Raw genomic sequence first — 55,588 nt, forward strand, 5'->3', positions numbered from 1 at the left:
ACTCCGGCAGGCGGCCAAGTCGCTCGTTTCGGCGATGGCGTCTCACGCGCCTTGCCATGCGACCTTGTCACGACTGAACGCGGCAGCGGCGCCGGATATTCCCCCGTGAGCGATTGAGACGCCTCCGTAAAGACTACCGAGAACCGCTCCGCTTCGGACACGTTTCGCAAACGCGTCTCATCCATACCGGGACGTTGGGCCGCGCCTGGATTTGCTGTCGCCCCCGCGTTGACGGTCTGGAGCATCGGCCCGAAAGGTGGGAACCGGCTTTCGGAAAAAGCCGATGCGGCACAAGAACCTAGAGCATCGGCCCGAAAGGTGGGAACCGGCTTCCGGAAAAAGCCGATGCGGCACAAGAACCTAGAGCACCGGGCTGGATACGACATCCAGCCCGATGGTCTAGGGGGCAGCGGCGCCCGCGGCGGGCGCGATGGGGATCGGATGACGCGGCATCGAGCGGTGGAGCGGGCGGATCGCGAGGCCGTTCTGGAGCGCCAGCGGGCGCTCAAGATGGCGAAGTCGGCCCACGCCTATGTCCGTGGCAACACCCTGAAGTTCTACGAATGGCTCGACGGGCTGCCCCGCGGCACCCTGCCCGAGGGGCCGCCGATCTGGATCTGCGGCGATTGCCACCTGGGCAATCTCGGGCCGCTCGCCGACGCCGACGGTGAGGTCGCGATCCAGATCCGCGACCTCGACCAGACCGTGATCGGCAACCCCTCCCACGATCTCGTGCGGCTCGGCCTGTCGCTGGCGAGCGCCGCGCGCGGCTCCAACCTGCCCGGCGTCGTCACCGCGCGGATGCTGGAGGAGATGGTGCGCGGCTACGGCGACGGGCTCAAGTCACGGGATGGCGCGAGGGACGGTGACGGCGAGCCGCCGGAGCCCGACGCGGTGCGCACCATCCGGCACCGGGCGCTGGGGCGGCGCTGGAAGCACCTCGCCCGCGAGCGCCTGGAGGACGAGGACCTGAAGATTCCCCGCGGGCGCCGCTTCTGGGCGCTCGACGACGACGAGCATGAGGCCCTCGACGCGCTGTTCCACGAGGACGCGGTGCGCGAACTCGTGCTGGCCATCGACGGCCGGCACGCCGGCGAGGCGCGGGTGCGCCTGTTGGATGCCGCCTACTGGATGAAGGGCTGCTCGTCGCTGGGCTTCCTGCGCTACGCCGCCCTGCTGCGCATCGACGAGCGCGGCGAGAAGCCGAGGTTGGCGCTGGTCGATCTCAAGGAGGCGGTCGCCGCCGCCGCGCCGCAGGCACCGAAGGCGAAGATGCCCAAGGACCCGGCCGAGCGGGTGGTGGCCGGCGCCCGCGCCCTCTCGCCCCATCTCGGCGAGCGCATGCTGCCCGCCCGCATCCTCGGCAAGCCGGTGGTGGTGCGCGAGCTGCTGCCGCAGGACCTGAAGCTCGACGTCGATCAGTTCAGCCGCGGCGAGGCGGTGCGGGCGGCCCGCTACCTCGCCCACGTGGTCGGCGCGGCCCATGGCCGGCAGATGAAGCGCAGCGCCCGCGCCGCGTGGCGCCGCGCCGTCACCCGCGGCGCCTCGGCGGACGGCGCCCCGTCCTGGCTGTGGTCGAGCGTGGTCGAACTCGCCGGCCGCCACGAGGTCGGCTACCTCGAGCATTGCCGCTCCTACGCCGACGCGGAAGCCGCTTGAGCCACGCCCCATGCCGGGGCCGCCATGTGGATCCACCGCGTGCGGGCTTGAACCGGGCGCGGCCTTGACGATATCGCCAGTTCTCCGGCGCCATTTGCTCGCGTCGTGGTCAGACCGTGCACAATATTAGGCCATCGTGACGAAATCAGTCGCGATGTTGCGGTGCAGCGTCGGAATCTGACGGTAAACTTCCGACCATGTCGGCTCTGCGGCAAAAAGCGTCGCCGCAGGACAAGCCGCAGGGGCTGTCGGGTTTAGCTTTTGATCAGCTCAAAACAAGTCAAGCAGTACTGCGGGCGCCGGGAGGCGAATGCCGTAATGCGCTGATCCGAAGAGGTTGCCAGCACATGGGCCGCATCACTCTCGAGAACGTCAGCAAAGTCTTCGGCGCCAACCCCGCCCAAGCGATCGAATTGATCTCTCAAGGCAAGCGCAAGGCCGAGGTGGCCCAGGCCTGCGGCGCGGTCGTCGGCTTACGCGACATCTCCTTCGACGTGCACGAGGGCGAGATCCTGATCCTGATGGGACTGTCGGGCTCGGGCAAGTCCACCCTGCTGCGGTGCATGAACCGCCTCGTCGAGCCCACCGTCGGGCGCATCCTCGTCGACGACGTCGACGTGACGAAGTTGGGCCGCAAGGAACTCCTGGCCTTCCGCCAGAAGGCCTTCGGCATGGTGTTTCAGCACTTCGCCCTGCTGCCGAACCGCACCATCCTCTCGAATGTCGGCTTCGGCCTGGAGATCAAGAACGTCCCGGCCAAGCAGCGCATCGACGCGGCGATGCGGGCGATCGAACTCGTCGGCCTGAAAGGCTGGGAGAGCAAGTATCCGAGCGAATTGTCCGGCGGCATGCAGCAGCGCGCCGGCCTCGCCCGCGCTCTGGCGGCGGATGCCGACATCCTGCTGATGGACGAGGCGTTCAGCGCGCTCGACCCGCTGATCCGCCGCGACATGCAGGCCGAACTGCGCGAATTGCAGCGCTCCCTCAAGAAGACCATCGTCTTCGTCTCGCACGACCTCGACGAGGCCGTGGCGCTCGGCGGCCGCATCGTCCTGATGAAGGACGGCGAGGTGGTCCAGATCGGCCAGCCCGAGGATGTCGTGGCGCGGCCCGCCACCGAATACGTCCGCCGCTTCGTCGAGCATATCGATCTGGCCGCCGTCATGCGCGCGGCCCAAGTCGCAGACCGCGACGCGATCGTGCTCGCCCCCACCGACACCGTGGCCGAGGCGCGGCTGCGGACCGTTGCCGGCGGCAGCGACGGCTGGCTCGTCGCCGACGGCGCGGGCCGCTTCGTCGGCCGGGTGCGGGCCGAGCGTCTCGCCGCCGCCCGCGTCGGCGAGACCGTCGCGAGCCTGCTCGATCTCGATCCCGGTGTGGTCGCGGCGGAAGCCCGCCTCGACGCGGTGCTGCCGCAGGTCGCGACGAGCGGCGCGGTGGCGGTCGTGGCCGAGGACGGGCGCCTGATCGGCCCGATCACCAGCCGCGACGTGGTGCGCGCGCTCGCCGCGCGGCCCGGCAATCCTTCACAGACCCAACCGACAGGAGCGGAGCGATGGACTGGAACGTCCCCAAATTCCCCCTCGACACGCTCAGCGACGACGCCCTCGACTGGCTCACCGAGCATGGCAGCTGGCTGACCCGCGCCGTCAGCCGCACGGTCTCCGATTGGATCGAGGCGCTGACGACCGCCCTCATCGCGGTGCCGCCGTGGCTCGCGATCCTCGCGGCCTCGGCTCTCACCTGGAAGATCGGCGGCCGCAAGGTCGGGCTCCTGACGCTCGGCGGGCTCCTGTTCCTGTGGAACCTGCGGCTGTGGCAGGCCACCGTGGAGACGCTGGTGCTCGTCGTCCTGGCGACGCTGGCGGCGCTGGTGATCGGCATCCCCGTCGGCATCTGGTTCGCGCTCAGCCGGCGGGCGTGGCGGACGTTCTCGCCCGTCCTCGACATGATGCAGACGCTGCCGAGCTTCGTCTACCTGATCCCGGCGCTGCCGTTCTTCGGGCTCGGGGCGGTCTCGGCGTGCTTTGCAACAATCGTGTTCTCGGTGCCGCCGGTGATCCGGCTCACCGCGCTCGGCATCCGCAACGTGCCCTCCGAACTGGTCGAGGCCTCCGACGCCTTCGGCGGCTCGGCGCGCCAGAAGCTGTTCAAGGTGCAACTGCCGCTGGCGCTGCCGACCATCATGGCCGGCGTCAACCAGACCATGATGCTGGCCCTCTCGATGGTGGTCATCGCCGCGATGATCGGCGCCGGCGGCCTCGGCCGCGCGGTGTGGCAGTCGATCCAGCGCCTTGAGGCGGGCGCCGGGTTCGAGGCCGGCATCGGCATCGTCATCGTGGCGGTCATCCTCGACCGGGCGACCCAGGCGCTGGCCGCCAAGGCCCGCCCCCACGGCTCGGCCTGAGCCCCCATCGCGACCGGTCCGGCGGCCCCCGCCGGACGGGTCCCTCTCACCTCGTCCTCTCTTCTCCGAAACGAGCCGATCATGCGCGCCGGAACGCTCAGTGCCCTTCTCTGCCTCGCCTTGACCCAGACGCCGGCCGAGGCCGCGGGCAAGCAGGTGCGCATCGCCTACGTGGAGTGGGCCGACGCGGTGGTCGCCACCAACATCCTCAAGCTCGTGCTGGAGGAGAAGGGTTATCAGGTGAAGACCATCCCGCTCGCCGCGGCGGCCATGTGGCAGGCCGTGGCGACGGGCGACGCCGATGCCAGCGTCGCGGCGTGGCTCCCGGTCACTCAGGGCGCGTATTACGAGAAGCTGAAGAACCGCCTCGAACTGATCGGCCCCAACGTCACCGGCGCCAGGATCGGCTGGGCGGTGCCGGCCTCCTCCCCGCTCGACTCGATCGAGGATCTGAAGACCAAGTCCTCGGATGTCGGCGGGCAGGTGATCGGCATCGATCCGGGTGCGGGAATCATGAAGAGCTCGGAGGCGGCGATCAAGGCCTACGGTCTGCCGGTCAAGCTCGTGGACGGCAGCGACGCGACGATGACCAGCGCCCTCAAGGATGCGGTGCGCCAGAAGAAGGACATCGTCGTCACCGCCTGGACGCCGCACTGGATGTTCGCCCGCTACGAGCTGAAATACCTCGCCGACCCGAAGAAGGCTTTCGGAGACGACGAGAGCGTCAACACGCTCGCCCGCAAGGGACTGAAGGACGACCTGCCCGAGGTCTACGCGATCCTCAAGAAGTTCAAGCTCTCGGTGAAAGAAGAAGAGGCCGTGATGGCCGAGAACGAGGAGAAGGGCGCCAAGCCGGCCGAGACCGCCGCCAAGTGGATCGCCGGCAACCGCGCCACGGTGGACGGCTGGCTGAAATAGAACTGGGCCAATCCCGTCCATCGATCGGATTCATGGGCTGAATCGCACAACGGTGAAGTAGAGGCTTGGGGGCGACATGACGATGAAAAGCTTGGCGATCGCCTTCCTGGGGTGCGCCGCGGGGACGGTGTTGTGCGCGTCGACAGTATGGGCACAGGGCACGGTCGAGCTCGACGCCGAGCCGAGCCGGGTGAACCGGGTCCAGCCGGTCGCGGTCCCCGACCCGACCTACGCCCCCGAGGCCGCCAAGCCCGCCGGCAACTTCGACATCGCGCCGCCGAAGGGCAAGACCGAGTTCGGCACCTTCACCTTCGGCGGCGCCATCCGCGCCCGCTACGACTGGCGCTTCAACGACGTCGGCTTGGGCGGGCAGCCCAAGGCGTCCGAGCATTTCGACTTCGACATGCTTTCGCTCAAGGCGGCCTACGATTCCGACACGATCTTCGGTGCCGCCCAGTACCGCTTCTACGGCGGCAGCTCGATCTACGGTCCCCGCAACGGCTACCGGGGGTATCCGGGCGAGGTCAGCTTCCCGATGTGGGCCTATGTCGGCTACAAGCTGACGAGGGAAGACAGCATCACATTCGGCCTCAATCAGGCGCCGTTCGGCCTGACGCCGTATTTCGGCACGAGCTTCATCGAGACGCTCGGCTTCACGATGGGCCTGGAAGAGGTCTATAACTTCGGCGTCAAGTACTCCCACGTCGAATCGGACCTGAACTATCAGGTCGGCTATTATCCCGGCGCCAACCCCAACGCGATCGGGCTGAGCCTCGACAGCGCCCGCTACTCGACCAACATCGTCCGGGGCGACAGCTACCTCCCGTTCGCCTCGCGCAACGCCGAGCAGAACATGTTCATCGGCCGGGCCGAGTACTTCCTCTACAAGAACGATCTCGCCTCGCTCGCCTTCGGCGCCTCGATCTGGCACTCGGACCTGTACAACTTCGACACCCGCCAGACCGGCACCAAGCAGCTCGAAGGCGTGCACGTGCTCGGCACTTACGGCGCCTGGGGCTTCAAGGGCATCTTCATCCGCCAGGACATCGACCCGAAGAACCCGATCCGCAACGACTTCGTCTCGGTCGGCGGCTTCGACTTCTCCTACAACATGGCCTCGCGCGGCAACTTCGTCTCGGCCGAGGTGACCTACAAGGTCGCCGATCCGATCGGGCCGTTCACGGTCGTGCCCTATGCCGGCTACAGCGCCTACTTCAAGGACAAGGCCAGCTTCCAGAACAGCGAGCGCTTCATCCTCGGCGGCGCCTGGACGCTCACCGCCGACCCGAACCTCGTGATCTACACCGAGGGCGTGTTCGGCCGGAACGATCCCTATGTCGGCGCCGGTCAGTTCTCCAGCGGCCTCGCGCAGGGCGGCGACAACAAGTGGAAGACCCGCTTCATCATGAACATCGGGTATTATTTCTGATCGGCCTTTACTTCGCGGATCCCAAAATCACCTCATCCTGAGGTGCGAAGCGTAGCGCAGCCTCGAAGGAGGGCTTCAGGGATCGCAAGATCCGCTGGAGCCCTCCTTCGAGGCTGCTTCGCAGCATCTCAGGATGAGGTATTCGGGTGGAACAAAAAGGGGTCTGCCTCAACCCCGTCCGCCGGCTTGCACCACCTTGCGCTCCGCGCTCGGCGGCTGGCCGAAGCAGTCGAGATAGGCCTTCGAGAAGTGCGAGGCCGAGGTGAAGCCGCATTCCATCGCCACCGAGAGCAGCGGCATCGCCGTCTGGCGGATCAGGTCGCGGGCGTGCTCCAGGCGGATGCGCAGGTAGTGCTTGGCCGGAGAGCGGCCGAGATATTTCAGGAACAGCCGCTCCAGTTGCCGGGTCGAGAGATGGACCGCCTCGGCCAGTTCCTGGCTGCCGAGCGGCTCGGTGAGCGAAGCCTCCATCAGCCCGACCACCTTGAGGAGCTTCGGATGCGCCACGCCGAGGCGCATGCGCAGGTCCATCCGCTGGCGCTCGCCCGATTCGCGGATGCGGTGGTGGATGAGCTGGTCGGCGACGTAGGACGCCACGCTCGGCCCGTGCTCGCGCATGATCAGCGACAGCATCATGTCGGCGGCTGCCGTGCCGCCCGCGCAGGTGAAGCGGTTGCGGTCGATCTCGAACAGGTCCGAGCCGATCTCCAGCCCCTCGTGCTCCGAGACGAGGCCCGGCAGGTTCTCCCAATGGATCGTCGCCCGATAGCCGTCGAGCAGGCCCGCCTTGGCCAGCACGTAGGTGCCGGTGCAGACCGCGCCGAGCGCGGTGCCGCGGGCGCAGGCCCGGCGGAGCGCCGCGTGCAGGGAGCGGTGGTCCGGCTTCTGGATGTCGATGCCGCCGCAGACGACGAGGATGTCGAAATCCTGCACCTCGCCGAACCGGCCCGAGACCCGGACCTCGACCCCGTTCGAGGCGGTGCACTTGGTGCCCTCCTCGGACCACAGCGAGAAGCGGTAGAGGTCGCGGCCCGCCGCGCGGTTGGCGAGCCGCAGCGGCTCGATCGCCGAGGAAAAGGCGATCATCGAGAAGCACTCGACCAGCATGAAGCCGACGGTGATCGCCTTGGTCGTGGTCGACTCGCTGGCCGCCGCCGGGCTGACCGGGCAGGCCTCCGTGACCATCGCTGTCGTTTCCATCCTGACCACCATCTGCCGGCCTTCGCCGTGACGTGATGGGCAAGTCACGGGCCGTCCCGTCCTGCCTCGCACCGGAATCGTTCCGGTCGGGCGACGGTCGGCGGCGCGTCCGCCGGAGCGGCGCCCACATCGAAAGTAAATCTCCCATCCCCCGCCCGGCGCAATAGAATAATTCTTGTCTGAGGCGCCGAGCCAGGCCGCGCCGCGCTGTGCGGATTGTCGATCGGGTCGCCGACTCGGTCGCATTCCCCCTGCGATACCGTGCCGGACGGGACGTCTCTCCCTCCGCTCGGTGCGCCCGGCCCCTGCGTAAAGTCGTAAAATCCAAACTCGCGGTCGCCGTCGATCAAGCCCCCCCGCGGGGGCCGGACCATGATCCGTCACCACCCGCGAGGTCGACCGATGCGCCGCTTCTCCCTCACGTCGCTGCTCTCCGAATCCCTGCGGGGCCATACCGGCTGGGGGCGCCAGTGGCGCGCGCCCGAGCCGAAGCCGGCTTACGACGTCGTCATCGTCGGCGGCGGCGGCCATGGGCTGGCCACGGCCTACTACCTTGCCACCGTCCACGGCATCACCAACGTGGCGGTGCTGGAGAAGGGCTGGATCGGCGGCGGCAACACCGGCCGCAACACCACGATCATCCGCTCCAACTACCTCTACGACGAGAGCGCGGGCCTCTACGAGCACGCCCTCAAGCTGTGGGAGGGCCTCTCCCAGGAGCTGAACTACAACGTGATGTTCTCGCAGCGCGGCGTGTTGATGCTCGCGCACAACATCCACGACGTTCAGAGCTTCAAGCGCCACGTCTACGCCAACCGCCTCAACGGCATCGACAACGAGTGGCTGTCGAAGGAAGAGTGCAAGGAATTCTGCCCGCCGATCGAGATCGGCGGCCACCTGCGCTATCCCGTCCTCGGCGGCGCGCTTCAGCGCCGGGCCGGCACCGCCCGCCACGACGCGGTGGCCTGGGGCTACGCCCGCGGTGCCGACGCGCGGGGCGTCGACATCATCCAGAACTGCGAGGTCACCGGCATCCGCCGCGACGCCGCGGGCACCGCCATCGGCGTCGAGACCAGCTGCGGCTATATCGGCGCGGGCCGGATCGGCGTGGTCGCCGCCGGCCACACCTCGACCGTGATGAACATGTCCGGCGTGTCGATGCCGCTGGAGAGCTATCCGCTCCAGGCGCTCGTCTCCGAGCCGGTCAAGCCGGTGTTCCCCTGCGTGGTGATGTCGAACGCGGTCCACGCCTACATCTCGCAGTCCGACAAGGGCGAGCTGGTGATCGGCGCGGGCACCGACCAGTACACCTCCTACAGCCAGCAGGGCGGCCTCCACATCACCACCCACACCCTCGACGCCATCTGCGAGCTGTTTCCGCAATTCACCCGCATGCGGATGCTGCGCTCCTGGGGCGGCATCGTCGACGTGACGCCGGACCGCTCGCCGATCATCGGCAAGACCCCGGTCCGGAACCTGTTCGTCAATTGCGGCTGGGGCACCGGCGGCTTCAAGGCGACGCCGGGCTCCGGCCACGTCTTCGCCCACACGCTGGCGACGGGCGAGCCGCACGCGATCAACGCACCCTTCACTCTCGACCGCTTCCGCACCGGCCGCCTCATCGACGAGGCGGCGGCAGCCGCCGTCGCACACTGATCCGCACATTTGCTGGAGATCGATCCGATGCTGCTGATCGCCTGTCCCAACTGCGGCAACCGCCCCGAGACCGAGTTCCGCTGCGGCGGCCAAGCCCACATCGCCCGGCCGGAGCAGCCGGGCGCCATCGATGACCAGAACTGGTCCGAGTACCTGTTCGTCCGAAAGAACCCGCGCGGGGTCCACGCCGAGCGCTGGAACCACGCCCACGGCTGCGGGCGCTGGTTCAACGCGCTGCGCGACACGGTCAGCGACCGCTTCATCGAGACCTATCCGATGGGCGCAAAAGCGCGATCCGCCGAAGTGGAAGCCGGTTCGGCGCAAGAGCGCGCGATAGAAGAACTTCCGAAATCCGACATCCAGAGCGAGGCGAGGGCGTGAGATGGCACAGCCGTTCAGATTGTCCCGCGGCGGACGCATCGACCGTTCCCGCCCCATCGTCTTCGAGTTCAACGGCCGGCCGATCCACGGCTACCAGGGCGACACCGTCGCCTCGGCGCTGATCGCCAACGGCATCCACCTCGTCGGGCGCTCGTTCAAGTATCACCGCCCCCGCGGCATCCTCAGCCACGGCCCGGACGAGCCGAGCGCCCTGCTCTCGGTCGATCGCGGCCCCGGCCGGGTCGATCCGAACAACCGCGCCTCCGTGGTCGAGGCCCGCTCAGGGCTCCGCACCACGTCGCAGAACCACTGGCCGTCGCTCGAATACGATATCGGCGCTGTCAACGACCTGCTGTCGCCGGTCTTCGTCGCGGGGTTCTACTACAAGACCTTCATGTGGCCGCGGAAGTTCTGGGACCGGGTCTACGAGCCGTTCATCCGCGCCGCCGCCGGCCTCGGCAAGGCCCCGGTGGAAGCCGATCCCGACCGCTACGCCAACCGCCACGCCCATTGCGACGTGTTGATCGTCGGCGCCGGCCCCGCCGGCCTCGCCGCCGCGCTCGCCGCCGCGAAGACCGGCAAGCGCGTCATCCTCGCCGACGAGGGCCCGGAGCCGGGCGGTTCGCTGCTGCACGATCCGCGGGCCGAGATCGACGGGCGGCTCGCCTCCGACTGGCTCGCCGAGACGCTGGCGGATCTCGATGCCCGCGAGAACGTCATCCTGCTGCCGCGCACCACCGTGTTCGGCTACTACAACCACAACCACGTGGCGATGACCGAGCGCGTCACCGACCACCTGCCCACGGCCGGTCAGGCGCCGCGCGAGCGCCTGTGGCAGGTGCGGGCCGGCGAGGTGGTGCTGGCCGGCGGCGCCCACGAGCGTCCGCTGGTCTTCGCTGACAACGACCGTCCGGGCATCCTGCTCGCCGAGAGCGTGCGGGTGTTCCTCAACCGCTACGGCGTCGCTCCGGGCCACCGGCTCGTCGTCGCCACCAGCGGCGCCTCCGCCTATCAGGTCGCCCTCGACGCCCGGTCTGCGGGCCTCGACGTGACCCTGGTCGATCTGCGGCTTGAGGCCGATTGCGGGCCGGAAGTGACCCGCCTGCGCGGCGCCGGCGTGGAGGTGCTGACCGGCCACACCGTGATCGGCTCCAAGGGCCGCAAGCGCGTTTCCGGCCTCATCGTGGCGCCGGTCGAGGGTAACGGCCGCTGCGGCGCGCGCCGGGTCATCCCCTGCGACTGCGTCGGCATGTCCGGCGGCTGGACGCCCGCCGTCCACCTGTTCTCGCAGTCCCGCGGCAAGCTCCGCTACGACGATGCGCTCGACGCCTTCGTGCCCAACATCTCGGCGCAGGCCGAGCGCTCGGCTGGTGCGGCACGCGGCACCTACGATCTGGCCGGCTGCCTCACCGAGGGTTTTGCGGCGGGCGCCGCCGCTTCGGGCTCGTCCGAGACCCGCACCTTCGGGGCGAGCGCCACGCTCACCGGCTTCCAGCCGGTGCGGGTTATGCCGACCGACGCCGACCCGAGGAAGGTCCGCGCCTTCGTCGATTTCCAGAACGACGTCACGGCCAAGGACATCAAGCTCGCGGTGCGCGAGGGCTTCCAGTCGATCGAGCACGTCAAGCGCTACACCACCACCGGTATGGCGACCGACCAGGGCAAGACCTCGAACATGAACGCCCTCGGCATCGTCGCCGGGCAGCTCGACAAGGCGCTCCCGGCGGTGGGCACCACGACGTTCCGCCCGCCCTACACCCCCGTCACCTTCGGCGCGCTGGTGGGTCCCGCGCGGCACGCCCTGTTCGATCCGATCCGCACCACTCCGATCCACGGCTGGGCCGAGGCGCAGGGCGCCACCTTCGAGAACGTCGCCCTGTGGCGCCGCGCCTGGTACTTTCCGAAAGCCGGCGAGGATCTGCACGCGGCGGTTGCCCGCGAGTGCAAGGCGGTGCGCGAGGGGGTCGGCATTTTTGATGCCTCGACGCTCGGCAAGATCGAGGTGGTCGGGCCGGATGCGGCCGAGTTCATGAACCGGATGTACGTCAACCCCTGGGCCAAGCTCGCCAACGGCCGCTGCCGCTACGGGCTGATGCTCAAGGAAGACGGCTACATCCTCGACGACGGCGTCGTCGCCCGCGTCTCCGACGAGTGCTTCCACGTAACCACGACGACCGGCGGGGCCGCCCGCGTGCTCGGCCACATGGAGGACTACCTCCAGACCGAGTGGCCGGACCTGCAGGTGTTCCTGACCTCGACCACCGAGCAATGGGCGGTGATCGCGCTGCAGGGCCCGAAGGCCCGCCACGTCATCGAGCCGCTGGTGGAAGGCATCGACCTCTCGCCCGAGGCCTTTCCGCACATGGCGATGCGGACGGGGACGATCTGCGGCGTGCCGACCCGGCTGTTCCGCGTCTCGTTCACCGGCGAACTCGGCTTCGAGATCAACGTGCCGAGCGACCACGCGCTCGCCGTGTGGGAGGCGATTTTTTCCGCGGGCCAGCCGCATGGGATCACCCCCTACGGCACCGAGACGATGCACGTGCTGCGCGCCGAGAAGGGCTACATCATCGTCGGCCAGGAGACCGACGGCACGGTGACCCCGGACGACGTCGGCATGGCCGGCATGATCGCCAAGACGAAGGTCGACTTCGTCGGCAAGCGTTCGCTCGCCCGCCCCGATGTGGTCGCCACCACCGGCCGCAAGCAGCTCGTCGGCCTCGTCACCGAGGACCCGAAGCTGGTCCTCGACGAGGGCGCGCAGATCGTGGCCGACCCGAACCAGCCGATCCCGATGCGGATGCTCGGCCACGTCACGTCGAGCTACTGGAGCCCGAATTGCGACCGCTCCATCGCCCTGGCGCTGGTGGCGGACGGGCGCTCGCTGATGGGCCGGACGCTCCACATCACCACGCCCGACGGCTTCACCCGCGCGACCGTGAGCGAGCCGGTCTTCTTCGACACCAAGGGAGAGCGCGTCCATGCTTGAGGTTCGCTACCGCACCGCCCGCACCCTCCCGCTCGGCCGGGTCGAGACCCGCCCCTCGGGCGTCTCGATCCGCCCGTCCGAGGCGGAAGCCCGCTTCGTCCTGCGCATCCGCGCGACGGAGGGCGAGATCGCCGGCCTGCCGCTGAACCGGCCGATCAACACCGTGTCGGGCGACGACCGCCGCTGGATCGCCCGGCTCGGGCCGGACGAGTGGCTGATCGGCGTCCCCGAGGGCGAGGCCGATCTGTTGCAGACCTCGGCCGCGAGTGACCTCGCCGGCCGGGCCCATTCCGTGGTCGATGTCTCGAACCGCAACGTCGGCATCGACGTCGAGGGTTTTCGCGCCGCGGAACTCCTCAACGCCGGCTGCCCGCTCGATCTGGGCGAGGCCGCCTTCCCGGCCGGCAAAGCCACCCGCACGCTGCTGGGGAAGGCCGAGATCGTCCTGATCCGCCGCGCCGGCGCCCCGGCCCGCTACCGGGTGGAATGCTGGCGCTCCTTGGCCACATACGTGCATGGCTTCCTGCAAGAGGCGGGCATGGGGATCGGCGAGGGATGATCAGCGTCTTCGACCTGTTCAAGATCGGCATCGGCCCGTCGAGCTCGCACACCGTCGGCCCGATGATCGCCGCTCGCCGGTTCCGCGAGCGGGTCGCAGGACAGGCCGAGACCACCCGGATCGGCGCCGAGATCTTCGGATCGCTCGCCTGGACCGGGCGCGGCCACGGCACCGACACGGCGATTTTTTTGGGACTGCTCGGCCACGATCCGGCGACCGTCGATCCGGATCGGGTCGGTGAGTATACGCAGGCTCTGACCGAGCGCGGTGCCCTCGACCTGCCGGGCGGGGGCGCCGCAATAGCGTTCGACCCCGCCCGCGACCTCGTCTTCAACTTCACCGAAATCCTGCCGCGCCACACCAACGGCATGCGCTTCCGCGCGTTCGACGGCGCGGGCGACGTGCGCGCCGAGACGACCTGCTACTCCATCGGCGGCGGCTTCGTCGTCGACGAGGGCGAGGCCGAGGGCGCCGGGCTGGAGGCGAAGCCCGTGCCCCATCCCTTCACCAGCGCCGCCGAGCTGCTGGCCGTCTGCGCCGAAACGGGCCTGAGCATCGCCCAGGTGCAGATGCAGAACGAGCGGGCTTTGCGCTCCGAATCCGACGTCGATGCCGGCCTCGACGCGATCCGCGACGCCATGCTCGCCTGCATCGACCGCGGCCTGCGCATGGACGGCGAGTTGCCCGGCGGCCTCAAGGTGCGCCGCCGCGCCAAGCGCCTGCACGCGCAGTTGCAAGAGGGCCGGCTCTCCAACAGCCGCCCGGCCCACGAGGTGATGGACTGGATCAGCCTGTTCGCGCTCGCCGTCAACGAGGAGAACGCCGCGGGCGGGCGCGTCGTCACCGCGCCGACCAACGGTGCGGCCGGCATCGTGCCCGCAGTGCTGCGCTACGTCGTCGAGTTCTGCCCGGGCTGGTGCGACGCCCACGGCCGCGACTTCCTGCTCACGGCGGCGGCCGTCGGCGGCCTGATCAAGAGCCGCGCCTCGATCTCGGGCGCCGAGGTCGGCTGCCAGGGCGAGGTCGGCTCCGCCGCCGCCATGGCCGCGGCCGGCCTCGCCGCGGTGCTCGGCGGCAACGCGCTCCAGGTCGAGAACGCCGCCGAGATCGCCATGGAGCACCATCTCGGCATGACCTGCGACCCGATCGGCGGCCTCGTGCAGATCCCCTGCATCGAACGCAACGCCTTCGGGGCCAACAAGGCGGTGGCGGCCGCCTCGCTGGCTCTGCGCGGCGACGGCATCCACTACGTGACGCTCGACGAGGTCATCGAGACCATGCGCCAGACCGGTCTCGACATGCAGGACAAGTACAAGGAGACCTCGCTCGGCGGTCTCGCGGTCAACGTCGCGGCCTGTTGAGGCGGGACTTCGAACGCTCACCCACCGTCATTCCGGGGCGCTGATAAGCGAACCCGGAATCAACCCGTGATGCGCCGCTCAGGCATGAAGCATCGGCCCGAAAGGTGGATGCCGGCTTTCGGGAAAAGCCGATGCTGAACAAAAACTTAGAGAAGCGTCCGGGCCAGTCGTGGATTCCGGGTTCGCTTCGCGCCCCGGAATGACGGTGTGATACCGATCGGCGATGATCATGGCTCATCGCCGATTTTCCGCGCGACTGCGCGGCGGCGGCCGTCCGCCGGACGCACGGAACAGGACCATCGGTCATGGTCCGTGCAACTTGGTATGAGTTGGGACGTGTCGTGACAGGCCGTCTGCCGGTCGGCGAGCCCTATCCCGCCATCGTCGTCTTCACCGTCTCCACCAGCTGCTTCAGGCTGAAGGGCTTCGGCAGGAAGTTGAAGGCCTCGCCCTCGGGCAGGTTCTTGCGGAAGGCGTCCTCGGCGTAGCCGGAGACGAAGATCACCTTCAGGTCGGGCCGGTGCTTGCGCAATTCGCGCAGCAGGGTCGGGCCGTCCATCTCGGGCATGACCACGTCGGAGACGACGACGTCGATGCCGTCGGCATGCTCCTCGATCAGGCGCAGGGCCTCGACGCCGGAGGCGGCCTCCAGCACCGTGTAGCCGCGGGCCGAGAGGGCGCGGGAATTGACCGCGCGCACCGGATCCTCGTCCTCGACCAGCAGCACCGTGCCCTGGCCGGTATGGTCGGCGGCGGGTCTTTGGGGTTCCGGCGCGGGCTTCGGGGCCGGCTTGGGCTCCGGCGCCGCGGCGTCGCCCACCGTCGGCGTCGCCGCGGCGGCCGTCCGCTCGGGTTTGGGCAGCGCCCCGCCTGGCTCGGGCTCCGGCAGGGCCTCGGTGCCGGGCTCGTGGCGCGGGAGATAGATGCGGAAGGTCGTGCCCTCGCCCACCGTCGACTGCACGTCGATGGCCCCGCCCGACTGGTTGACGATGCCGAACACCGTCGAGAGCCCAAGGCCGGTGCCCTTGCCGATCTCCTTGGTGGTGAAGAACGGCTCGAAGATCTTCTGGAGCACCGCCGGGGGAATGCCCTCGCCGGTGTCGGTCACCTCGATCATCACGTGATCGCCCGGCGGGATGCCGACCGGGCGCTCGACCTCCGCCGTGCAGTTGGTGGTGCGGATCGAGAGGCGCCCGCCGCCGGGCATCGCGTCGCGGGCGTTGACCGCGAGGTTCACGATCACCTGCTCGAACTGGTTCACGTCGGCCTTGATCGGCCAGATCTCGCGGCCGTGGCGGAAATCGAGCTGCACCCGCTCGCCGAGAAGCCGCTTCAGCAGCAGCGTCAGGTCGGACAGGGCCTCGCCGACATCCATCACCTCCGGCCGCAGCGTCTGGCGGCGGGAGAAGGCCAGCAGCTGGCGAACGAGCGAGGCGGCCCGGTTCGCGTTCTGCTTGATCTGCATGATGTCCTGGAAGGCGTGGTCGGTCGGCCGGTGGCTCGCGAGCAGGAGGTCCGAGTAGCCGATGATCGCCTGCAGCACGTTGTTGAAGTCGTGGGCGATGCCGCCCGCGAGCTGGCCGACCGTGTCCATCTTCTGGGTCTGGGCGATCTGCTGCTCCAGCTGGCGCTGGGCCGTGGTGTCGAGCGCGTAGAGGATGACCCGCTCGCGGTCGGCATCCGACTCGACGCGCTGCGTGCCGTCGGCATCGGCCGGGCTCATCCAGACGCGGGCCGAGCGCTCGCCCTCGCCCGACAGGCCGATCTCGATCGGGTCGAGCCCGCCGAAGCCGTTGGCGGCCCGCGCGAGCGCCGCCTCGATCGCATGACGGTCGCGCTCCAGCACGGCGTCGCGCATCAGCGGCTCGGAAGCCTCGCGGCCGGACTCGGCGGCCGGCTGGCGCGGCATGCCGGAGAACAGGCGCACGAACGAGGCGTTGGCGCGGATGACGCGGCCGTCGCCGTCGAGCGTCGCGATGGCGATCGGGCTGGTGTTGAGGAAGCGGGCGAGCCGCACCTCGGCGGCGCGCTGCGGCTCGTCGGAATCCGAGCCCGCCGAGCGGTTGAGCACGAAGGTGCGCGACGGGCCCGGCGCCCCGTCCTGGCCGTAGGCGACGCGGTGGTAGAGGCGGGTCGGCAGCGGCTGGCCGTTGCGGCGGCGCAGGTCGATGTCGAAGCGGTCGGTGCGGACCTCGCCGGGCAGGCCGGGGGCGGCCGACAGCATGTCGGCGCCCGGCGCGATCTCGAGGAGCTTGAGCCCGCCCGAGCCGACGGTGGCGAGGTCGTAGCCGAGCCAGGAGGCGAGCGTCGCGTTCATGTAGACGATCGCGCCCGCGGCATCGATCGACAGGAAGCCCGCGGGCGCATGGTCGAGATAGTCGATCGCGTGCTGGAGTTCCTGGAAGACGTTCTCCTGGCGCTCGCGCTCGTGGGTGATGTCGCTCACCGTCCAGAGCGCCGCCGCGCCGCGCGGGCGCGGGATCGGCCGCACGGCGATGCGGTACCACGCGAAGTCGCGCTCGGCCGCCCCGCCGGGCGGCGGCGACATGCGGATTTCCTCCGTGTAGGCGCGCTCGTCCCGGGCGGCCTGCGCCAGCCGATACACCGCCTCGGACACCTCGGGCGCGCCGACGAAGATGCGCTCGATCGGGCGCAGGTTCGAAAAACTGTCGCCGCCGGCCAGCCGCATATAGGCCTCGTTGGCGTAGATCATCCGCCCGCCATCCTCGACGACGAGCTTGCCGTCCGGCGCCGCGTCGGTGATCGCGCGGGTGATGTCGTCGCGCGAGGCCGGTCCCGCGAGCTGGATCGCCCCGATGGCGAGCGCGAACAGGAAGAACACGCCGGCCATGGCGAGCAGCGCCAGGAGGCCGAGGATGAGCGGCTGGGCCTGCTCGTTGGCCACGAACGACAGGCCGACGGCGGCCCCCACGAGGAGGCCCGCCAGCATCAGCAGCAGCCCGACCCGGCCGGGGCGCTCCGAGCGGTCGATCGAGCCCGACGCCGGCACCGCTGGTCCGCTGACCTCAGCCATCAGGCCCTACCCATCCCCTCGCACCCGCCTCCGGCGCGCCGTCTGGCCAGATTTGCCGGACAATGGTGCATAAACCGTGGCATTTGAGGGACTTCGCCGTTTCGGGACGGGGCGTCCCCTTACGCCGCGCGGCGGCGCAGGCGAAGCACGAAACCGATCACCTCCGCAACCGCCCGATAATGCTCGGCGGGAATCTCGTCGTCGACCTCGACGGTGGCGTGGAGCGCGCGGGCCAGCGGCGGGTTCTCCAGTACCGGCACGTCGTGCTTCTTGGCCACCGCGCGGATGCGGAGCGCCAGGGAATCGACGCCCTTGGCGACGCAGATCGGCGCCGCCATGCCGGCCTCGTAGCGCAATGCCACGGCGAAGTGGGTCGGGTTCGTCACGATCACGGTGGCGGTGGGCACGGCGGCCATCATCCGCTTCTTGACCTTGGCCTGCCGCAGCTGGCGCTGGCGGGCCTTCACCTCGGGGCTGCCCTCGCTCTCCTTGTGCTCCTGCTTCATCTCCTCCTTGGACATGCGCAGGCGCGCCTTCCAGCGGTGGCGCTGGTAGAGCGCGTCGCCGAGCGCGATGGCGGCGTAGATCGCCAGCATCCCGCCCATCATCTTCACGGCGAGCGTGAGCGTGGCGGCGAGCGCGGCGCCCGGCTCCAGCTGCGCGAAGGATTCCGCCCGGTCGTGCTCGGCCCAGAGGATCGCGCCGGCCACGACGCCCACGAGGACGATCTTGGCCAGCCCCTTGCCGAAATTGACCCAGGCCTCCATCCCGAACAGCCGCTTCATCCCGGCCATCGGCGAGATGCGCGAGAATTGCGGCATCAGGCTCTGCGCCGTCAGGATCGGCCGGTGCTGCAGGAAGCCCGCACCGAGCCCGGCCACCATCGCGAGGCCGAGCGGGATGGCGAGCGCCTTCAGCCCGATCCAGGCCGCGCGCATGGCGACGCCGAGGAACGTGCCGGGATCGGCCGGCACATCGCCGGCATGGAGCAGGAAGCCGCGCATGTCGCGCGACAGCGCCTCGGCGATGGGCTTGGCGGAGACGATCAGCACGAGCGTCAGCGCCGCCAGGATGAAGAAGGTGTAGATCTCGGGGCTGTTCGGCACGTCGCCGCGCTCGATCGCCTGCTCGATGCGGCGGAAGGTCGGTTCTTCGGTCTTGTCTTCCTGGTCGGTCTCTTCCGCCATCGGTCAGAGCCGCCTCACCGCCCGACGAGCTGGCCGAGATAGCGGCCGAAATCGTCCAGGAACAGGCTCATCAGCAGCCCGAGCGCGCCCGCGAGCAGCAGCATCCCGATCACCACCGAGGCCGGCACCGCGAGAAAGAACACCTGCAATTGCGGCATCAGCCGCGACAGCACGCCGAGCCCGAGATTGAACAGGATCGCGAAGACGATGAACGGGCCGGCGATCCGGACCCCCAGTGCGAAGCTGCGGGCGAAAGCGTCGAGCGCCATCTTGGCCGCATCCCCCAGCGCCGGCAGGCCGGTCGGCGGCAGCACGACGTAGCTGCGGGCGATGCCCTCCAGCGCGAGATGATGCAGGTCGGTCGCCATCACCAGCGTGATGCCGAGGAGCGACAGAAAATTGCCGATGGCGGCCTGCTGCCCGCCCATCGTCGGGTCGACCGTCATGGCGTAGGACAGGCCGAGCTGCTGCGAGATGACGTTGCCGGCGGTGGTCAGCGCGGCGAGCACCATGCGCACGCACAGGCCCAGCATCAGCCCGATCAGGATCTCGCTGAACAGGAGCCCGATCAGCACCGGGGGGGCGAGCGTGCCGTCCACCTTCGGCAGCATCGGCCGGATCACGGGAAACAGCACCAGCGTGACGAGGAGCGCGAGCGCCAGCCGGATCCGGGCGGAGACGAGCTGCTCGCCGACGCCCGGCATCAGCATGATCAGCGTGCCGACCCGGGCGAAGGTGAGGATGAAGGCCGCGGCGAGGCCCGGCAGCAGCAGGTTGAGCGACGGCATCGGCCCGAAAGGTGGTCGCCGGCTTTCGGAAAAAGCCGATGCATGAACAATGCGCGACGCGCGCATTCGCCTCCACCCTACACCACTCCGAACGGGGCATCAGCCACCCGCCGCGATGCGGGCGGCGATGCGAGCCATGTAGGCCGCCATGGCGTCGCCCATGAACGGCAGCATCAGCAGCAGCACCCCGAACACGGTGACGATCTTCGGGACATAGATGAGAGTCTGCTCCTGGATCTGCGTCAGCGCCTGGAACAGCGACACGACGAGGCCGACCAGCAGCGCGACCAGCATCAGGGGCCCGGCCACCTTGAGGAAGACGAAGATGCCGTCGCGGGCGACGTCGAGGATGGCGAGGCCGGTCATTTTTTGGGACTCTTTTGCGGTGCCCCCGCTCCCACCCTCACCCTCATCCTGAGGTGCCGGAGCGAAGCGAAGGCCTCGAAGGAGGGCTCCAGAACCCGCCGTGCTCCCTGGAGCCCTCCTTCGAGGCCGCTGGCGCGGCACCTCAGGATGAGGGGGATGGGTGGGAGGGGACGTTCTCAAAAAACTAGATCGGCATCCGCATGATCTCTTCGTAGGCCGAGATCACCCGGTCGCGCACGGCCACCAGGGTCTGGAGCGCGGTCTCGCTCTCGGCCACCGCGGTGACGACATCGACCACGTTGGCCTTGCCGGCCGCGGCCGAGAGGGCGGCGCGGTCGGCCTTCTCGCCGGACTGGGCCACGCCGTCCAGGGTCTGCTGCAGCAGGCCGGAGAAGCCGGAAGCGCCCGTCGCCTGGACGGGCTTCGGCCCGGTCGGGCGCGAAATCCCTTGAGCGGCGGCGTAGGCGCCCGCGGCGAAGGCGGAACTCGGCATGGTCAGGCCTTCAGGATCTCGAGGGTCTTGGAGATCATCCGCCGGGTCGCGGTGACCATGTTGAGGTTGGCCTCGTAGGAGCGCTGGGCCTCGCGCATGTCCATGTTCTCGATCAGCCCGTTGACGTTGGGCAGGCGCACCTCGCCGCGGGCGTCCGCCGCCGGGTTGCCGGGGTCGTACTTGGTGCGGAACGGCGAGGGGTCGCGCCGCACGCGCCCCGCCTCGACGACGTTGGCGTTCAGCTCGCGGTCGAGGCGGCTGGAGAAGGTCGGGATCTTGCGGCGGTAGGGCTCGCCGCCCGCGGTCGAGGCGGTGGAATCGGCGTTGGCGATGTTCTCGGCGATGATGCGCATCCGCCCGGACTGCGCCTTGAGGCCGGAGGCGGCGATGCCGAGGCTCTTCAGGAAGTCCATCGAATCCCCCTATCAACGCTTGCCGACGGCGATCTTCAGGGCGTCGAGGCTCTTCTGGTAGAGCGAGGCGACGAGCTGATAGTCCGACTGGTTGTCGCCGGCCTTCATCATCTCCTCCTCCAGGTTCACGCCGTTGCCCGAGGGGCGCACCTCGAAGCCCTTGAAGCGGCGCGGGTCGGCGTTGGGCCCACTTTCCGTCGAGAGCCCGAAATGGGCCGGCTCGGTGCGGGCGAGCCCGTCGCCGCCGACCGCGGCGCCGAGCGGCGCGGCGAGCGCGGCCCCCGCGCCGGGGCCGCGCGGTTCGGCGAGGTCGCGGGGCCGAAAATTCGGCAGGTCGGCGTTGGCGACGTTCTCGGCGAGCAGCGCCTGGCGGGCCTGATGCCAGTGCATCCGGGTGCGCAGCATGCCGAGGATGGGCAGGTCGGTGAGGGACATCGGCGACCTTTGGGGAGACCTTGCCGAGGAATCCGGCCGAGAAATCCGGCCATTCGCGGTGTGGGGACGCGAGGACCGGACCCGGCAGAAAATGCCGCCGCCATGGTTAAGGACGCGTTAACCCGGCAAATCCTGCCCGGTCGTCGGCCGGGCTGTGCCGAAACGGGGCAAACCAAGCCGCACGGGCCTGTTAACGAACGATTCGGGTTTGTTGCGGCCGAAACCCGCGGCAGCGATAATCGCGCGGTCTCACGAGCGGGCCCGGATTGGGCCCCGACTGCGAAAGACACGGGTCTTGCAAGCGTTCTTCAGTTCCGACGGGTCGTACGTCGTGCAGTTCCTGGTGATCTTCCTCGTCATCCTGGTTCTGCTGATCGGGGGCTTCCTGCTGTTCCGGAGGCTCTCCGGGCGCGGGATGTCGCTGACGGCGGGGGCGAACGCGCGGGGGCGCCAGCCGCGGCTCGGCATCGTCGACATCTACGAGCTCGACCGGCAGCGCCAGCTCATCCTGCTGCGGCGGGACAACGTGGAGCACCTGCTCCTCGTCGGCGGCCCGAACGACGTGGTGATCGAGCGCCACATCCAGCGCGGCGCGGGCGCCCGCTACGCACCCGACGGCGCCCGCGAGCCGGACCTCGCCGCCGACCCCGCCCTCGACGCCGCACGGGCGGAGAAATTCCTCGACAGTCCGGCGCCGCCCGCCTTCGCGATGCCCGAGGTGGTGCCGCCCGCCGTGCCCGGCGCCGAGCCGCCGCATCCGGAGCGCACGCCGCCGCTCGATCCCGGCCTGTTCGAGCCGGAGACGCCGGCCCCGGCCCGCGCCCGGCCCGCCTCGCCGGTGAGCCGCCTGATCCGGCGCACGCCGCCGCCGCTCGGCGGGGCGGTGCCCGAGGCGGCGCAGGGCACCCCGGCGCCCGCCGTCCAGCCGGTCTCGCTGCCCGCCTCCGAGCCGGTCCCGGAGACGCCGCCCGTCATCGCCGGGCGCGGCCCCCGGCCGGTCGATCCGGCGGTCCTGTCCGACATGGCCCGCCAGCTCCAGGTCGCGCTCAAGCGCCCGTCCTCCGCGGTGACGCCGCCGCCCGGCGGCGCCGAGGTGCCGCCGCTGCCGCCCGCTCCCGACCTCCGCCTCGATCTCCCGCCCGACCCGCTCACCGCCGCGGTGGCTGCGGCCCCGGCCGTGCCGCCGGCGCCCGCACCGGCAAAGCCCGCCGCGCCGCCGCCGCCCGCTCCCACCAAGCCGGCGCCCGCGAAGGCGGAGACGCCCGCCGCGCCCGCGCCCAAGCCTGCGGAAGTGAAGCCTGCGGAAGCGAAGCCGGCGCCCGAACAGACGCCCGAGGTGACCGCCACGCCGGTGCCGGCCCCTCTCAATCCCGCGCCGCCGCCCGCTGCGCCGGCCAAGCCCGCCCCCGCCAAGCCTGCACCCGCCAAACCCGCCGAGGCCGCGCCCAAGCCCGCACCGGAGCCGAAGCCCGCGCCCCAACCGGCGCCCCCCAAGCCGGAGGCTCGAAAACCCGATCCCGCGGCGCCCGCCGCCGAGACCACCGCGCAGAACCCGTTCTCGGTCGAGGAGATCGAAGCCGAGTTCGCCCGCCTGCTCGGCCGCCCACTCGACAACAAGAACTGAGCGGCCGAAACAGGGGGCGCCGGGACCGGCGGATGCCCGTCGGCCGCTCCTGACGACACGCGCGCAACGGAGCCGCTGAGCATGGAGGCGCTCGTCGTCGGAGCGGGGGTGGTCGGGCTCGCGGTCGGGCGGGCTTTGGCGCGGCGCGGGGCCTCCGTCATCGTCGCCGAGGCGGCGGACGCCTTCGGCACCGGCGTCTCGGCCCGCAGCTCTGAGGTGATCCATGGCGGGATGTACTATCCGCCGGGCTCGATCCGCGCCCGCCACTGCGTCGAGGGGCGCCGCCGCCTCGTCGCCTTCTGCGAGAGCCACGGCGTGCCTCACCGGCTCTGCGGCAAGCTGATCGTCGCCACCAGCGAGGGAGAGCGCGCGGCGCTGGAGACCATCTTCGCCCGCGGGCAGACCAACGGCGTCGAGGACCTCGCCTTCCTGGAACGCGACGCGGCCCTCGCGCTGGAGCCGGCGCTCGCCTGCGTGGCCGCGCTGCACTCGCCCGCCACGGGCATCGTCGACAGCCACGCGCTGATGCTGGCGCTGCTCGGCGAGATCGAGGATGCGGGCGGCGCGCTGGCCTTGCGCACCCCGATCCTCTCCGCCGCGCGCCGCGACGGGCGCTGGCGCGTCCGCTTCGGCGGCGAGGCGCCGGACACGCTCGCGGTCGACACCCTCGTCAACGCCGCCGGCATCGGGGCGCAGGCGCTGGCCCGAACCATCGAGGGCGTCGAGCCGGCGCGGGTGCCGCGTCAGGTGCTCGCCAAGGGCAGCTATTTCGGCTGCACCGGCCGGCCCGCCTTCTCGCGGCTGATCTACCCGGCCCCGGTCGAGGGGGGCTTGGGCATCCACCTCACCCTCGATCTCGCCGGGCGCATGCGCTTCGGCCCCGATGTCGAGTGGGTCGAGGCCGAGGACTTTTCGGTCGATCCGAACCGCGCCGAGGCCTTCGCCGCAGCGATCCGACGCTACTGGCCGGCTCTGACCGCGGATCGCCTGACGCCGGACTATGCCGGCCTCCGCCCCAAGCTCACCGGCCCCGGCGAGCCGGCCGCCGACTTCCTGATCGAGGGCCCTGAGGCGCACGGCCTGCCCGGCCTCGTTCAACTCTTCGGCATCGAGAGCCCCGGCCTGACCTCGTCGCTGTCGCTCGCCGAGGCGGTGGCGGACCGGCTGTGCGCCTGAACCTTTCCGCCCCTCGCGCAACGGGCACGGATCGCGCATAGACGGCTCGGGCGGCCTCACGGCCGAACGGGACCGAATCGATGCAGATCGCCACGCCCTACCTGATGTTCCTCGGCGACGTGCCGGACACCCTCGCCGCCAAGACCGCCTACGGCATCAACGACTGGCGGCCCGAATGGTGCGTCGGGCAGCTCCGCATGGAAGGCTGCGCCGCCGATCTCGGCATCCCGGACCTGACGCTGACGCAGGCCGTCGGACGAGGCTGCAGGACCATGGTGATCGGCGTCGCCAACGCGGGCGGCGTGCTGCCCGAGCACTGGGTCGCCGAGATCGTCGCGGGCCTGGAGGCCGGGCTCGACGTGGCGAGCGGCCTGCACGTGCGGCTCGGCTCGATCCCGGCGATCGCCGAGGCCGCGGAGCGCACCGGCCGCGCCCTGCACGATGTCCGCCACAGCTCCGAAACGTTTCCGACCGGCAAGGGCACCAAGCGCCCCGGCCTTCGGCTCCTCACCGTCGGCACCGATTGCTCGGTGGGCAAGAAGTACACCGCGCTCGCCCTGGAGAAGGGCATGCGCGCGCGGGGGCTCGACGCCGATTTCCGCGCCACCGGCCAGACCGGCGTGTTCATCTCCGGCCGGGGCGTGGCCATCGACGCGGTGGTGGCCGACTTCATCTCCGGCGCCGTCGAGTGGGTCTCGCCCGCCGCCGATCCTCGTCACTGGGACCTGATCGAGGGCCAGGGCTCGCTGTTCCATCCGTCGTTCGCCGGCGTCAGCCTCGGCCTGCTGCACGGGGCGCAGGCCGACGCCTTCGTGGTCTGCCACGAGCCGACCCGCACCCGCATGCGCGGCGTCGAGGCGCGCCTGCCGACGATCCAGCAGGTGATCGACCTCACGGTGCAACTCGGGCGGCTCACCAATCCCGACATCCGCCCCGTCGGCATCGCCGTGAACACGCAGGGACTGCCCGAGCCGCGGGCCCGCGCGCTGCTCGAGGAAGCGGTAGCCGCCCACGGCCTGCCCGCGACCGATCCGGTGCGCTTCGGCGTCGAGGGCATCCTGGATCGCTTGGCCGCCGAGTTTCCGGCTTGAGGAGGTCTTCGAAACAATGTCGCGCCGCCTCTCCGTCGCCGTCGAGCGCTTTCCGATCGCGGGCGCCTTCACCATCGCCCGCGGCAGCCGAACCGAGGCCGTCGTCGTCACCGCCACGATCGAGGACGGCGACATCCGCGGACGGGGCGAGTGCGTGCCCTATGCCCGCTACGGCGAGAGCGTCGAGAGCGTCGCCGCGGCGATCGAAGCGCAGGCCGAGTGGCTGGCGAACGGCGGCGCCCGCTCGGACCTGTTCGAGCGGCTGGGGCCGGGGGCGGCCCGCAACGCGATCGACTGCGCCCTGTGGGATTTCGAGGCCAAGCGCCAGGGCCGCCCGGCCTGGGCGATCGCCGGCCTGTCCGAGCCCGGCCCGGTCACCACCGCCTACACGCTCAGCCTCGGCGCGCCGGAGGCGATGGAGGAGTCCGCCCGCAACGCCGCGCACCGCCCGCTGCTGAAGGTGAAGCTCGGCGGCGAGGGCGATCCGGAGCGCATCGCCGCCGTGCGCCGCGGCGCGCCGGATGCGCGGCTGATCGTCGATGCCAACGAGGCGTGGCGGGCGGACACGATCGAGGCCAACCTCGCGGCCTGCGCGGCGGCGGGCGTGGCGCTGATCGAGCAGCCGCTCCCGGCCGGCGAGGACGACCTGCTGGCCGACATCTCCCGAAGAATCCCGATCTGCGCCGACGAGAGCCTGCACGACCGGGCCGGGCTCGACGCCCTGGCCAAGCGCTACGACGCGATCAACATCAAGCTCGACAAGGCCGGCGGCCTCACCGAGGCGATCCGGCTGGCGCACGAGGCCCGCGCCCGTGGCTTCGAGATCATGGTCGGCTGCATGGTCGGCACCTCGCTCGCCATGGCGCCCGCCATGCTGATCGCCCACCACGCGGCCTATGTCGATCTCGACGGCCCCCTGCTGTTGGCGCAGGATCGCGAACCGGCGCTGCGCTACGAGGGCAGCATCGTGCATCCGCCGCTGGCGGAATTGTGGGGGTGACGGGCGAGATTGGACGGCTGAACGGGGCCGACGCTTCTCCCACTCGCGCCCTCATCCTGAGGCGCCGTAGCGAAGCGGAGGCCTCGAAGGAGCGCTCCAGGGATCGCGCGGCTGCTGGAGGCCTCCTTCGAGGCTGAGCTGACGCTCAGCACCTCAGGATGAGGGGGATGGATGGGGCGAGCGAGGCCTCGCCTTCAATGCACGCCCGCACCCCGCCACGGCACCTGCCGGTCGCTCGCCGACAACGTGTCGGCGGAGTGTGGCTGACCCGTCAGTCGCCGGGCCACCGCCTCGCCGCCGAGCCGAAGGGCCTCCGTCCGCGCCTCCGGCGGCAACGAGGCCGCGAGACCTGCGAGGCTGCCCGTCGTCATCTCCACGGTCGAGCGCAGACCCGCGGTGTCGACGCCCCCGGAGCCCGAGCCCTGGCGTGCGGCGGCGAGGTAGGAGAGGACGCCGATCACCAGGGCGGCGCGAAGGAGGAACGTCATGGGTCCGGTCCGGGCAGGCGGCCGGGGCCGCGTCGGGGAGCGGGCTTCAGAATGCCACCGGCCCGTGAGCGAACCGACCCCGCGGGAGCCCTGAAACCGCGCCGATGCGCGGACGTGGTGAACGAAGGCTTGTCCGACCCCCGTTCCCCTTCACGATCCGCCCCGCGCGCCCTGTGGACAGCGGCGGAAAAGCCGTCCGAACCGGCCGCGCCGGGGCCGTCCGGATGGGGCGATGGACGGCAACCGACCGACCCTTTTCATCCTCGCTTAAACCGCCTCTGCGACGGTTCGGGGGTTCGAAACGAGCAGTCGAGGGGCGCGGGACGGGGGCCGGATACGGCCCGACATCCGGCGCTGTGCGTGGTGGTGTTGCGTAACGACGGTACCCTTGCCTCCCTCTTCGATGCCCGGCTCGCCGGGCTCGTCCACGCCTCGGCCCTGCCGGAGCCCGGCGTGCGGTTCCGCCACGAGCGCTTCCTCGTCTCGCGGCTCGCCACCGGCGCCGTGATGATGGCCGCGCTCCCGCCCTACCTCGTCTGGCGCGGGGTCCCGAGCGGCGTCGAGGCGATGGCCATCGCCAGCCTGTTCCTGCCGGTGCTGGCCGCCGTCGTGCTGTCGCGCACCGGCTCGCTCTGGATCGCCCACGCCCTGTCTTCGGCCGGCCTGACCGGCCTCCTCGTGTGCCTGGCCGCGCTGACCGGCGGCGCGAGTTCGGCCGCCGCGATCTGGCTCGTGGCGGTGCCGCTGGAGGCGATGGTGTCCGGCTCGCGCCGCGCCACGCTCGCCGCCGCGATCATCGCCGTCCTCGGCGCGCTGGCGGTCGCCATCTCCGGCCATCTCCCCCTCGACGTCCCGGCCCTCGACTGGCCGAACGCGGTGGCGCTGCCGGTCTTCGCCATCACGGCGATCGGCCACATCACCGCGCAGGCGATCGAGCATATCCGCCGCGAGGGCGAGTGGCGCACCCGCATGCAGGACAACGAGGCCCGCGACCGCCTGCTGCTCTCGGCCATCGACGACCTCGTGACGTGGCACGACGCCAACGGCCGGGTGCTGGAAGCGAGCGGCTCGTCGGCCCGCTTCGTCGGCGCCGATCCCGGCCGCCTGCGCGGCCACGGCCTGCTCGACCGCGTCCATATCGGCGACCGTCCGGCCCTGCTCCAGGCGATCAGCGACGTCGCCGCCACCGGTACGCCGGCCACGGTTCCCTTCCGCCTCCACCTCGACGCGCCCCGCGCCGACGGCGAGCGCACCATCCATGCCGAGATGCGCGCCCACCGGATCGAATCCGCGCTCTCCGGCGCCAACGGCGGCACCGTCGTGGCGGTCACCCGCGACGTGTCCGAGCACCGCCGCCGCGCGGCCGAACTCGACCGTGCCCGCACCGAAGCCGAGCGCGCCGACGAGGTGAAGACGCACTTCCTCGCCACCGTCAGCCACGAACTGCGCACGCCCTTGAACGCCATCATCGGCTTCTCCGACGTGCTGGCGGGCGAAGGCGCCATGACGCTCTCGGCCGAGCGGGCGCAGGAATATGCCGGCATCATCGGCAATTCGGGCCGCCACCTCCTCGACGTGGTCAACACGCTGCTCGACATCTCGCGCATCCGCAGCGGCCATTTCGACTTCCAGCCCGAGCCGATCGATGTCGAGGCGCTGATCCGCGGCTGCTGCGATCTGATGCGGCTGAAGGCCGACGCCTCGGGGGTGGCGCTGAGCTTCGCCCCGGTCCCGGCCGGCAGCGCGTTCGTCGCCGACGCCCGCGCCTGCCGCCAGATGCTGATCAACCTGATCTCCAACGCGGTGAAGTTCACGCCGCGGGGCGGGCGGGTCGAGGTGCTGGTCCGCCGCGGCGGCGGCTATCTCGACCTCGTCGTGGCCGACGACGGCATCGGCGTCGCCGAGGCCGACCTGCCGCGGCTCGGCGACCCCTTCTTCCAGGTCGGCGGCGGCTACGGCCGCAGCCACGAGGGGACCGGGCTCGGCCTCTCGGTGGTGCGCGGGCTCGCGGGCCTGCACGGCGGCTCGGTCTCGGTCGAGAGCGCGCCGGGCAAGGGCACGCTGGTCGCCGTCACGCTGCCGCTCGATTGCAGCCGCGCCCGCGGCACCGACGAGCCGGCGCCGATCCGCACCTCGGTGCGGGGGGCGGCCCCCGAGATCGCGCCGGAGCCGATCCGCCTGCCGGTCGGCCTGTTCGATCCGGCCCCCGCCGCCCGCCCGCCGATGCGGCGGGCCGGGTGAGGACATCGATACCGGACGGCGATGAGCGAACTCATGGCCGTCCGCCCACGCGCAAGGGGCCGAGGCTCGGCGGCGGTCCTCCGCCGGGCGCGCCGAGCCCGACCATCGGTCGGAATCGGCGCACTTGAGGAAGAAACCGAAGGAGTTGCGTGATGCGGGAGACACCCGCCGGACGGGATCGGCGCGACATCGTCGTGCCGGGCGACATGCGCGAGGGACGGGGCAAGGCCGCCCCGCGCCGGACGAAGCGGGTCGCGGCGGCGCCGGGCGACCCCGGCGCAGGCCTCGCCTTCGCCCGCGCCGCGGCGGCCCTGTGCCTGCGCCATCCGGGCGGTGCCCTCGGCACGCTCGCCGGGCTCGGCGCCGCCCTCTACGTCTGCCTCAACGCGGTCGGCTTCCAAGAGGGGCGCCACCCGGCGCCGATCCTGCCCACCGTCGAGGCCAAGGCCTCGGCGCCCAGAGCCGCCGAGGCGAAGCTGAACGAAGCGAAACCCGCCGCCGCCCGGCCCGCTCCGGCGCGGGAGGTCCGCGCGGAAGCGCCGGCTCCGGCGCCCCGCGACCCGATCGCCGACATGATCCGCTCGGGCGAGACCACCGCCTCGGTGACGCCGAAGCCATCCGTGAAGGACGCAGCGGCCAAGTTCGATCCGGCCAAGCTCGATTCGGCCAAGCCCGATCCGATGGTCGCCCGCGCCCAGCGCGCCCTGTCGAAGCTCGGCTATGGCCCGCTCAAGGACGACGGCCTGATGGGCCCCGGCACCAAGGCCGCCCTCGAGCGGTTCGAGCGCGACCGCAAGCTGCCGGTGAAGGGCGAGGCCGCCGGCCGGACGCTGCGCGAACTGACCGCCAAGGCCTCCGCCGCACAGGGCTGAGCTGCGGCTCGACGGGGCGGGGGAGGGGGCCTATCAGGCGCCCATGCCACGCCTGCGTTCCGATTTCTGGGTCTCCGCCCATCTGCGCCGCCTCAACGGCGAAGGCGTGCCGGCGGTGCTGCGGCGGCGCGGGGCGGCGGAGGCCGGGGCGATCTTCGTGAAGGTCGACCGGCTCGACGGCACCGCCGACCTGTTCGGCCCGGCCCCGCAAGCGCTGATCACCGAGGCGGAGGACGGCGAGCGCCGCTTCGGCCCGCTGCTGTCGGCCGTGCCGTCCTACGAGGTCGAGGAGCGCCTGACCCGCGAGCTGCGCTTCGATTCCGATCTCTGGATCGTCGAGATCGACGACGCCCGGGACCGGCACGCGCTCCCGCTCGCCGAATAACGTCCGGGCTTCGTCGGGAGACGTCCCGTCCGTCGCCCTCAGATCGTGCGGCGCAGCCGCGACGGCAGGGCGGGGCGGACGGTCGCCGCGGCGGCGCGGGGCTTGGCCGTCTCGGGTCCGTGGAACGGGCGGTGCTCGGCTTGCGAGCCGCGCTCCAGCACGGGGGCCCCGAGTATGGCCGAGAGCAGGTCGCGGGCGCCGGCCCGGCTGGTCTCGCGGAACAGCGTGACGAGGGAGAAGACCCGCTCCACCGAGCGCGCCACGGCGTCGTTGAGGGTGAGGAACACGAACACGGCCTCGCCCTCGCGGAGATCCGCGGCCCGCAGCGCCAGCGTCAGCAGATCGTAGCGGGAGGCCGGATCGGGGGCGGCGCCGAGATAGTCCTGCGGCAGGCCGAGTCCTTCGCCCAGCGTCGCGATGAAGCCGGTCACGTCGCGGGCATGCGTGCGCTCGACCAGCGCCGACGCGAGCGATCGGGGGGCTTGCGGGCAGGGCCGGAGCGCCGCCGTGGCCTCCACCGCCTCGCCGATCGCCCGGCGCCCGTCCGAGCCGGCATGCAGCCAGAGCGGCGCGAGGTCGGCGGCGGGAATGTCGGGCCGGGCCAGCAGGATGCGGGCGAGGTCGGCCTCGCGGCGGGCGCGGGCGAGCAGCCGCTCCAGCACCCGCGTGCCGATCAGGATGCCGGGGTTCTCGGCGAGCGCCCGGTCGGCCTCCGCCTGATCCTGCGGCGCGCGCGCAGGCGCGACGTCGAGGCCGCGGGTGGCCAGCGCCGCCCGCACCGCCTCCGGCAGGTCGGGGCAGCCGCCGAGCTTGTCCGCGACGATGGCCGCCGTCGCCTCGTCCACCGTCGGGATCAGCCCCGCCGCGAGCGACTCGAAGGCGTGGATCATCGCCCGGTCACGGCTGGGCGCGGCGACGAACATGTCGGTCTGCACCCGCAGGATCACGGGCTTCAGGTCGAGCGCGGGATCGCGCGACAACTCGATGAGGCCGGACAGGTCCGGCGTGTCGGAGACCGATGCGGGCATGGCACTTCGTTGACGCGGGACGCTACGAGCCCCGAGTAGAACGGTTCTGCGTGAATCGACCTTTAAGGGCGCTGCCCGAGGCCTGTCCCGCGACGGGGACGCCGCGCCCTCCGAGCGGTCGTCCGGGCTCGATCCGCCGCGTCACGCGGGAGCGGACCGAGCCCGGAACCGCGCCGCCGTCGCCAGCAGGCGGTAGAGCACCAGCGCGTTGAGCCCGTGCCAGAGGAAGTGCGTCCCGAGCGGCAGCGCGGCGCAAGCCCGCGCGTCGAGGGTGCGGAAGGCGAGCGAGACGACGAAGAGCGCCCCCGTCCCCAGCACTGCGCGGCCCGCCCAGGGCACGCGCCGCGCCAGCCCCAGGCCGACGCCGAGGAGCGCCAGAAGCGCGGGTAGGTAATCGATCGAACCGTTGGTGAGCGCCGCCACGTCGCGGCCGGTCAGTGCGTCGAGGGCGGGCGCCAGGCCGAAGCCGGCCCCGGCGAAGGCGAGCGTGGCCAGAGCGGCGAGCCCGGGCCGGAGCCCGAAGAAGCGGGCCAGGGCGAGCCCGAAATAGCCATGGATGAACACCGCGATCGGGATCACGTCGGCGAGCATCGACCAGCGGTTGGCGAGCGTATGGAACAGGAACGAGCCGATCCCGACCACGGCCACCACGCAGGCGAGCGCCAGCACCGGACGGTCGCCCCGCGCCCGCAGGGCCGCCGCCACCGCGGCGACGAGGAAGGCGGCGTTGGTTGCCGCGTTGACGGGCTCGGACCAGAAGGCGGCGTCGGTGCGCTCGCAATAGGCCCGGACCGGCTCGAACCAGGATGGGTTCATTTCGTTCTTTTCGCCTCAAGCGCCGGCGCCCGCCTCCGCGGGCTTAGGCTTCTCGCTTCGCTCGTCGGCCTCGCCTCGCGCCGAGGCCCGCTGCGCTCTTCGCGCCCGACCGTACGGACCTGCCGCACGACCCGAGGGTTCGTCGTATCCGCTGTTGCCCACCGATCGCCTTGCCAGCGCGGCGCGAAGGCCCGATGACGATGCCGTCGGTCGCGCCGTTCGCGCTTTGGGGCCCCATGCGGATCACCACCTGGAACGTCAACTCGATCAAGCAGCGGGTCGGGCATCTCCTCGGCTTCCTCGACGAGGCGCGGCCCGACGTGGTGTGCCTGCAGGAGCTGAAATGCCAGGACGCCGCCTTCCCCCGCGCGGAGATCGAGGCGGCGGGCTACGCGGTCGAGACGCTGGGGCAGAAGGCCTATAACGGCGTCGCCCTGCTGGTGCGCCAGCCGCTGGCCGCCACCCAACTCCTGCGCGGCCTGCCGGGCGACGCAGCTGACGAGCAGGCCCGCTACATCGAGGCGCGGATCGCGGGCGAAGGCGTCGCGCCGGTGCGGGTCGCCGCGATCTACCTGCCCAACGGCAACCCGGCGCCGGGGCCGAAATACGCCTACAAGCTCGCCTTCATGGAGCGCCTGCGCCGGCATGCCCGCGCCCTCATGGCGAGCGAGGACGCCCTGGTGCTGGCCGGGGACTTCAACGTGATCCCCGAGCCCGAGGACGCCGCCGACCCCGCCGCCTGGACCCAGGACGCGCTGTTCCTGCCCGAAACCCGGAAGGCCTTCCGGGCGCTGCTGGCGGAGGGCTTCACCGATGCCCTGCGCGCCTGCGACCCGAGCCCGGGCCTCTACACCTTCTGGGACTATCAGGCCGGCTGCTGGCCGCGGAACCAGGGCATCCGCATCGATCACCTGCTGCTCTCGCCCCAGGCCGCCGACCGCCTCGTCTCGGCCTCGGTGCAGCGCCACCTGCGCGGCCTGGAGAAACCCTCCGACCACGTGCCGGTGACGGTGGAGCTGAGCGACGCCTGATCCGGTCCGCAAGGCGGCGCCCGCGCCCCGGCCATCCTCAGATTCGCCGCTTTTTTCGAGGATCCGGGACGCGGCGTCCGGTCCTCCGCCCGCGCGGCCTCGCGCGGCGGCCGGTCCGCGTCACGTCGACCGGCAGGGCCTTGCAACCGTGATACGCTTCGAGAACGTCAGCAAGTTCTACTCCGTCTACGGCAAGCGGCGCGTCATCCTCGATCGGGTGAACTTCACCCTGAGGCCGGACGTCAGCTACGGCATCATGGGGATCAACGGCGCCGGCAAGTCGACCACCCTGCGCCTGCTCGCGGGCGTCGAGGAGCCCAGCCGCGGCCGCATCACCCGGCGGCAGCGGGTCTCCTGGCCGATCGGCTTCGCGGGCGGCTTCAACCCGAAGATGACCGGGCGCGACAACGTCATCTTCGTCTCGCGCATCTACGGCGAGGACCCGCGCAAGGTGCTGGAATTCGTCGAGGACTTCGCCGAACTCGGCAACTACATCAACATGCCGACCAGCACCTACTCCTCCGGCATGGGCGCGCGCCTCGCCTTCGGGGTGAGCATGGCGATCCCGTTCGACACCTACCTCATCGACGAGATCCTCGCGGTCGGCGACGCGCGGATGCAGAAGCGCTGCAAGGAGCTCTTCGCCAAGCGGCGCGAGACCGCCAACGTGATCCTGATCTCGCACTCGGCGGAGCAGATCCGCACGTATTGCAGCCAGGCCGTCATTCTCGTGAACGGCCAGGCGGTCGTCTACGACAAGGTCGACGAGGCGATTTCGGCCTATCGCCGCCTGAACGGCTGATCCCGGACACGGTTTCGCCGCGAGCCCGCGCAAGAGCGCGATCCGGGCGCCCGGCGCCGAACCTTCGCCAACGTAAACGAGGGCGCATGAGCACCGAAGTCAGCACCCCGTCCGGCGCACCCCTGACGACCGGGGAACGGTCGACGGCGGTCGCCGAGTCGCTCAAGCGGTTCGCCCGCATCGCCCGCCACACGGACCGCAAGAAGGGCATCCGCGCCTACCGGACCCACATCAAGCGCGATCCCGTGATCCCGCTGCTGTTCGTGCTGGTGTTCGTGCTGCCGACGCTCGCCGTGACCGGCTACCTCTACTTCGTGGCCTCGGACCGCTACGTGACGGAGGCCCGCTTCACCCTGCGGCCGGCGCTGGGCAGCGTCGACAAGGTCGACAACGAGAAGACCGGCACCGATTCGAGTCTGCCCAAGCAGATGATCGCCCAAGACACGATGATCACCTCGAACTACATCAACAGCCGGCAGATGGTCGAAACCCTAGAGCGGCAGATGCCGATCCGGGAGATGTTCAGCCGCGACAGTATCGACTTCCTGTCCCGCGCTTCGCAGGACGCACCGATCGAGCGCTTCATGCGCTACTGGCCCAAGCGGGTCCAAACCTCGACGGAGACACATTCGGGCATCATCACGCTCACCGTCTCCGCCTTCGATCCGAACGAGTCCTACCGGCTCACCCAGGCGATCCTGGCCGAGAGCGAGCGGAAGGTGAACGAGCTCAGCGAGAAGGCCCGCAACGCGGCGCTCGTCGAGACCACCCGCGAACTGGCCCATGCCGAAGAGCGCTTGATCAAGACCCGCCTCGCCGTGCGCGAACTGCGCAACCGCGGCGGCGTCCTCGATGCGGCGGCGACCAACACCGCCAACCTCACGATGATCTCCGAGCTGCGCAAGCAGCGCATCGATCTGGCGGTGCAACTCACCCTCGGCCTTCGCGACCTCGCCCCGGACACCCGCCCGATCCGCGACATCAAGACCCAGATCCGCGATCTCGACGAGACCATCGACAAGATCGAGCGCCAGACGGCGAGCACGGACCCGACCCAGAAGAAGGTGCTGTCGGATCTGCTCGGCCAGTTCGAGGCCTTCGACAACCAGCGCAAGGATGCCGAGAGCTATTACGGCCGGGTGCTGTCCGCCAACGAGGCGGCGCGCATCGTGGCGGCCCGGCAAGTCGAGTTCTTCACGCCGGTGGTCGAGCCGATCCTTCCGATCTCGTCGGTCGAGCCGAAGCGCGCCCTGTGGGCGAGCGTCGCCACCCTCGTCGCGATGCTGATGTTCGGGCTCTCGGTGGTGATCCGCAAATACGTCTTCAGCTGAGGCGTGATCGGGAGGCCCGCGCGGGCGCGGTTCATCAGCCGATCGCGCCCGGCGGGCGTCGGGTCGGGGAGGCGGCCGTCGGATCGGCCGGGCTGGCGGGCTCGGGGGCGAGTGCCAGCTCGGGATCGGGGGCGGGCGTGGCGGTCGCGACCGGGGCGGCGGGGCCGCCGGTCCAGCCTTGCGCGCGCCAGCCTTCCGCCCGCTCGTCGAGGTCGACCGCGCCGCCCCGGCGCATCAGCGCGACGACGCGCTCGGCCAGATCGCCGTCGGCCCGCACCGTCACCAGGGTGCCGCCCCGGCGCACGCCCTCGGCATAGGTCTCCGCGTCCGTCCCGCTGAGGCCCGCGCCGGTCAGCGCGCCGATCAGCCCGCCCGCGGCGGCGCCGACGCCCGCGCCCGACAGGGCGGTGACCAGCCAGCCCGCCGCCAGGAGCGGCCCGATGCCGGGGATCGCGATCAGGCCGAGGCCCGCGAGCAGGCCGGCCCCGCCGCCGAGCACCGTGCCGACGGTGGCGCCCGCGCCCGCGCCATCGGCGGCCTCGGCCTCCGCCGGGCGCGCCGGACCGGGCTCGGCCGCGGCCTCCCGCTGCTCCGCGCGCAAGGAGACGATGCCGATCTCGGACTGGGACACGCCCTCCGCCTCGATCCGGTCGACGACGCGGGCGGCGTCCTCGTGGCTGTCGAACAGCGCGGTGACGGCTCGTCCTGCCATGGCGGGGCTCCTGCTCTGCGGGGACGCTCCACCAAGCCCGCGTCGTTCGGCTTGGTTCCGGCATCGCCGCCCGCGTTAACCCGGCGCTAACCCTGCGCCCGGCAAATCCTGCCGGGTGGGCGCATCGGCCCGTGCGGGGAAGCGTGTCACGATGAGCGAGACGGCGGGCGCCGCTCCGGCGGGAGGACTCGGCTCCCTCTCGGCCTTCGTGCCGAGCCGCGCCAGCCTCCAGGCGCTGACGAAGCGCACGGACCTGTTCTTCGCCACCGCGGTGATGGGCATCCTCGTGGTGCTGATCTTCCCGCTGCCCGCGATCCTGCTCGACCTCCTGCTCGCCGTCTCGATCATCCTCTCGGTGCTGATCATGATGACGGGGCTGTTCATCGACAACCCGCTCGAATTCACCGTCTTCCCGACGCTGCTGCTGGTCGCGACCCTGCTGCGGCTGGCGCTCAACCTCGCCTCGACCCGCCTCATCCTCGGCCACGGCCACGAGGGGACGGCGGCGGCCGGCCACGTCATCGAGGCCTTCGGGCACTTCGTGATGGGCGGCAACTTCGTGATCGGGATCATCGTCTTTGCGATCCTGATCATCGTGAACTTCGTCGTCATCACCAAGGGCTCGGGGCGCATCGCCGAAGTCGCCGCCCGCTTCACCCTCGACGCGATGCCCGGCAAGCAGATGGCGATCGACGCCGACCTCTCGGCCGGGCTGATCGACGAGAAGGTCGCCAAGGCCCGCCGCTCGGCGCTGGAGGAGGAATCCTCGTTCTTCGGCGCCATGGACGGCGCCTCGAAATTCGTGCGCGGCGACGCGGTGGCGGCGCTGCTCATCACCGGCATCAACGTGGTGGGCGGCATCATCATCGGCGTCGCCCAGCAGAACATGGGCTTCGCGGACGCCGCCAAGGCCTACACGCTGCTGACCATCGGCGACGGGCTCGCCTCCCAGGTGCCCGCGCTCATCGTCTCGACGGCGGCCGGCATCCTCGTCTCGAAGGCGGGCGTGAAGGGCTCGGCCGACAAGGCGCTGGGCAAGCAGATGGCGAACTACCCCAAGGCGCTCGGCATGTCGGCGGGCGTGATGGGGCTGATCGCGCTGCTGCCGGGCATGCCGATGCTGCCCTTCCTCGGCCTCGGCGCGGCGGCGGGCTACGCCGCGTGGCGCATCGCCAAGACGCAACGCGAGGCGCCGCCTCCCGTCACCAACGCCGACGGCACCCCCGCCGCCCCCGGCACCGCGCCGGCGGAAGAGACGGTCACGGACCTCCTGAAGCTCGACGACCTCAAGCTCGAGATGGGCTACGCGCTGCTGGCGCTCGTCAACGGCGAGGGCCAGGACCGGCTCACCGACCAGATCAAGGCCCTGCGCCGCCAGCTCGCGGCGGAACTCGGCATCGTCATGCCCTCGGTGCGCATCCTCGACAATGTCAGCCTCGACGCCAACACCTACACGGTGCGGGTCAAGGAGATCGAGGCCGGCACGGGCCAAGTCTTCCCCGGCCAGTTCATGGCGATGGACCCGATGGGCGGACAGGTGCAGCTCCCCGGCCTGCACCTGATGGAGCCGACCTTCGGCCTGCCCGCGACCTGGGTCGATGCCTCGCTTCGCGATCAGGCCCAGCTCAAGGGCTACACCGTGGTCGATGCCGCCACCGTCATCTCGACGCACCTCACCGAGGTGATCAAGGCGCATGTCTCGGAGCTTCTGAACCACGTCGAGGTGCAGAAGCTCCTGCGCGAGCTGCCCAAGGAGCACACCGAACTCCTGAAGGAGGTGGTGCCCGCGCAGATCGCCACCACCGGCATCCAGCGGGTGCTGCAATTGCTGCTGGCCGAGCGGGTCTCGGTGCGCGATCTCGGCGCCATCGTCGAGAGCATTGCCGAGGTGGCGGGCCACGTGAAGAACCCGCGCGACATCGTCGAGCATGTCCGCGCCCGCCTCGGGCGCCAGATCTGCGCGCAGTACCAGGGCCCGGACGGCACGCTGCCGATCATCACCCTGTCGCCCGCCTGGGAGCAGGCCTTCCTCGAATCGATCGTCGGCGAGCGCGAGGAGCGCTACCTCGCGATGCAGCCGTCCCGGCTCACCGAGTTCGTCAACACGGTCCGCGACCGCTTCGAGCAGGCCGCCCGCATGGGCGAGATGCCGGTGCTGGTCACCTCGGTGCAGGCGCGGCCCTTCGTGCGCTCGATCATCGAGCGCTTCCGCCGCGAGACCCCGGTGATGAGCCAGGCGGAGATCCATCCGCGGGCAAGGCTGCGGACGGTCGGGTCGGTGTGAGACCGGATCGGCCTTACACGGCCACGGCTGATCGCGTCGCGCTTATCACCCGCGCCGTCATTGCGAGGCGGAGCCGAAGCAATCCAGCGCTCCGCATTCTACGGAATGGACACTCCCATAGCCGCGCTGTCGGTGCAATCGCGCCTTCTCCGGAGAGCGCGCGCCCTGGATCGCTTCGGCTCCGCCTCGTGATGACGGCGTGGATTTGAGACCGAGCGGATCGCCGGGAAAAACCTCAGTCGTGGCCTTCGATCGCGCGCAGGACCGCGACCAGCTGGTCGGCCTGATGGCGCGTGAGCCCCGTGCTGATGATCGTGCCGTTGCGGCAGATCGAGCAGGTTCCGTCTTCGGAAACCCGCACCTTGATGGAAGCCATGATGTTCGAAAATCCGAGCGCGGGACCGGCGCCTACACTGCAAGCTTAACCGTTCGTGAAGGCCGGGCAAGAGCGCCCGTCCCGTCATCCCCGACCACGGCAGTTAATGATTTACGGGGGCCGCGTCATCCTGCGGGAAACGGTCCGCAGATTCGCTTGCCGCGCATAGCCCTCTCGATGCCGCCTCGGCGGCTTCGCGGCGCGAGAAGCGCCGCGGCAGTGGGCCTCGGCTTTCAGCCGAGGCGTCCAGCGGGGCGAAAGCCCAAGCCCGCGGAGGCGGGCGCCGGCGACGGAGGCGAGAAAAACTCCTCAAACCGCCTTCTTCTCCAGGCGCTTCTCGATGACGTGGTTGTCGAGGCCCGGCGCCACGAGCGGGGGCTCGGGCGGGTTCGGATCGGCCTTGTGGAGCGCCTGCGACAGGCGCGAGCGCTCGAACAGAACCACCACCACGATGGCGATGGCGAACGGGATCAGCAGGTAGAACAGCCGGAAGATCAGCAGGGCCGCCAGCACCGGCGCCTTCTCGGCATCGGTCTGGAGCTGCATGGCGGTGAAGAACACCAGCTCGAACACGCCCAGTCCCCCGGGGGCGTGCGAGGCGAGCGCCACCGAGAACGAGGCGAGGAAGATGCCGAGCACGGCGATGAAGCCGGGGTTCAGGCTGTCGGGGAGCGCGAAGTAGATGATGCCGGCCGCCCCCAGCAGCTCCAGCGGCGCCGCGATGAGCTGGCGCACCATGATCTGCGGCCGGGGATACTCGACCTTGAACTTGCGGATAGTCAGCGGACGGAAGCGCAGCACCGAGCCCAGCACGTAGAGTGCGACGAAGGCGAGCAGCGCGAAGCCGACGAGCCGGGCGGTGTGCGGGTTGGTGAGCGCGGCGGGCAGCAGGCTGTCGAGCCGCGCCAGCAGGCCCGGATCGTAGACCAGCACGAAGCCGCCGAGCAGGATCGTGCCGAGGCCGAAGGTGAAGGAGCAGAGCGCCACCAGCACCGCGACCTGCGCGGCCGAGAGGCCCTTGGCGGTGTAGGCCCGGTAGCGCACCAGCGCGCCGGAGAAGACGGAGGCGCCGATGTTGTGCGAGAGCGCATAGGTGGTGAAGGAGCAGACCGAGACGAACATCCACGAGATGCCGCGCACACCCAGATGCAGCAGCGCGATCCGGTCGTACCAAGCGAGTGCCGCGTAGGCGACGAGCGTCGAGAGGGCGGCGAAGAGGACGTGGTGCGGCGGGATCGCCAGGAAGGCGGCTTCGATGTCTGCCCAGGACTGATCCTTCAGCTTGCCCCAGAGCAAGTAACAGGAGGCCGCCACCGCCACGAGGCCGATCAGGCCCCAAAAGATCTCACTGACTTTCTTCATGGATACCGGCCGCCTCCCTCGGGACCGGTCCCTCCTGCGCCAGGGCCGCCCGCATCGCAAGCGGCACCCGAGCGACCGGCTCGATGCGGCGGGCTCTTGCCCGCCGATCGTGACGGTTTCATGCCGGTTCAAACGTCCCAGGAGCGATGTCGCGCTCTATGTCGGCTTGGCTCGCTCAAAGCGCGCGGTCGCCGCCTCGGCCGACGCCGCCTTGAGCAAGTCCTGCCAGGTGTCCGGCGGGTTGCCCTTGTCGAGCATGCCGGCGAACACCCGGTAGGCGTCCGTCTTCGAGCCGTAGGTGCGCAGCGTCGTCTCGTCGTTGACCCAGGCGAAGACGATCACCTTCGCCCGGCTGTCGTAGCGGAAGAAGAGGCGGAAGCGCCCGTTGCCGAACTTGGCCCGGAACCAGTGCTTGCGCCCGTCGCCCAGGGTGTTGCCCTGTCGATACTCGGGGCGCGTCGGATCCTCCGCCACCGTCTCGAACAAGAGCCGGCGCAGCATCACGAGCAGCTTCGCGTTGGCGGTGCCGAGATATCCGTCCGGGTCCTTGGCCTGCGCTGCGGCCACCGCGGCGGTCAGCCTGTCCAGCTGATCGAGCAGCAGGGAATGGGCCAGGACCGTCCAATCGCCGACGACGGGCATCGGCTCAGAGGGCGACCGGCCCGTCGATCTCTTCGTCGAGATCGACCGTGGCCCCACGGGTGAGCGCGGTCATCCGTTCCACGAGCGCCGTCGGAAACGCCACGACGCTCTTGCCCGGATTCTGCTGCATGTCCTGGGCGAGAAATTCGAGGAAGCTTTCGATGACCGGATCGGTCTCTTCCTCCACGCGCACGACGCGCACGCCCTGCTCGTCCACCACGAAGGCGATCTCGCCGCCGTAGCTGACACCGAGAGCCTGACGCACCGACTTCGGCACCGTCGTCTGCCCCTTTGCAGTGATCCGGCTGTGTTCCCTGAACGGAACGGTCATCGGTCCCTCGCGACGCGGAGTAAGGAATATTCCTTACATTTTGCGCGGGGGTAGCTCAACGCAAAAATCGCCGAGCCACCGAGGCGGCCCGACGATCGATGAGAGCAGTCGTGCGATCCTAAAAAAAGAATCAGGCCCGCGCGCGAAGCCCGATCGCGTCCATCTCGGCCTGCTCGCGGGCGGCTTCCGCGGCGCGCTCGGCGGAGCGCTCGCGGTCCTCCAGGATCTCGATCTTCTTCAACTCCTCGAAGGCCTCGCCGAGTTCGGCCTTGGCCTCGGCGAGCTGGCCCTCCAGGGCGGTCGCCGACTGGCGCATGTTGTCCCGGCGCGTGGTCGCGGCGCGGGCATAGGTCGGGTAGGCGAAGTGGGCCGGATCGGAGATGCCGGCGCGGGCCTCTTCTTGAGCGACCTCGCGCTCCAACTCGGACGCCATCCGGTTGAAGTCGGCCATCATCATCTCGATCTGCGCCACCCGGCGGCGCTTCTCGTCCACTTGGAACCGCCGCAGCCGGATCAGCGTGTCACGCGATTTCATGTCGGGCCATCCACTCCTACGCTACGCTGGCGAAAGGGCCGGACGCGCTCGCCGGATCCTCACGGACCCGAACCCCGACGCGATGCCGCCTTACCCGCCGCCCACGATGGCGGCCAGCCGTGCGTAACCCTCGCCGATGGAGGTTGCTTCTTCCTTACCCTGCCCCAGAAAAGCCGCCAGATCAGGCATGAGCGCCACCGCCTCGTCCACCTCCTGTGAGGAACCGGCCCGGTAGGCGCCGAGCCGGATCAGTTCCTCCATGTCGGCATAGGTCGCGAGCACGCGTCTCGCGCGACGGACCGTCGGGAGATGGGCCGGGTCGCAGGCCCGCGGCATGGTGCGCGAGACCGAGCGCAGCACGTTGATCGCCGGATAGCGCCCCGTCTCGGCGATGCGCCGCTCCATCACGATGTGGCCGTCGAGGATGCCGCGCACGGCGTCCGCCACCGGCTCGTTGTGGTCGTCGCCCTCGACCAGCACGGTGAACAGCCCGGAGATCGCCCCCTCGCCGGTGCCGGGCCCGGCGCGCTCCAGCAGGCGCGGGAGTTCGGAGAAGACGGTGGGGGTGTAGCCTTTTGCCGTGGGGGGCTCGCCGCCGGCCAGCCCGATGTCGCGTTGCGCCATGGCGAAGCGGGTGATCGAGTCGATCATGCACAGGACCTGCGCGCCGGAATCGCGAAAATACTCGGCGACCGCGAGGGTCACGTAGGCGGCGTTGCGGCGCATCAGCACCGGCTCGTCGGAAGTCGCCACGACGACGACCGAGCGGGCGAGGCCCGCGGCACCGAGGTCGTCCTGCAGGAATTCCTGCACCTCGCGGCCGCGCTCGCCCACGAGGCCGATCACGGCCACATCCGCGGCGGTGTAGCGGGCGAGCATCGAGAGCAGCACCGACTTGCCGACGCCGGAGCCGGCGAAGATGCCCATGCGCTGGCCGCGGCACATGGTCAGGAAGGTGTTGATGCAGCGCACGCCGAGATCGAGCGGCGGCCCGACGCGGCGGCGCCCGTGGGCGGGCGGCGGGTCGGCGCGCAGCGGATAGATCGCCGGCCCCTGGGGGAGGGGCCCGAGCCCGTCGATCGGGCGCCCGAGCGCATCGATCGTGCGGCCGAGCCAGTCCTGCGAGGGGCGCACCGCGCCCGCCGCCTCGTCGCGCACGAGCACGGGGCAGCCGCGGCGCACGCCCTCCAGCGAGCCGAACGGCATGGCGAGCGCCCGGTCGCCGGAGAAGCCGATCACCTCGCAGGGGACGCTGCCGGCGCCCCCCGCCTCGACCACCACGTCGAGCCGCCCGCCGAGCCGCATGGCGGCCACGGGCCCGGCGACCTCGACCAGCAGGCCGCGGATCGCGGTGACCCGCCCGAAGATTTCGAGCGCCTCGACCGTGGACAGGGCGGCGAGCGCCGCCGCGAGCCCGCCCGCGCCTGACCCGCCCGTCATGCCGGCCGCCTCCGCGTCATCGGCCCGTCCCTTCCTCGCGCCATCGATCGGGCCGATGTCTTAACACCACCGCGGCCCCGTCGGCACGGGCCGACGCGCCGCCTGCGACCGCGGCAAGATCCGCGAAAGCTTGAGCGGTAACGGTCGAGGCCTGTCTCTCTTTGGCAACAAACGTCACAATCTGAAGGAAATGAACGGCTTATCCGATCGGGCCCAGGCGCCGCGAGGCAGAAGTGGCGGTTCCCGGAGAACAGATTGCCAACCATGACGAGAATCGCCTTCGGAGTCGAATGCGATGAACCTTGCAAGCGGGATTCGGCTTTTGTTAACGGTTAAGGAATAGCGTTTCTGAAGTGGGAATGAGGGAGCGTCCGCCGAGGCCGTCGGTGGGCGCCCGGCGGTGGCTTGTCTCAAGCGCCCTGATACGGCCGGGCCGGGGTGGGGACCGACGATGCGCGTACTTCTGATCGAGGACGACAGCGCCACGGCGCAGAGCATCGAGTTGATGCTCAAATCCGAGAACTTCAACACGTACACGACCGACCTCGGCGAGGAGGGCGTCGACCTCGGCAAGCTCTACGATTACGACATCATCCTTCTCGACCTCAACCTGCCCGACATGTCGGGCTACGAGGTGCTGCGCAGCTTGCGCGTCGCGAAGGTGAAGACGCCGATCCTGATCCTGTCGGGCATGGCCGGGATCGAGGACAAGGTGAAGGGCCTCGGCTTCGGCGCCGACGACTATCTCACCAAGCCCTTCCACAAGGACGAGCTGGTGGCGCGCATCCACGCCATCGTGCGCCGTTCGAAGGGCCATGCCCAATCGGTCATCACCACCGGCGACCTTGTGGTGAACCTCGACCAGAAGACCGTCGAGGTGGGGGGAGCGCGCGTCCACCTCACCGGCAAGGAGTACCAGATGCTGGAACTCCTCTCGCTGCGGAAGGGCACGACGCTCACCAAGGAGATGTTCCTCAACCATCTCTACGGCGGCATGGACGAGCCGGAGCTGAAGATCATCGACGTGTTCATCTGCAAGCTGCGCAAGAAGCTCGCCAACGCCTCCGAGGGCAAGAACTACATCGAGACCGTGTGGGGCCGCGGCTACGTGCTGCGCGAGCCGGTCGAGGGCGAGGACCGTATGGCGGTCTGAAAGCCCCGAAACCGATGACGACAGAACCCCGCTCCGGCGGGGTTTTTCGTTTTTCTTCTTGGGATTCTCGGGGCTGCGCGTCCGCCGATGCCGTGCGCATCGACGGTTCCGCCGAGACCCGCGCCGTCATCGCTGGAGAGGTTCGCCAATTCGCTGATCGCGCCACGCTGTCCCGGGAGGGCCACAGCCATGCGCGACAACGGCTTCGACCGGACGCATGCCCGCATCAAAGTCTCGGCGGCATCGCCCCGAAGGCCTTACCCGACACCCTGATCGTCGACTGCCCCCCCGCCGCGATCGACGAATCTGTGAACATCCACGGCAAGGACGGCGTGAAGCGGATCAATCGGTGGGAATGCGGCCGACCGAGCAGAGGGTACGGAGCGCCCCCGCGCTGTCGGTGTAGCAGCTCGCCGACCAGCCGTTCTGCTGGATGAAGGACTTGCGGCCCTCGCGGAGCGCCGTCTCGTAGGCCCGCGCCAGGATCGGCTGGATGACGCCCGCCGGCTCGCCGATCACCAACTCGGAGGCGACGGTCAGCTCGCGAAAGTAGGTGGCGGAGGGGGAGGGCTCGCCGGAGGAGGCCTGGACGATCGGTTGCGCCCGGCAGGTGAGGTTGAGGGTCACGCCGCTGGCCGCCCGCACGTCGATGCTCGGGCCCATCCGCCGTCCCGGCTTCTTCGCGCCTGTGGCCTGGGCGATCCGCATGGCGAGCGCATCGCACTCGTCGGCCCGCGTGGGGGAGGGGGCGAGCAGCGGGAGAGCCAGGAGGGCGGGCAGAACAGCGGTGAGGAGCGAGTGGCGCATGGTGGCCTCTATGCGCGCCTCTCCGCAGCGCAGGCAAGACGCCAGGGTTCGCCGGGCGGAGAAGTGGCCGAGGATCGACAGCGCGGACGGCATCGGCGGCGCACCGGAGGCAAGCCACCGCGTGACTCACGAAGCCCCCATCCTGCGGACCAAGGCCTCCTCACGCTGAAGCGATCGCCCTGCCGCGCGATCCCGCACCACTTGACGCTCGAACAAACCGATCAACTGCCGAAAAGTCAGGCACCGCGGATGCTGCGAAGCAGGCAATCGTGAGCAAGATTGTGGCAGATTAGGCATTCATTCGCGGCCGGCCTGCGCAGAGCAACCGAGTAGAAGATCTGCGCCTCCACTCGGTTCCGCGCGGCCGATGCTGCGCACGGCCGCAGATGACAATCCGACGCTCGCCCTATCTCCGGTCCCACATCCTCCATCGCTTCGGGCCACCATGAGCATCGTTCATAAGACTGCCGACATCGCCGCCACCGGCATGGGCGCGACCGTCCGTTTCCTCACGGCCGGTCTCGACGCCCTGACCGGGGCCGTCGCCCGGATGAACGAACGGGCCGAGACGCATCTGCGCGACCGGACCACGCTGCTCCGGGCCCATTACGGCAAGAAGTCCAACCGTGACGCCAAGCCGCTGCCGGTCGTCGAGGCGCCGATCGATCTGGCTTTGCGCGACGGCGTCCGGGACGCGGCCTGACCGGCCCGGCCTACGCGGCGAGCCCGCGCTTCTTCAGCAACGGCTCGATGCTCGGGAGCCGCCCGCGGAAGGCCGTGTAGGCCTCCCGCGCGTCGCGCAGGTTGCCCGCGCCGTAGACGAAGCGGCGTAGCCGCCCCGCCGTCTCGGGATGGAAGATGTCGCCGGCCTCGCGGAAGGCGTCGAAGGCGTCGGCGTCGAGCACTTCCGACCAGAGATAGCTGTAATAGCCGGCGGCGTAGCCGTCGCCGGAGAAGATGTGCGCGAAGTGCGGTGAGCGGTGCCGCATGGCGATCTCCGCCGGCATGGCGATGCGCTTGAGCGCGTCGGCCTCGAAGGCCGGCACGTCGAGCCCGTCCTCGCCGGCCGCCGAGAGATGGAGCGTCATGTCGACGATGGCCGAGGCCGTGTACTCGATCGTCGCGAAGCCCTGATTGAAGGTCCGCGCGGCGAGCAGGCGCTCCAGCAGGGCCTCGGGCATCGGCGCGCCGGTGCGGTAGTGGCGGGCGTGGGCGCGCAGGACCTCCGGCTGCTCCAGCCAGTGTTCGTAGAGCTGCGAGGGCAGCTCGACGAAGTCGCGCGCGACGGCGGTGCCCGAGAGCAGCGGGTAGGTCACGTCGGACAACAGCCCGTGCAGGCCGTGGCCGAACTCGTGGAACAGGGTGCGGGCGTCGTCGAAGGACAGCAGCGTCGGCTCGTCGCCGGACGCGCGGGCGAAGTTCATCACGTTGACGATGATCGGCTTGACGTCGCCGTCGAGCCGCTCCTGCGAGCGGAAGGCGCTCATCCAGGCGCCCGAGCGCTTGGAGGAGCGGGCGAAGTAGTCGCCCAGGAACAGGCCGACCTCGGCGCCGTCCGCGTCGCGCACCAGCCAAGTGCGTACGTCCGGATGATAGCGCGGCACGTCGGCGACGGCCTCGAAGGTCAGGCCGAACAGGCGGGTCGCGGTGTCGAAGGCGGCGCGGATCACGCCCTCCAGCGGCAGGTACGGCTTGATCTCGGCCTCGTCGAGATCGTGCTCGGCGCGCCGGAGTTTTTCGGCGTAGTGGCGCCAATCGTGGGCTTCGAGGGCGAAGTCGTGCCCCTCCGCCCGCACCAGGGCCTGCAGCCGCTCGCGCTCCTCGCCGGCCCGGCGCAAGGCGGGGGTCCAGACATCGCGCAGGAGCGCCATCGCCGCATCGGGCGAGGCAGCCATGGTGTCGTCGAGGCGGAAATGGGCGAAGCTCTCGAAGCCGAGAAGGCGCGCCCGCTCGGCCCGGAGCGCGACGATCTCGGCGATGAGGCGGCGGTTGTCGGTCTCGCCGCCGTTCTCGCCGCGGCGGGTCCAGGCCCGATAGGCCCGCTCGCGCAGGTCGCGGCGGGTGGAGAAGACGAGGAACGGTTCGATCAGCGAGCGCGACAGGGTGACGACGTGGCCGTGCGTGCCGCCCCGCTCGGCCGCCGCCGCCGCGGTGGCGTCGCGCAGGAAGGGCGGCAGGCCGGCCAGATCCTCCTCGCCGTCGAGCGGCAGGACGAAGCCGTTCTCGTCGGCCAGGAGGTTCTGGCCGAACTGCGTGCCGAGTTCGGCCAGCCGCGTGGCGATCTCGGCGATGCGCGCCTTGGCCTCGGGCGCGAGGTCGGCGCCCGCGCGGCGGAAGCGGGTGCGGGTGCGGTCGAGGACGCGGGCCTGCTCGGCATCGAGCCCTTCGGCCTGCGGATCGATTGCCGAGAGACGCGCCCACAGATCGGAGTTCAGGGTGATCGCGCTCGAATGCCGGGCGAGCTCGGGCGCCACCGCCCGCTCGATCGCCTGCAACTCCGGGCTGGTGGTGCTGCCGGTGAGGTTGAAGAACACGCTCGCGACCCGGTCCAGCGCCCGGCCGGAGCGCTCGAGCGCCGCCACCGTGTTGTCGAAGCTCGGCGCCGCGGGGTTGCCGGCAATCAGCGCGATCTCGGCCTCGTGGGCTTTCAGCGCGTCGGCGAAGGCCGGGACGTAGTGCTCGTGCCGGATCGCCTCGAAGGGCGGCAGGCCGAACGGCGTCGGCCACTCGCCCGCGTCGAACGGGTTCGCGCCCGCGGCGGCGTTCGGATCGCGTGCGGTGTCGGCGGTCATGCGGGAAAACCCTTCGGGCGCTGTGCTCGGCGCTGAACATAGGTTTGCGGGCCGGCGCACGCAAAAGCTTCACCGACATGGCGACCGCGTCACGATTGCCGGCGGGCGTGGCCGCGGCGTCCTTGCCCGCTGCGGGCCGGCGGCGGATCACGGAACGGTCAGCCCCGGGATCCGGGGACGTTCGGGAAAGTCCGGGGCATGAGGCCTGTCACCGTCGCGTGCCTGCTGGCCGCCTGCCTCGCTTCGGGTCCGGTCTCGGCCGAGCCGGCGAAGCCGCCCGCCGCGACCGCTCCCCATGGGACCCCTCCCCATGCGACCGTGCCGCTTCCGCCGCCGGAGCCGCCCGCGCGGCCGAACGATCTGTCGCCGCCCGCGCCTCGGGTTACGCCATTGCCGCCGGAGCGTCCGCCGGAACTCGCGACCGGCAGGGAATTGGCCAAGGAGCCGGAGCCGAAGCCTGCCGGCGAGGCAGCGAAGGAGGCGCCCGCCGCCCTTCCCGAAGCGCCGCTGCCGCCCGCCCGTCCGCCGGAACTGTCGGGCGAGGCCGCGCTGGCGCTGAAGGTTGCGGCGCCCGACGATGCCGCCTGCCTGCGCCGGCTGGAGCGGCTCGGGGCGCGGTTCGAGGCGATGGCGCCGCTCGGCAACGGCCAGTGCAGCGCGCCGCGCCCGCTCGCCATCACCGCGCTCGCCGACGGCGTCGCCCTGGAGCCCGCCGCGACCTTGAATTGCCGCACGGCCGAGGCGCTGGCCCGCTGGGCGACGGAGGTGCAGGCCTCCGCCCGCAAGGAGCTGGACGACAGCCTGAAGAGCCTGTCGCTCGGCGGCACCTATGTCTGCCGCGGCCAGAACCACGACACCGACGCGAAGCTGAGCGAGCACAGCTTCGCCAACGCCGTCGACGTGATGGGCTACGGCTTCGCCAAGCGCCCGGCGCTCAATGTGACGGCGGCGCCCGACGGCACGCCGGAGGCGGCCTTCCTCGCAGCCGTGCGGGCGAGCGCCTGCGGCTTCTTCCGCACGGTGCTGGGGCCGGGGAGCGACGCCGCCCACGGCAACCACCTCCATCTCGACGAGCGCGAGCGCAACGCCGGCCACCGCCTTTGCCAGTAGCGGGCCGCTTCGCCGCGGGAACGGCGGCGCTTCCTCGCCGCTTCTCCTGCGTCGGATTGGCGAAGGACGAGCGGGCGATGATGCGGTCGTGGATGCGGGGCGGCCGGATCGGCCTCCTCACGGGGCTCCTCCTCCTCGGTGCGGGCCTGCCCGTGCGCGCCGCGCCCGATCCGACGACCGAGGCCGGCGCGGCGCCGCTCACCAAGGACGCGATCAACGCCGCCACGTTCCGCGAGCCCGAGGAGCCGGCCAGGGACGGCAAGGCGCGGAAGCCGGAGCGCGCCGGGAAGCCCGGCAAGGAGGCGAAACGGCCCGATCCCCTGCTGATCAAGGTGCAGGTGCTGCTCGACCGCGCCCGGTTCTCGCCCGGCGCCATCGACGGGCGCGACGGCGAGAACCTGCGCGGCGCGCTCCGGGCCTATGCCGCCGCCCAGGGCCTGCCCACCGAGGGCAAATTGACTCGTGCGCTGTTCGACAAGCTCGAGGGCACGAGCCGGGATCCGGTCGTCACCGATTACGCGATCACCGAGGCCGACGTGAAGGGCCCCTTCGTCGAGACGATGCCGGCGAAGATGGAGGAGCAGGCCGATGTCGGGCCGATGCGCTACACCAACACCCGCGAGATGCTGGCCGAGCGCTTCCACATGCAGCGCGACCTGCTCTCGGCGCTGAACCCGGACGTGCCCCTCGACAAGACCGGCGGCAGCCTGATCGTCGCGGCCCTGCCGCCGACCGGCGACGGCAAGGTCGAGGGCGCGCCGCTGGCGCCCAAGGTCGCGCGCATCGAGGTCGACAAGCAGACGAAGCGGGTGCGCGCCTTCGCCGAGGACGGCCGGTTGACGGCCGATTACCCGGCCTCGATCGGCAGCAGCGAGAAGCCCGCGCCGGACGGCACCGCCAAGGTCAACTCGGTCACCTTCGACCCGTGGTACACCTACAACCCGAAATATCGCTTCAAGGGCGTGAAGACACGGAAGAAATTCTCGATCCATCCGGGCCCGAACAACCCGGTCGGCCTCGTCTGGATCGACCTGTCGATCGAATCCTACGGCATCCACGGCACGCCGGAGCCGGAGAAGATCGGCAAGACGGAATCGCACGGCTGCATCCGCCTGACGAACTGGGACGCGCGCGATCTCGCCGGCCACACGGTGAAGGGGGCGAAGGTCGAGTTCCTGGAGAAATAGTCCGGCTCAGTCCCGCCGCATCCATCCGCCCACCGCGAGCAGCGCCGCGTCGCCCAGGAAGGCGAGGGCGGCGGTGGCCAGCGTGCCCTGGAGCATGGCGGCAAAATTCTGGTTCTGGAGACCGGCGACGATCGGGGTGCCCAGCGTCGAGGCGCCGGCGAGCGCGCCGACCGCCGCGACGGAGACCGAGAGCACGAGGGCGGTGCGCACCGTCTCGATCAGGCCGGGGGCGGCGAGCGGCAGCTCGACCCGGGCGAGGATCTGCCCCGGCGTCAGGCCGATCGCCTCGGCCGCCGCGCGGGTCTCGCGCGGGACGGCTTCGAGGGCGCCGACGGTGCCGCGGATGCAGGGCATGAGGCCGTAGGCGAGGAGCGCCAGCAGGGTCGGCGGGCCGCCGAAGCCGAGCACCGGCAGGGCCAGCGCCACCACCACGACCGGCGGCACCGCTTGGGCAAGGGCGGCGAAGGCGTCGATGCCGCCGCGGATCGGCGCCAGGGCCGGACGGGTCGCGGCGATGCCGAGGGCGATCCCGAGGCCCGCGACGAGGAGAAGACCGGCGCCGGTGAGGGCGAGGTGGTTCGCGGCGAGCGCCAGCAGCCGGTCCGGGGCGAGCGGACGCGGCCCGGCGCCGTCCGCGACGAGGCCGACCGCGAGTCCGGCGACCGCCGGATGGCTCGCCGCCGCGAAGCCGAGCCCGACAAGGAAGGGCGCGCGCGCCGCACGAAGACCGGCGGTCACGACGGCCACCGGCGGCGGGCCGCCGCCTCCAGGGCGGAGAGGCCGGATTCGGCGGACAGCGACAGGGCGATCACCGGAAGCGCGCCGAGCAGGATCAGGTCGGGGGCGAACTGCGCCATCCCGTCGAAGACGAGGCGCCCGAGCCCGCCCGCCCCGACGAGCGGCGCCAGGGTGGCCAGGCCGAGCGCCTGCACCGCCGCGACGCGCACGCCGCCGATCAGGACCGGGGCGCCGAGCGGCAGGCGCAGGCCGGTCAGGATCTGTCGCGGCGTCAGCCCGAGGGCGCGGGCGGCGTCGAGCGAGGCCGGGTCCGGCGCACGCAAAGCGCCCTGAAGCCCGCGCCAGAGCGGCAGCAGCAGGTAGGCCGCGATCCCGACGAGCGCCGGCCCGGCGCCCAGCGCCGAGACGCCGTGCGCGCGCAGGCTCGGAACGAGCGTGAGCAGGGCAGAGGTCGCCGCGACCAGACCGCCCAGCAGGGCGATGGCCGGCACGACCTGAAGACCGCCCACGAGCAGATCGACGGCGCCGCGCCCGCGACGCCACGGACCGAGCCCGGCGGTGACGAGGCCCGCGAGCGCCAGCGCGCCGCCCGCCAGGGCGAGGTGGGCGAGGATCGCCTGCGCGAGTCCGTCCCGCCGGGCCTTGAACTCGACGACGAGGGAGAGGCCGTCGAGGGTGCCCCCATGTCCGAGGCCCGCCAGCAGCGCGGCGACCGCCAGCGCCGCGAGCCATCCGGCGCCGGGCAGGCGGCCGGATCGCGCGCTCCGGGCGAGGCCGGCGCACAGACCGAGGCCGGCGATCCACGCACCGGAGGCCAGCCGCGCCCGCGCGGCCGGCGGATGGCCCGCGAGCAGGTCCGCCGCGCCCGTTCCGAGCGCCGCCAGCAGCAGCGCGAGCCCGCCGACACAGGCGAGGACGGCAAGAATGGCGCCGGCCCGTCCCCGGTCCGCCGAGGCGAGCCCCGGACCGAGGCCCGCGAGGACGAGGAGCGGCCACAGCCAGGGTCCGAACGCCGCATCGGCCGGGATCGGCGCGCCGGTCACGAGGCGGTTCGGCGCCAGGTGCAGCACCGGGAGGTGCCAGAGGACCAGCGGCAGCGCGGTCGCCGCGGCGAGGGGGAGAAGTGCGGCGAGCACGGGATGCCTCCACGGGCCGGGGGCGGCCTCCATCACGGCGTCCCGGCCCGTCCGGCGAGCCACGCGGCGGCGACCGCCTCGGCGGTGCGGCCCTCGACGGCGACCGCGGCATTCAGGCGGCGCAGCGTCTCCGCGTCGAGGGCGGCGAAGAGCGGATCGAGGGCCGCGCGGATCTCCGGATGCCGCTCCAGGGTCTGCGCCCGGATCACCGGGGCCGGCTCGTAGACGATCTGCGCGCGCTTCGGATCGCTCATCACGGCGAGGTCGAGGGCCGAGAGCGCCCCGTCGGTGCCGTAGACCATGCCGGCGTTGATCCCGCTGATCCCCTCCGCCGCGGCCCGTGCGGTCACCGCGGTGTCGCCGCCCGGCAGGCTGACGATACGGTCGAGCGGCAGGCGGAAGTCGTAGGCCGCCTCGAAGGCGGGAAGCGCCGCCGGGCTCTCGACGAACTCGGTGGAGGCGGCGAGGCGGATGCGGTCCGCGCGCACGGCGCGGGCGAAATCCGCCATGGACACCAGATTCTCCGTACGGGCGAGCCCGCCGTTGACGGCGATGCACCATGTGTTGTCCGCGGGCGCCCGCCCGAGCCAGACGAGGCCGCGCGCCGCGTCGAGGCGCCGCGCCGTCGCGTAGGCGGTCTCGCCCGCCTTCCAGGCCGGATCGGTCTCGGTGCCGGAGAAGAAGGCGACGTTGCCGGTGTACTCGGGATAGAGATCGAGCTCGCCCGCGAGCAGCGCCGCGCGGACGATCAGCGTCGGCCCGAGGCCGAGGCGCCGCTCGACCGTGAGGCCGAGCCGCTCCAGAACCCCCGCGATCAGGTGGCCGAGCAGCGCGCCTTCGGTGTCGCCCTTCGAGCCGACGACGAGCGGGCGCGGATCCGCGGCCGCCGCGCGCCGCGGCCGGAGGGAAGCGAGGGCGGCGGCGCCCACCAGCCGCACGAGCACCCGCCGGCTCGGGCCGCGGGCGGCACCGGCGGCGGCCCGCGGGCAACAGGGTGCACGAAATGTATCTGGGACTAACATCGAGGTCGTCACGATAGCATACCGAGCCCGCCGCAGTGCTTGACATGCCCTGCTTTCCAAGCGACCCCTCCAAGGGCCGGGGCATGATCCGGAGGAAAACCGGGCCGCGCGCGGCCGGCGGTCGTCCTTCCGAATTCCCTGGACTGCGACCGGAGCGGCGAAGCCCGCGCTCCACGACGGACACGGATCTGAGGGAAGACGACCCGGCGTGAGTGTGGATTCGAACGAGGATCGTCTGGCGGGCGCCCGCGTGCTCGTCGTGGAGGACGAAGCCGCCATCTCGATGCTGCTCGAGGACATGCTCCTCGATTTCGGTTGCGAGATCGTCGGCCCGGCCGCGCGGCTCGCGACCGCCCTGGAAATGGCGCGCGCCCAGGATTTCACGGTCGCCATCCTCGACGTGAACGTGGCGGGTGAGCCGATCTATCCGGTCGCCGAGGCCATCGCCGAGCGCAACTTGCCGATCGTGTTCTCGACGGGCTATGGCGGCGCGGGCATCCGCGAGCCGTTCCGCGACCGCCCGGTGGTGCAGAAGCCGTTCAGCCAAGCCGATCTCAAGCGCACGCTGATCGCGGCCATCGTCGGCGCCCAGGGCTAAAACCCTTCCAGCGCGAAGGCGTTCGGCAGGTGCCGCGGCCAGGTCCGCGGCGCCACGAACACCGCGTCGGCGCGCAGCGTCATGTCCGGCGGCAGCGTCGTCCGGGCGAGCCAGACCCGTGCCGCCCGCGACAGGCGCTTGCGCTTACGCGCATCGATCGCCCCGGCCGCCGCGTCGAGACTGGCGCGGGCCTTCACCTCGACGAAGGCGATCGTGCGCCCGCGCCGGACGATGAGGTCGATTTCGCCCCCCGCCGCCGCGTAGCGCCGGGCGAGCGGGCGATAGCCCTTCAGGAGCAGGGCGAGGAGCGCCAGGGTCTCGGCGGAGAGGCCGCGGCCGTGGGTGGCGCTGCGGCGCGCCTCGGCCCGGTCAGGCGGACGCGTCATCGGAGCGGCGGGCGAGCACGAGGGCGCGGGCGTAGACGGCGCGCTTGGGCTGGCCGGTCTCGTCGGCGACGAGGGCCGCCGCGTCCTTGATCGAGTGACGGGCGAGCGCCGCCTCGATCCGCGCGTCGAGCCCGGCATCCGTCTCGCGGGCCTTGGCGTCCTCGGGCTCGGGCCCGATCACCACGACGACCTCGCCCTTGGGCGGCCCTTCCTCGGCGTAGAGGCGGGCCAGCCCGCCGAGGCTGTCGCGGCGGATGGTCTCGTAGAGCTTGGTCAACTCGCGGGCCACCGCGGCCGGTCGCTCGGGGCCGAGCATTTCGGCGGCGTCCGCCAGCATCTCGGGCAGGCGGTGGGGGGATTCGAACAGCACCAGGGTGCCGGGGATCGGCGCCAGCGCCTCCAGCCGGTTGCGGCGCGCGCCCGATTTCTGCGGCAGAAACCCCTCGAAGAAGAACCGGTCGGTCGGCAGGCCCGCGGCGACGATGGCGGTCATCACCGCCGAGGGGCCGGGGATCGGCGTCACCGGGATACCGGCCGCGATCGCCGCCTGGACCAGCTTGAAGCCGGGGTCCGACACCAGCGGCGTGCCGGCATCCGAGACCAGCGCCAGGGTCTCGCCGGCCTTGAGCCGCAGCACCATCCGCTCGCGCACGGCCTCGTTCGAATGCTCGTGATAGGACAGGAGCGGCGTGGTGATGCCGTAATGCATCAGCAGCGTGCGGGTGACGCGGGTGTCCTCGGCGAGCACCGCGTCGGCGGCGGCGAGCGTCGCCAGCGCGCGGAACGTCACGTCGCGCAGGTTTCCGATGGGGGTCGCCACCACGTAGAGGCCGGGCGCGGGCCGTTCGGCCTCCGCCGCGAGGCCGAAGGCGGTGAAGGTGGCGGGCCCGTCTCGCCGGGCGTTCGAGTCGCTGCGCTGTGTCATCGGCGCGACAATGCCACGCCGAGGCCTGTTTGCGGACCGTGGAGAAGGCCTGCCCCGCATTTACTTTTTACGGGGCTTGCCCATCGTGACCCGAGCATCGGCCTAAAAGGTGGTTGCCGGCTTTTGGATGAAGCCGATGCTCCAGCGATGGCGAGCGGGGAGGCTCGGCGATGGCGCGGTTCGGCGGACGGATGGCTTTGCTGTGCGGCGCGGCGCTGGCGCTCTCGGCCTGCGTCGGCGGGCCCGACGGGCCGCGGCCGGAGACGAACGCGGCCCCGCCGCCGGTCGCCGAGGCGGCCCCCGCTCCCGCGCCGGGGCAGCGGATCGGCACCGGATCGGTCAAGGTCGCGCTGATCGTGCCGCTGACCGGTCAGGGCGCGGCGGTGGGCGCCGCTTTGCGCAACGCCGCCGAACTCGCCTACGACGACTTCCAGAAGCCCGACCTGCAGATCCTCGTGAAGGACGACCGCGGCAGCCCCGAGGGTGCCCGCGAAGCCGCGCAAGGCGTGCTCGCGGAGGGCGCCGAGATCGTGCTGGGGCCGCTCTTCGCCGCCAACGTCCAGGCGGCGGGGGCGCTGGCCCGGGGCGCGGGCAAGCCGGTGGTGGCCTTCTCGACCGATGCCGGGGTGGCGGCGCGTGGCGTCTACCTCATCAGCTTCCTGCCGCAATCCGAGGTCGACCGCATCGTCGAGGAGGCGACCGCCGCCGGGCGCCGCTCCTTCGCCGCGCTGATCCCCGAGACCACCTACGGCAACGCCGTCGAGGCGCAGTTCCGCGAGGCGGTGGCCCGGCGCGGGGCCCGCCTCGTCGCGATGGAGCGCTACCCGGCGGGCAATCCCGGCCCGGCGGTGGAGCGCCTGCGCGGCGTCGTGACGGGACCGGGCGCGCCCGC

Annotated in this window: 52 protein-coding genes (1 of these 52 only partly in view); 27 read left to right on the forward strand and 25 right to left on the reverse strand. The window is 71.0% G+C overall.

Features of this window, described 5'->3' with window-relative positions:
* The first annotated feature begins 441 nt into the window (after positions 1–441).
* The 5 genes from HNR00_RS09645 (at position 442) to HNR00_RS09665 (ending at position 6,413) form a co-directional block, all read left to right on the forward strand.
* On the forward strand, positions 442–1,659 hold the full coding sequence (locus HNR00_RS09645) for a DUF2252 family protein (protein ID WP_183568539.1): 1,218 nt from the start codon (positions 442–444) through the stop codon (positions 1,657–1,659).
* A 347-nt stretch (positions 1,660–2,006) separates the two neighbouring features.
* Entirely contained in the window at positions 2,007–3,299 is a 1,293-nt protein-coding gene (locus tag HNR00_RS09650) for a quaternary amine ABC transporter ATP-binding protein (RefSeq protein ID WP_183568542.1), read from the forward strand.
* Positions 3,215–4,066 carry an ABC transporter permease gene (locus tag HNR00_RS09655; RefSeq protein ID WP_183568546.1) on the forward strand — a complete coding sequence of 284 codons (852 nt, stop codon included), beginning with the start codon at positions 3,215–3,217 and terminating at the stop codon, positions 4,064–4,066. The genes HNR00_RS09650 and HNR00_RS09655 overlap by 85 nt, the downstream gene beginning before the upstream one ends.
* A gap of 81 nt (positions 4,067–4,147) precedes the next feature.
* Positions 4,148–4,984 (forward strand): glycine betaine ABC transporter substrate-binding protein, encoded by an 837-nt coding sequence (locus HNR00_RS09660; protein WP_183568549.1) that lies wholly within the window; start codon positions 4,148–4,150, stop codon positions 4,982–4,984.
* Between the two features lie 76 nt (positions 4,985–5,060).
* Complete coding sequence (locus HNR00_RS09665) at positions 5,061–6,413, forward strand: hypothetical protein (RefSeq protein WP_183568552.1); 1,353 nt, start codon at positions 5,061–5,063, stop codon at positions 6,411–6,413.
* 168 nt (positions 6,414–6,581) lie between these two features.
* On the opposite strand, the gene HNR00_RS09670 is transcribed toward HNR00_RS09665, so the two are convergent.
* The gene (locus HNR00_RS09670; RefSeq protein ID WP_183568914.1) at positions 6,582–7,520 is read right to left on the reverse strand and encodes a GlxA family transcriptional regulator; all 939 of its coding nucleotides are present in this window, start codon (positions 7,518–7,520) and stop codon (positions 6,582–6,584) included.
* A 495-nt stretch (positions 7,521–8,015) separates the two neighbouring features.
* Between HNR00_RS09670 and HNR00_RS09675 the strand changes: the two genes are divergently transcribed.
* Genes HNR00_RS09675 through HNR00_RS09695 form a run of 5 tightly spaced genes read left to right on the forward strand, consistent with a single transcriptional unit; the run spans position 8,016 to position 14,559 of the window.
* The gene (locus HNR00_RS09675; RefSeq protein ID WP_183568555.1) at positions 8,016–9,269 is read left to right on the forward strand and encodes a sarcosine oxidase subunit beta family protein; all 1,254 of its coding nucleotides are present in this window, start codon (positions 8,016–8,018) and stop codon (positions 9,267–9,269) included.
* 27 nt (positions 9,270–9,296) lie between these two features.
* Positions 9,297–9,650 (forward strand): sarcosine oxidase subunit delta, encoded by a 354-nt coding sequence (locus tag HNR00_RS09680; RefSeq protein ID WP_183568915.1) that lies wholly within the window; start codon positions 9,297–9,299, stop codon positions 9,648–9,650.
* A gap of 1 nt (position 9,651) precedes the next feature.
* On the forward strand, positions 9,652–12,639 hold the full coding sequence (locus HNR00_RS09685) for a sarcosine oxidase subunit alpha family protein (protein ID WP_183568558.1): 2,988 nt from the start codon (positions 9,652–9,654) through the stop codon (positions 12,637–12,639).
* Positions 12,632–13,198, forward strand: coding sequence for a sarcosine oxidase subunit gamma (locus HNR00_RS09690; protein ID WP_183568562.1), 567 nt, complete (start codon positions 12,632–12,634; stop codon positions 13,196–13,198). Before HNR00_RS09685 ends, HNR00_RS09690 begins: the two co-directional genes overlap by 8 nt.
* On the forward strand, positions 13,195–14,559 hold the full coding sequence (locus HNR00_RS09695) for an L-serine ammonia-lyase (RefSeq protein ID WP_183568565.1): 1,365 nt from the start codon (positions 13,195–13,197) through the stop codon (positions 14,557–14,559). The genes HNR00_RS09690 and HNR00_RS09695 overlap by 4 nt, the downstream gene beginning before the upstream one ends.
* A 370-nt stretch (positions 14,560–14,929) precedes the next feature.
* Here the strand turns inward: HNR00_RS09695 and cckA are convergent, their stop codons facing one another.
* The 7 genes from cckA to flgB form a co-directional block, all read right to left on the reverse strand.
* Positions 14,930–17,593 (reverse strand): cell cycle histidine kinase CckA, encoded by a 2,664-nt coding sequence (gene cckA, locus HNR00_RS09700; RefSeq protein ID WP_183568568.1) that lies wholly within the window; start codon positions 17,591–17,593, stop codon positions 14,930–14,932.
* A gap of 119 nt (positions 17,594–17,712) precedes the next feature.
* Complete coding sequence (gene flhB, locus HNR00_RS09705; RefSeq protein WP_183568572.1) at positions 17,713–18,780, reverse strand: flagellar biosynthesis protein FlhB; 1,068 nt, start codon at positions 18,778–18,780, stop codon at positions 17,713–17,715.
* A 14-nt stretch (positions 18,781–18,794) separates the two neighbouring features.
* Complete coding sequence (fliR, locus tag HNR00_RS09710) at positions 18,795–19,568, reverse strand: flagellar biosynthetic protein FliR (protein ID WP_183568575.1); 774 nt, start codon at positions 19,566–19,568, stop codon at positions 18,795–18,797.
* A 99-nt stretch (positions 19,569–19,667) separates the two neighbouring features.
* Complete coding sequence (fliQ, locus tag HNR00_RS09715; RefSeq protein ID WP_056247544.1) at positions 19,668–19,934, reverse strand: flagellar biosynthesis protein FliQ; 267 nt, start codon at positions 19,932–19,934, stop codon at positions 19,668–19,670.
* A gap of 184 nt (positions 19,935–20,118) precedes the next feature.
* Positions 20,119–20,427, reverse strand: coding sequence for a flagellar hook-basal body complex protein FliE (gene fliE / locus HNR00_RS09720; protein WP_183568578.1), 309 nt, complete (start codon positions 20,425–20,427; stop codon positions 20,119–20,121).
* 2 nt (positions 20,428–20,429) lie between these two features.
* The gene (gene flgC, locus HNR00_RS09725; RefSeq protein WP_183568581.1) at positions 20,430–20,840 is read right to left on the reverse strand and encodes a flagellar basal body rod protein FlgC; all 411 of its coding nucleotides are present in this window, start codon (positions 20,838–20,840) and stop codon (positions 20,430–20,432) included.
* 12 nt (positions 20,841–20,852) lie between these two features.
* Entirely contained in the window at positions 20,853–21,275 is a 423-nt protein-coding gene (flgB, locus tag HNR00_RS09730) for a flagellar basal body rod protein FlgB (protein ID WP_183568584.1), read from the reverse strand.
* 295 nt (positions 21,276–21,570) lie between these two features.
* Here flgB and HNR00_RS09735 point away from each other — a divergent pair, with 295 nt between their 5' ends.
* From HNR00_RS09735 to dgcA, 4 genes are all read left to right on the forward strand, one after another.
* Positions 21,571–22,899 (forward strand): hypothetical protein, encoded by a 1,329-nt coding sequence (locus HNR00_RS09735; protein WP_183568587.1) that lies wholly within the window; start codon positions 21,571–21,573, stop codon positions 22,897–22,899.
* 81 nt (positions 22,900–22,980) lie between these two features.
* Positions 22,981–24,075, forward strand: a complete 1,095-nt coding sequence (locus tag HNR00_RS09740; RefSeq protein ID WP_183568590.1) for an NAD(P)/FAD-dependent oxidoreductase — start codon at positions 22,981–22,983, stop codon at positions 24,073–24,075.
* Positions 24,076–24,155: 80 nt separating this feature from the next.
* Positions 24,156–25,166, forward strand: coding sequence for an N-acetyltransferase DgcN (dgcN, locus tag HNR00_RS09745; RefSeq protein ID WP_183568594.1), 1,011 nt, complete (start codon positions 24,156–24,158; stop codon positions 25,164–25,166).
* Between the two features lie 16 nt (positions 25,167–25,182).
* The gene (dgcA, locus tag HNR00_RS09750) at positions 25,183–26,166 is read left to right on the forward strand and encodes an N-acetyl-D-Glu racemase DgcA (protein ID WP_183568597.1); all 984 of its coding nucleotides are present in this window, start codon (positions 25,183–25,185) and stop codon (positions 26,164–26,166) included.
* Between the two features lie 194 nt (positions 26,167–26,360).
* On the opposite strand, the gene HNR00_RS09755 is transcribed toward dgcA, so the two are convergent.
* Positions 26,361–26,654, reverse strand: a complete 294-nt coding sequence (locus tag HNR00_RS09755; protein ID WP_183568601.1) for a hypothetical protein — start codon at positions 26,652–26,654, stop codon at positions 26,361–26,363.
* A 360-nt stretch (positions 26,655–27,014) separates the two neighbouring features.
* Here HNR00_RS09755 and HNR00_RS09760 point away from each other — a divergent pair, with 360 nt between their 5' ends.
* The 3 genes from HNR00_RS09760 to HNR00_RS09770 all read left to right on the forward strand — a co-directional run bounded on the left by HNR00_RS09760 (position 27,015) and on the right by HNR00_RS09770 (position 30,152).
* Positions 27,015–28,895, forward strand: coding sequence for a sensor histidine kinase (locus HNR00_RS09760; RefSeq protein WP_183568604.1), 1,881 nt, complete (start codon positions 27,015–27,017; stop codon positions 28,893–28,895).
* A 152-nt stretch (positions 28,896–29,047) separates the two neighbouring features.
* Entirely contained in the window at positions 29,048–29,767 is a 720-nt protein-coding gene (locus HNR00_RS09765; RefSeq protein WP_183568607.1) for a peptidoglycan-binding domain-containing protein, read from the forward strand.
* 43 nt (positions 29,768–29,810) lie between these two features.
* Positions 29,811–30,152 carry a DUF1491 family protein gene (locus HNR00_RS09770; protein ID WP_183568610.1) on the forward strand — a complete coding sequence of 114 codons (342 nt, stop codon included), beginning with the start codon at positions 29,811–29,813 and terminating at the stop codon, positions 30,150–30,152.
* Between the two features lie 38 nt (positions 30,153–30,190).
* Here the strand turns inward: HNR00_RS09770 and HNR00_RS09775 are convergent, their stop codons facing one another.
* Together HNR00_RS09775 and HNR00_RS09780 are read right to left on the reverse strand one after the other, a co-directional pair.
* Complete coding sequence (locus tag HNR00_RS09775) at positions 30,191–31,180, reverse strand: hypothetical protein (protein ID WP_183568613.1); 990 nt, start codon at positions 31,178–31,180, stop codon at positions 30,191–30,193.
* A gap of 141 nt (positions 31,181–31,321) precedes the next feature.
* A complete protein-coding gene (locus HNR00_RS09780; RefSeq protein ID WP_183568616.1) occupies positions 31,322–31,996 on the reverse strand; it encodes a hypothetical protein in 675 nt (224 codons plus the stop codon).
* Positions 31,997–32,232: 236 nt separating this feature from the next.
* Here HNR00_RS09780 and xth point away from each other — a divergent pair, with 236 nt between their 5' ends.
* The 3 genes from xth to HNR00_RS09795 all read left to right on the forward strand — a co-directional run bounded on the left by xth (position 32,233) and on the right by HNR00_RS09795 (position 35,160).
* Positions 32,233–33,027 carry an exodeoxyribonuclease III gene (gene xth, locus HNR00_RS09785; protein WP_183568917.1) on the forward strand — a complete coding sequence of 265 codons (795 nt, stop codon included), beginning with the start codon at positions 32,233–32,235 and terminating at the stop codon, positions 33,025–33,027.
* Positions 33,028–33,175: 148 nt separating this feature from the next.
* A complete protein-coding gene (locus HNR00_RS09790; protein ID WP_183568619.1) occupies positions 33,176–33,829 on the forward strand; it encodes an ABC transporter ATP-binding protein in 654 nt (217 codons plus the stop codon).
* An 86-nt stretch (positions 33,830–33,915) separates the two neighbouring features.
* On the forward strand, positions 33,916–35,160 hold the full coding sequence (locus HNR00_RS09795) for a KpsE/RkpR family capsule polysaccharide export protein (protein ID WP_183568622.1): 1,245 nt from the start codon (positions 33,916–33,918) through the stop codon (positions 35,158–35,160).
* 34 nt (positions 35,161–35,194) lie between these two features.
* On the opposite strand, the gene HNR00_RS09800 is transcribed toward HNR00_RS09795, so the two are convergent.
* Positions 35,195–35,872: a hypothetical protein gene (locus HNR00_RS09800; RefSeq protein WP_183568625.1), complete on the reverse strand. Its 678-nt coding sequence runs from the start codon at positions 35,870–35,872 to the stop codon at positions 35,195–35,197.
* A gap of 151 nt (positions 35,873–36,023) precedes the next feature.
* Between HNR00_RS09800 and flhA the strand changes: the two genes are divergently transcribed.
* On the forward strand, positions 36,024–38,156 hold the full coding sequence (flhA, locus tag HNR00_RS09805) for a flagellar biosynthesis protein FlhA (RefSeq protein ID WP_183568628.1): 2,133 nt from the start codon (positions 36,024–36,026) through the stop codon (positions 38,154–38,156).
* A gap of 235 nt (positions 38,157–38,391) precedes the next feature.
* On the opposite strand, the gene HNR00_RS09810 is transcribed toward flhA, so the two are convergent.
* From HNR00_RS09810 to fliI, 6 genes are all read right to left on the reverse strand, one after another.
* Positions 38,392–38,532 carry a hypothetical protein gene (locus HNR00_RS09810; protein ID WP_171015377.1) on the reverse strand — a complete coding sequence of 47 codons (141 nt, stop codon included), beginning with the start codon at positions 38,530–38,532 and terminating at the stop codon, positions 38,392–38,394.
* A gap of 309 nt (positions 38,533–38,841) precedes the next feature.
* A complete protein-coding gene (locus tag HNR00_RS09815) occupies positions 38,842–39,894 on the reverse strand; it encodes a lysylphosphatidylglycerol synthase domain-containing protein (RefSeq protein WP_183568631.1) in 1,053 nt (350 codons plus the stop codon).
* Between the two features lie 156 nt (positions 39,895–40,050).
* Positions 40,051–40,536: a type II toxin-antitoxin system YhaV family toxin gene (locus HNR00_RS09820; RefSeq protein ID WP_183568634.1), complete on the reverse strand. Its 486-nt coding sequence runs from the start codon at positions 40,534–40,536 to the stop codon at positions 40,051–40,053.
* Between the two features lie 4 nt (positions 40,537–40,540).
* Positions 40,541–40,867, reverse strand: coding sequence for a type II toxin-antitoxin system PrlF family antitoxin (locus HNR00_RS09825; RefSeq protein WP_183568637.1), 327 nt, complete (start codon positions 40,865–40,867; stop codon positions 40,541–40,543).
* Between the two features lie 130 nt (positions 40,868–40,997).
* Positions 40,998–41,402 (reverse strand): flagellar export protein FliJ, encoded by a 405-nt coding sequence (fliJ, locus tag HNR00_RS09830; RefSeq protein ID WP_183568639.1) that lies wholly within the window; start codon positions 41,400–41,402, stop codon positions 40,998–41,000.
* A gap of 90 nt (positions 41,403–41,492) precedes the next feature.
* Positions 41,493–42,842 carry a flagellar protein export ATPase FliI gene (fliI, locus tag HNR00_RS09835; RefSeq protein WP_183568642.1) on the reverse strand — a complete coding sequence of 450 codons (1,350 nt, stop codon included), beginning with the start codon at positions 42,840–42,842 and terminating at the stop codon, positions 41,493–41,495.
* Between the two features lie 451 nt (positions 42,843–43,293).
* On the opposite strand from fliI, the gene ctrA reads away from it, so the two are divergent.
* A complete protein-coding gene (ctrA, locus tag HNR00_RS09840) occupies positions 43,294–43,995 on the forward strand; it encodes a response regulator transcription factor CtrA (protein WP_183568645.1) in 702 nt (233 codons plus the stop codon).
* 342 nt (positions 43,996–44,337) lie between these two features.
* On the opposite strand, the gene HNR00_RS09845 is transcribed toward ctrA, so the two are convergent.
* Complete coding sequence (locus HNR00_RS09845; protein ID WP_376770368.1) at positions 44,338–44,802, reverse strand: hypothetical protein; 465 nt, start codon at positions 44,800–44,802, stop codon at positions 44,338–44,340.
* A gap of 445 nt (positions 44,803–45,247) precedes the next feature.
* Here HNR00_RS09845 and HNR00_RS09850 point away from each other — a divergent pair, with 445 nt between their 5' ends.
* A complete protein-coding gene (locus HNR00_RS09850; RefSeq protein ID WP_183568648.1) occupies positions 45,248–45,505 on the forward strand; it encodes a hypothetical protein in 258 nt (85 codons plus the stop codon).
* 10 nt (positions 45,506–45,515) lie between these two features.
* On the opposite strand, the gene HNR00_RS09855 is transcribed toward HNR00_RS09850, so the two are convergent.
* Positions 45,516–47,594, reverse strand: coding sequence for a M3 family metallopeptidase (locus HNR00_RS09855; RefSeq protein WP_183568651.1), 2,079 nt, complete (start codon positions 47,592–47,594; stop codon positions 45,516–45,518).
* A 198-nt stretch (positions 47,595–47,792) separates the two neighbouring features.
* Between HNR00_RS09855 and HNR00_RS09860 the strand changes: the two genes are divergently transcribed.
* Positions 47,793–48,704 (forward strand): extensin-like domain-containing protein, encoded by a 912-nt coding sequence (locus HNR00_RS09860; RefSeq protein ID WP_183568654.1) that lies wholly within the window; start codon positions 47,793–47,795, stop codon positions 48,702–48,704.
* A 77-nt stretch (positions 48,705–48,781) separates the two neighbouring features.
* Positions 48,782–49,891 carry a L,D-transpeptidase family protein gene (locus HNR00_RS09865; protein WP_246390491.1) on the forward strand — a complete coding sequence of 370 codons (1,110 nt, stop codon included), beginning with the start codon at positions 48,782–48,784 and terminating at the stop codon, positions 49,889–49,891.
* A 6-nt stretch (positions 49,892–49,897) separates the two neighbouring features.
* Here the strand turns inward: HNR00_RS09865 and HNR00_RS25490 are convergent, their stop codons facing one another.
* Genes HNR00_RS25490 through HNR00_RS09875 form a run of 3 tightly spaced genes read right to left on the reverse strand, consistent with a single transcriptional unit; the run spans position 49,898 to position 52,709 of the window.
* Entirely contained in the window at positions 49,898–50,638 is a 741-nt protein-coding gene (locus HNR00_RS25490; RefSeq protein ID WP_312886028.1) for an ABC transporter permease, read from the reverse strand.
* Positions 50,626–51,798, reverse strand: coding sequence for an ABC transporter permease subunit (locus HNR00_RS25495; RefSeq protein WP_376770367.1), 1,173 nt, complete (start codon positions 51,796–51,798; stop codon positions 50,626–50,628). The genes HNR00_RS25490 and HNR00_RS25495 overlap by 13 nt, the downstream gene beginning before the upstream one ends.
* The gene (locus HNR00_RS09875; RefSeq protein WP_312886030.1) at positions 51,798–52,709 is read right to left on the reverse strand and encodes a glycine betaine ABC transporter substrate-binding protein; all 912 of its coding nucleotides are present in this window, start codon (positions 52,707–52,709) and stop codon (positions 51,798–51,800) included. Before HNR00_RS09875 ends, HNR00_RS25495 begins: the two co-directional genes overlap by 1 nt.
* Before the next feature lie 286 nt (positions 52,710–52,995).
* Between HNR00_RS09875 and HNR00_RS09880 the strand changes: the two genes are divergently transcribed.
* A complete protein-coding gene (locus HNR00_RS09880) occupies positions 52,996–53,385 on the forward strand; it encodes a response regulator (RefSeq protein ID WP_183568660.1) in 390 nt (129 codons plus the stop codon).
* On the opposite strand, the gene HNR00_RS09885 is transcribed toward HNR00_RS09880, so the two are convergent.
* Together HNR00_RS09885 and rsmI are read right to left on the reverse strand one after the other, a co-directional pair.
* Positions 53,382–53,771: a YraN family protein gene (locus HNR00_RS09885; RefSeq protein ID WP_183568663.1), complete on the reverse strand. Its 390-nt coding sequence runs from the start codon at positions 53,769–53,771 to the stop codon at positions 53,382–53,384. The two genes, HNR00_RS09880 and HNR00_RS09885, sit on opposite strands and share 4 nt — an antisense overlap.
* Positions 53,755–54,696 (reverse strand): 16S rRNA (cytidine(1402)-2'-O)-methyltransferase, encoded by a 942-nt coding sequence (rsmI, locus tag HNR00_RS09890; RefSeq protein ID WP_183568666.1) that lies wholly within the window; start codon positions 54,694–54,696, stop codon positions 53,755–53,757. The genes HNR00_RS09885 and rsmI overlap by 17 nt, the downstream gene beginning before the upstream one ends.
* 170 nt (positions 54,697–54,866) lie before the next feature.
* On the opposite strand from rsmI, the gene HNR00_RS09895 reads away from it, so the two are divergent.
* Positions 54,867–55,588 carry the 5' portion of a penicillin-binding protein activator gene (locus tag HNR00_RS09895; RefSeq protein WP_183568669.1) on the forward strand. It continues 475 nt past the right edge of the window, so only the first 722 of its 1,197 coding nucleotides appear in the window; its start codon is at positions 54,867–54,869; the stop codon falls past the right edge of the window.

Origin of the sequence: Methylorubrum rhodinum, from assembly GCF_014199935.1 — a bacterium.
Classification (GTDB): Bacteria; Pseudomonadota; Alphaproteobacteria; order Rhizobiales; family Beijerinckiaceae; genus Methylobacterium; species Methylobacterium rhodinum.

Excerpts from the sequence above, each read along its gene's own strand:
- HNR00_RS09665 (WP_183568552.1), top strand. The coding sequence starts at position 5,061 with ATGACGATGAAAAGCTTGGCGATCGCCTTCCTGGGGTGCGCCGCGGGG.
- HNR00_RS09695 (WP_183568565.1), top strand. The coding sequence starts at position 13,195 with ATGATCAGCGTCTTCGACCTGTTCAAGATCGGCATCGGCCCGTCGAGC.
- HNR00_RS09855 (WP_183568651.1), bottom strand. The coding sequence starts at position 47,594 with ATGACCGCCGACACCGCACGCGATCCGAACGCCGCCGCGGGCGCGAAC.
- HNR00_RS09755 (WP_183568601.1), bottom strand. The coding sequence starts at position 26,654 with ATGACGTTCCTCCTTCGCGCCGCCCTGGTGATCGGCGTCCTCTCCTAC.
- HNR00_RS09645 (WP_183568539.1), top strand. The coding sequence starts at position 442 with ATGACGCGGCATCGAGCGGTGGAGCGGGCGGATCGCGAGGCCGTTCTG.
- HNR00_RS09765 (WP_183568607.1), top strand. The coding sequence starts at position 29,048 with ATGCGGGAGACACCCGCCGGACGGGATCGGCGCGACATCGTCGTGCCG.
- HNR00_RS09775 (WP_183568613.1), bottom strand. The coding sequence starts at position 31,180 with ATGCCCGCATCGGTCTCCGACACGCCGGACCTGTCCGGCCTCATCGAG.
- cckA (WP_183568568.1), bottom strand. The coding sequence starts at position 17,593 with ATGGCTGAGGTCAGCGGACCAGCGGTGCCGGCGTCGGGCTCGATCGAC.
- HNR00_RS09680 (WP_183568915.1), top strand. The coding sequence starts at position 9,297 with ATGCTGCTGATCGCCTGTCCCAACTGCGGCAACCGCCCCGAGACCGAG.
- fliR (WP_183568575.1), bottom strand. The coding sequence starts at position 19,568 with ATGCCGTCGCTCAACCTGCTGCTGCCGGGCCTCGCCGCGGCCTTCATC.
- HNR00_RS09780 (WP_183568616.1), bottom strand. The coding sequence starts at position 31,996 with ATGAACCCATCCTGGTTCGAGCCGGTCCGGGCCTATTGCGAGCGCACC.
- HNR00_RS09660 (WP_183568549.1), top strand. The coding sequence starts at position 4,148 with ATGCGCGCCGGAACGCTCAGTGCCCTTCTCTGCCTCGCCTTGACCCAG.
- HNR00_RS09690 (WP_183568562.1), top strand. The coding sequence starts at position 12,632 with ATGCTTGAGGTTCGCTACCGCACCGCCCGCACCCTCCCGCTCGGCCGG.
- fliI (WP_183568642.1), bottom strand. The coding sequence starts at position 42,842 with ATGACGGGCGGGTCAGGCGCGGGCGGGCTCGCGGCGGCGCTCGCCGCC.
- HNR00_RS09825 (WP_183568637.1), bottom strand. The coding sequence starts at position 40,867 with ATGACCGTTCCGTTCAGGGAACACAGCCGGATCACTGCAAAGGGGCAG.
- HNR00_RS09770 (WP_183568610.1), top strand. The coding sequence starts at position 29,811 with ATGCCACGCCTGCGTTCCGATTTCTGGGTCTCCGCCCATCTGCGCCGC.
- HNR00_RS09885 (WP_183568663.1), bottom strand. The coding sequence starts at position 53,771 with ATGACGCGTCCGCCTGACCGGGCCGAGGCGCGCCGCAGCGCCACCCAC.
- fliE (WP_183568578.1), bottom strand. The coding sequence starts at position 20,427 with ATGCCGAGTTCCGCCTTCGCCGCGGGCGCCTACGCCGCCGCTCAAGGG.
- HNR00_RS09740 (WP_183568590.1), top strand. The coding sequence starts at position 22,981 with ATGGAGGCGCTCGTCGTCGGAGCGGGGGTGGTCGGGCTCGCGGTCGGG.
- HNR00_RS09800 (WP_183568625.1), bottom strand. The coding sequence starts at position 35,872 with ATGGCAGGACGAGCCGTCACCGCGCTGTTCGACAGCCACGAGGACGCC.
- dgcN (WP_183568594.1), top strand. The coding sequence starts at position 24,156 with ATGCAGATCGCCACGCCCTACCTGATGTTCCTCGGCGACGTGCCGGAC.
- HNR00_RS25495 (WP_376770367.1), bottom strand. The coding sequence starts at position 51,798 with ATGGAGGCCGCCCCCGGCCCGTGGAGGCATCCCGTGCTCGCCGCACTT.
- flgC (WP_183568581.1), bottom strand. The coding sequence starts at position 20,840 with ATGGACTTCCTGAAGAGCCTCGGCATCGCCGCCTCCGGCCTCAAGGCG.
- HNR00_RS09670 (WP_183568914.1), bottom strand. The coding sequence starts at position 7,520 with ATGCTGGTCGAGTGCTTCTCGATGATCGCCTTTTCCTCGGCGATCGAG.
- flhA (WP_183568628.1), top strand. The coding sequence starts at position 36,024 with ATGAGCGAGACGGCGGGCGCCGCTCCGGCGGGAGGACTCGGCTCCCTC.
- HNR00_RS09815 (WP_183568631.1), bottom strand. The coding sequence starts at position 39,894 with ATGAAGAAAGTCAGTGAGATCTTTTGGGGCCTGATCGGCCTCGTGGCG.
- rsmI (WP_183568666.1), bottom strand. The coding sequence starts at position 54,696 with ATGACACAGCGCAGCGACTCGAACGCCCGGCGAGACGGGCCCGCCACC.
- HNR00_RS09810 (WP_171015377.1), bottom strand. The coding sequence starts at position 38,532 with ATGGCTTCCATCAAGGTGCGGGTTTCCGAAGACGGAACCTGCTCGATC.
- HNR00_RS09675 (WP_183568555.1), top strand. The coding sequence starts at position 8,016 with ATGCGCCGCTTCTCCCTCACGTCGCTGCTCTCCGAATCCCTGCGGGGC.
- dgcA (WP_183568597.1), top strand. The coding sequence starts at position 25,183 with ATGTCGCGCCGCCTCTCCGTCGCCGTCGAGCGCTTTCCGATCGCGGGC.
- flgB (WP_183568584.1), bottom strand. The coding sequence starts at position 21,275 with ATGTCCCTCACCGACCTGCCCATCCTCGGCATGCTGCGCACCCGGATG.
- HNR00_RS09850 (WP_183568648.1), top strand. The coding sequence starts at position 45,248 with ATGAGCATCGTTCATAAGACTGCCGACATCGCCGCCACCGGCATGGGC.
- HNR00_RS09845 (WP_376770368.1), bottom strand. The coding sequence starts at position 44,802 with ATGCGCCACTCGCTCCTCACCGCTGTTCTGCCCGCCCTCCTGGCTCTC.
- HNR00_RS09650 (WP_183568542.1), top strand. The coding sequence starts at position 2,007 with ATGGGCCGCATCACTCTCGAGAACGTCAGCAAAGTCTTCGGCGCCAAC.
- HNR00_RS09860 (WP_183568654.1), top strand. The coding sequence starts at position 47,793 with ATGAGGCCTGTCACCGTCGCGTGCCTGCTGGCCGCCTGCCTCGCTTCG.
- HNR00_RS09655 (WP_183568546.1), top strand. The coding sequence starts at position 3,215 with ATGGACTGGAACGTCCCCAAATTCCCCCTCGACACGCTCAGCGACGAC.
- ctrA (WP_183568645.1), top strand. The coding sequence starts at position 43,294 with ATGCGCGTACTTCTGATCGAGGACGACAGCGCCACGGCGCAGAGCATC.
- HNR00_RS09795 (WP_183568622.1), top strand. The coding sequence starts at position 33,916 with ATGAGCACCGAAGTCAGCACCCCGTCCGGCGCACCCCTGACGACCGGG.
- HNR00_RS09820 (WP_183568634.1), bottom strand. The coding sequence starts at position 40,536 with ATGCCCGTCGTCGGCGATTGGACGGTCCTGGCCCATTCCCTGCTGCTC.
- xth (WP_183568917.1), top strand. The coding sequence starts at position 32,233 with ATGCGGATCACCACCTGGAACGTCAACTCGATCAAGCAGCGGGTCGGG.
- fliQ (WP_056247544.1), bottom strand. The coding sequence starts at position 19,934 with ATGACCGGCCTCGCCATCCTCGACGTCGCCCGCGACGGCATCTTCGTC.
- HNR00_RS09865 (WP_246390491.1), top strand. The coding sequence starts at position 48,782 with ATGATGCGGTCGTGGATGCGGGGCGGCCGGATCGGCCTCCTCACGGGG.
- HNR00_RS09685 (WP_183568558.1), top strand. The coding sequence starts at position 9,652 with ATGGCACAGCCGTTCAGATTGTCCCGCGGCGGACGCATCGACCGTTCC.
- fliJ (WP_183568639.1), bottom strand. The coding sequence starts at position 41,402 with ATGAAATCGCGTGACACGCTGATCCGGCTGCGGCGGTTCCAAGTGGAC.
- flhB (WP_183568572.1), bottom strand. The coding sequence starts at position 18,780 with ATGGCGGAAGAGACCGACCAGGAAGACAAGACCGAAGAACCGACCTTC.